The 53,451-nt window shown below is 60.0% G+C and carries 61 protein-coding genes (2 of these 61 cut by a window edge); 38 read left to right on the forward strand and 23 right to left on the reverse strand.

Annotation, left to right across the window (positions count from 1 at the left end):
- Positions 1–512: the 5' portion of a helix-turn-helix domain-containing protein gene (locus tag RTCIAT899_RS05160; protein WP_015339174.1), read on the reverse strand. 304 nt of this gene lie to the left of the window's left edge; 512 of the gene's 816 nt are visible here — the first part of the coding sequence; it begins with the start codon at positions 510–512; the stop codon falls past the left edge of the window.
- A 175-nt stretch (positions 513–687) separates the two neighbouring features.
- Here RTCIAT899_RS05160 and RTCIAT899_RS05165 point away from each other — a divergent pair, with 175 nt between their 5' ends.
- On the forward strand, positions 688–1,032 hold the full coding sequence (locus RTCIAT899_RS05165) for a nuclear transport factor 2 family protein (RefSeq protein ID WP_015339175.1): 345 nt from the start codon (positions 688–690) through the stop codon (positions 1,030–1,032).
- A gap of 4 nt (positions 1,033–1,036) precedes the next feature.
- On the opposite strand, the gene RTCIAT899_RS05170 is transcribed toward RTCIAT899_RS05165, so the two are convergent.
- Positions 1,037–1,693 carry an aspartate/glutamate racemase family protein gene (locus RTCIAT899_RS05170; RefSeq protein WP_210305087.1) on the reverse strand — a complete coding sequence of 219 codons (657 nt, stop codon included), beginning with the start codon at positions 1,691–1,693 and terminating at the stop codon, positions 1,037–1,039.
- A 266-nt stretch (positions 1,694–1,959) separates the two neighbouring features.
- Between RTCIAT899_RS05170 and RTCIAT899_RS05175 the strand changes: the two genes are divergently transcribed.
- Positions 1,960–2,562: a superoxide dismutase gene (locus RTCIAT899_RS05175; protein WP_015339177.1), complete on the forward strand. Its 603-nt coding sequence runs from the start codon at positions 1,960–1,962 to the stop codon at positions 2,560–2,562.
- Positions 2,563–2,686: 124 nt separating this feature from the next.
- Positions 2,687–3,529 carry a metallophosphoesterase gene (locus RTCIAT899_RS05180; protein ID WP_015339178.1) on the forward strand — a complete coding sequence of 281 codons (843 nt, stop codon included), beginning with the start codon at positions 2,687–2,689 and terminating at the stop codon, positions 3,527–3,529.
- Between the two features lie 83 nt (positions 3,530–3,612).
- Here the strand turns inward: RTCIAT899_RS05180 and RTCIAT899_RS05185 are convergent, their stop codons facing one another.
- Positions 3,613–4,311 carry a helix-turn-helix transcriptional regulator gene (locus tag RTCIAT899_RS05185; RefSeq protein WP_015339179.1) on the reverse strand — a complete coding sequence of 233 codons (699 nt, stop codon included), beginning with the start codon at positions 4,309–4,311 and terminating at the stop codon, positions 3,613–3,615.
- A gap of 128 nt (positions 4,312–4,439) precedes the next feature.
- On the opposite strand from RTCIAT899_RS05185, the gene RTCIAT899_RS05190 reads away from it, so the two are divergent.
- The 3 genes from RTCIAT899_RS05190 (at position 4,440) to RTCIAT899_RS05200 (ending at position 6,736) form a co-directional block, all read left to right on the forward strand.
- Complete coding sequence (locus tag RTCIAT899_RS05190; RefSeq protein WP_015339180.1) at positions 4,440–5,075, forward strand: LysE family translocator; 636 nt, start codon at positions 4,440–4,442, stop codon at positions 5,073–5,075.
- A gap of 150 nt (positions 5,076–5,225) precedes the next feature.
- Positions 5,226–5,669: a c-type cytochrome gene (locus RTCIAT899_RS05195; protein WP_015339181.1), complete on the forward strand. Its 444-nt coding sequence runs from the start codon at positions 5,226–5,228 to the stop codon at positions 5,667–5,669.
- 152 nt (positions 5,670–5,821) lie between these two features.
- Positions 5,822–6,736, forward strand: coding sequence for a cytochrome c (locus RTCIAT899_RS05200; RefSeq protein WP_015339182.1), 915 nt, complete (start codon positions 5,822–5,824; stop codon positions 6,734–6,736).
- A 3-nt stretch (positions 6,737–6,739) separates the two neighbouring features.
- On the opposite strand, the gene RTCIAT899_RS05205 is transcribed toward RTCIAT899_RS05200, so the two are convergent.
- A complete protein-coding gene (locus tag RTCIAT899_RS05205; RefSeq protein ID WP_015339183.1) occupies positions 6,740–7,519 on the reverse strand; it encodes a class I SAM-dependent methyltransferase in 780 nt (259 codons plus the stop codon).
- Positions 7,520–7,675: 156 nt separating this feature from the next.
- On the opposite strand from RTCIAT899_RS05205, the gene RTCIAT899_RS05210 reads away from it, so the two are divergent.
- Positions 7,676–8,245 carry a C39 family peptidase gene (locus RTCIAT899_RS05210; RefSeq protein ID WP_210305099.1) on the forward strand — a complete coding sequence of 190 codons (570 nt, stop codon included), beginning with the start codon at positions 7,676–7,678 and terminating at the stop codon, positions 8,243–8,245.
- 98 nt (positions 8,246–8,343) lie between these two features.
- Here RTCIAT899_RS05210 and RTCIAT899_RS05215 read toward each other — a convergent pair whose 3' ends face one another.
- Both RTCIAT899_RS05215 and RTCIAT899_RS05220 read right to left on the reverse strand, forming a co-directional pair.
- A complete protein-coding gene (locus RTCIAT899_RS05215; protein ID WP_041677296.1) occupies positions 8,344–8,832 on the reverse strand; it encodes a GNAT family N-acetyltransferase in 489 nt (162 codons plus the stop codon).
- A gap of 199 nt (positions 8,833–9,031) precedes the next feature.
- The gene (locus RTCIAT899_RS05220) at positions 9,032–9,445 is read right to left on the reverse strand and encodes a MerR family transcriptional regulator (RefSeq protein WP_015339186.1); all 414 of its coding nucleotides are present in this window, start codon (positions 9,443–9,445) and stop codon (positions 9,032–9,034) included.
- A 189-nt stretch (positions 9,446–9,634) separates the two neighbouring features.
- Between RTCIAT899_RS05220 and dmeR the strand changes: the two genes are divergently transcribed.
- The 3 genes from dmeR to bla all read left to right on the forward strand — a co-directional run bounded on the left by dmeR (position 9,635) and on the right by bla (position 12,023).
- Positions 9,635–9,907, forward strand: coding sequence for a Ni(II)/Co(II)-sensing transcriptional repressor DmeR (dmeR, locus tag RTCIAT899_RS05225; RefSeq protein WP_015339187.1), 273 nt, complete (start codon positions 9,635–9,637; stop codon positions 9,905–9,907).
- Between the two features lie 33 nt (positions 9,908–9,940).
- A complete protein-coding gene (gene dmeF, locus RTCIAT899_RS05230; protein WP_015339188.1) occupies positions 9,941–10,936 on the forward strand; it encodes a CDF family Co(II)/Ni(II) efflux transporter DmeF in 996 nt (331 codons plus the stop codon).
- 85 nt (positions 10,937–11,021) lie between these two features.
- The gene (gene bla, locus RTCIAT899_RS05235) at positions 11,022–12,023 is read left to right on the forward strand and encodes a class A beta-lactamase (RefSeq protein ID WP_015339189.1); all 1,002 of its coding nucleotides are present in this window, start codon (positions 11,022–11,024) and stop codon (positions 12,021–12,023) included.
- Positions 12,024–12,106: 83 nt separating this feature from the next.
- Here bla and RTCIAT899_RS05240 read toward each other — a convergent pair whose 3' ends face one another.
- The 4 genes from RTCIAT899_RS05240 to RTCIAT899_RS05255 all read right to left on the reverse strand — a co-directional run bounded on the left by RTCIAT899_RS05240 (position 12,107) and on the right by RTCIAT899_RS05255 (position 16,934).
- Positions 12,107–12,643 carry a hypothetical protein gene (locus RTCIAT899_RS05240; protein WP_015339190.1) on the reverse strand — a complete coding sequence of 179 codons (537 nt, stop codon included), beginning with the start codon at positions 12,641–12,643 and terminating at the stop codon, positions 12,107–12,109.
- A 73-nt stretch (positions 12,644–12,716) separates the two neighbouring features.
- Entirely contained in the window at positions 12,717–14,222 is a 1,506-nt protein-coding gene (locus RTCIAT899_RS05245; RefSeq protein WP_015339191.1) for a protein adenylyltransferase SelO, read from the reverse strand.
- A gap of 69 nt (positions 14,223–14,291) precedes the next feature.
- Entirely contained in the window at positions 14,292–14,819 is a 528-nt protein-coding gene (locus RTCIAT899_RS05250; protein WP_015339192.1) for a DUF1697 domain-containing protein, read from the reverse strand.
- Positions 14,820–14,840: 21 nt separating this feature from the next.
- Positions 14,841–16,934, reverse strand: a complete 2,094-nt coding sequence (locus tag RTCIAT899_RS05255) for a S9 family peptidase (protein WP_015339193.1) — start codon at positions 16,932–16,934, stop codon at positions 14,841–14,843.
- A 283-nt stretch (positions 16,935–17,217) separates the two neighbouring features.
- On the opposite strand from RTCIAT899_RS05255, the gene RTCIAT899_RS05260 reads away from it, so the two are divergent.
- Positions 17,218–17,607 carry a DUF930 domain-containing protein gene (locus RTCIAT899_RS05260; protein ID WP_015339194.1) on the forward strand — a complete coding sequence of 130 codons (390 nt, stop codon included), beginning with the start codon at positions 17,218–17,220 and terminating at the stop codon, positions 17,605–17,607.
- A gap of 75 nt (positions 17,608–17,682) precedes the next feature.
- Here the strand turns inward: RTCIAT899_RS05260 and RTCIAT899_RS05265 are convergent, their stop codons facing one another.
- Positions 17,683–18,015 carry a chaperone modulator CbpM gene (locus RTCIAT899_RS05265; protein WP_015339195.1) on the reverse strand — a complete coding sequence of 111 codons (333 nt, stop codon included), beginning with the start codon at positions 18,013–18,015 and terminating at the stop codon, positions 17,683–17,685.
- Between the two features lie 3 nt (positions 18,016–18,018).
- On the reverse strand, positions 18,019–18,930 hold the full coding sequence (locus tag RTCIAT899_RS05270) for a DnaJ C-terminal domain-containing protein (protein ID WP_015339196.1): 912 nt from the start codon (positions 18,928–18,930) through the stop codon (positions 18,019–18,021).
- A 251-nt stretch (positions 18,931–19,181) separates the two neighbouring features.
- Between RTCIAT899_RS05270 and RTCIAT899_RS05275 the strand changes: the two genes are divergently transcribed.
- Positions 19,182–19,973, forward strand: a complete 792-nt coding sequence (locus RTCIAT899_RS05275; RefSeq protein ID WP_041677826.1) for a polysaccharide deacetylase family protein — start codon at positions 19,182–19,184, stop codon at positions 19,971–19,973.
- Positions 19,974–20,047: 74 nt separating this feature from the next.
- Here the strand turns inward: RTCIAT899_RS05275 and RTCIAT899_RS05280 are convergent, their stop codons facing one another.
- Together RTCIAT899_RS05280 and RTCIAT899_RS05285 are read right to left on the reverse strand one after the other, a co-directional pair.
- Positions 20,048–21,217, reverse strand: a complete 1,170-nt coding sequence (locus tag RTCIAT899_RS05280) for an AI-2E family transporter (protein WP_015339198.1) — start codon at positions 21,215–21,217, stop codon at positions 20,048–20,050.
- 101 nt (positions 21,218–21,318) lie between these two features.
- A complete protein-coding gene (locus RTCIAT899_RS05285) occupies positions 21,319–22,185 on the reverse strand; it encodes a VOC family protein (RefSeq protein ID WP_015339199.1) in 867 nt (288 codons plus the stop codon).
- A gap of 323 nt (positions 22,186–22,508) precedes the next feature.
- Here RTCIAT899_RS05285 and trhA point away from each other — a divergent pair, with 323 nt between their 5' ends.
- Positions 22,509–23,177, forward strand: coding sequence for a PAQR family membrane homeostasis protein TrhA (trhA, locus tag RTCIAT899_RS05290; protein WP_015339200.1), 669 nt, complete (start codon positions 22,509–22,511; stop codon positions 23,175–23,177).
- Here the strand turns inward: trhA and RTCIAT899_RS05295 are convergent.
- Positions 23,152–23,667, reverse strand: coding sequence for a hypothetical protein (locus RTCIAT899_RS05295; protein WP_015339201.1), 516 nt, complete (start codon positions 23,665–23,667; stop codon positions 23,152–23,154). The two genes, trhA and RTCIAT899_RS05295, sit on opposite strands and share 26 nt — an antisense overlap.
- 359 nt (positions 23,668–24,026) lie before the next feature.
- Between RTCIAT899_RS05295 and RTCIAT899_RS05300 the strand changes: the two genes are divergently transcribed.
- The 8 genes from RTCIAT899_RS05300 (at position 24,027) to RTCIAT899_RS05335 (ending at position 30,951) form a co-directional block, all read left to right on the forward strand.
- Entirely contained in the window at positions 24,027–26,423 is a 2,397-nt protein-coding gene (locus RTCIAT899_RS05300) for a putative monovalent cation/H+ antiporter subunit A (RefSeq protein WP_015339202.1), read from the forward strand.
- Entirely contained in the window at positions 26,420–26,839 is a 420-nt protein-coding gene (locus RTCIAT899_RS05305) for a Na+/H+ antiporter subunit B (RefSeq protein ID WP_015339203.1), read from the forward strand. Before RTCIAT899_RS05300 ends, RTCIAT899_RS05305 begins: the two co-directional genes overlap by 4 nt.
- Entirely contained in the window at positions 26,839–27,216 is a 378-nt protein-coding gene (locus RTCIAT899_RS05310; RefSeq protein ID WP_015339204.1) for a Na+/H+ antiporter subunit C, read from the forward strand. Before RTCIAT899_RS05305 ends, RTCIAT899_RS05310 begins: the two co-directional genes overlap by 1 nt.
- Positions 27,217–27,220: 4 nt before the next feature.
- Entirely contained in the window at positions 27,221–28,780 is a 1,560-nt protein-coding gene (locus tag RTCIAT899_RS05315) for a Na+/H+ antiporter subunit D (protein WP_041677303.1), read from the forward strand.
- On the forward strand, positions 28,777–29,250 hold the full coding sequence (locus RTCIAT899_RS05320) for a Na+/H+ antiporter subunit E (protein ID WP_015339206.1): 474 nt from the start codon (positions 28,777–28,779) through the stop codon (positions 29,248–29,250). The genes RTCIAT899_RS05315 and RTCIAT899_RS05320 overlap by 4 nt, the downstream gene beginning before the upstream one ends.
- Positions 29,247–29,621 carry a cation:proton antiporter gene (locus RTCIAT899_RS05325; protein WP_015339207.1) on the forward strand — a complete coding sequence of 125 codons (375 nt, stop codon included), beginning with the start codon at positions 29,247–29,249 and terminating at the stop codon, positions 29,619–29,621. The genes RTCIAT899_RS05320 and RTCIAT899_RS05325 overlap by 4 nt, the downstream gene beginning before the upstream one ends.
- Positions 29,622–29,626: 5 nt before the next feature.
- Entirely contained in the window at positions 29,627–29,986 is a 360-nt protein-coding gene (gene mnhG, locus RTCIAT899_RS05330) for a monovalent cation/H(+) antiporter subunit G (RefSeq protein ID WP_184461979.1), read from the forward strand.
- Between the two features lie 533 nt (positions 29,987–30,519).
- Entirely contained in the window at positions 30,520–30,951 is a 432-nt protein-coding gene (locus tag RTCIAT899_RS05335; protein WP_015339209.1) for a Ros/MucR family transcriptional regulator, read from the forward strand.
- Positions 30,952–31,023: 72 nt separating this feature from the next.
- On the opposite strand, the gene RTCIAT899_RS05340 is transcribed toward RTCIAT899_RS05335, so the two are convergent.
- Both RTCIAT899_RS05340 and RTCIAT899_RS05345 read right to left on the reverse strand, forming a co-directional pair.
- Entirely contained in the window at positions 31,024–31,446 is a 423-nt protein-coding gene (locus RTCIAT899_RS05340) for a SufE family protein (protein ID WP_015339210.1), read from the reverse strand.
- Between the two features lie 130 nt (positions 31,447–31,576).
- Positions 31,577–32,041: a DUF5330 domain-containing protein gene (locus RTCIAT899_RS05345; protein WP_015339211.1), complete on the reverse strand. Its 465-nt coding sequence runs from the start codon at positions 32,039–32,041 to the stop codon at positions 31,577–31,579.
- Between the two features lie 452 nt (positions 32,042–32,493).
- On the opposite strand from RTCIAT899_RS05345, the gene RTCIAT899_RS05350 reads away from it, so the two are divergent.
- The 3 genes from RTCIAT899_RS05350 (at position 32,494) to RTCIAT899_RS05360 (ending at position 35,498) form a co-directional block, all read left to right on the forward strand.
- On the forward strand, positions 32,494–34,047 hold the full coding sequence (locus RTCIAT899_RS05350; protein WP_041677305.1) for a sensor histidine kinase: 1,554 nt from the start codon (positions 32,494–32,496) through the stop codon (positions 34,045–34,047).
- Entirely contained in the window at positions 34,019–35,044 is a 1,026-nt protein-coding gene (locus tag RTCIAT899_RS05355) for a peptidoglycan-binding domain-containing protein (RefSeq protein WP_015339213.1), read from the forward strand. Before RTCIAT899_RS05350 ends, RTCIAT899_RS05355 begins: the two co-directional genes overlap by 29 nt.
- 94 nt (positions 35,045–35,138) lie before the next feature.
- A complete protein-coding gene (locus tag RTCIAT899_RS05360) occupies positions 35,139–35,498 on the forward strand; it encodes a DUF1491 family protein (protein ID WP_015339214.1) in 360 nt (119 codons plus the stop codon).
- A 7-nt stretch (positions 35,499–35,505) separates the two neighbouring features.
- On the opposite strand, the gene RTCIAT899_RS05365 is transcribed toward RTCIAT899_RS05360, so the two are convergent.
- A complete protein-coding gene (locus RTCIAT899_RS05365; RefSeq protein WP_051043250.1) occupies positions 35,506–36,513 on the reverse strand; it encodes a DUF2336 domain-containing protein in 1,008 nt (335 codons plus the stop codon).
- A 442-nt stretch (positions 36,514–36,955) separates the two neighbouring features.
- Positions 36,956–37,162 carry a hypothetical protein gene (locus tag RTCIAT899_RS05370; RefSeq protein WP_015339216.1) on the reverse strand — a complete coding sequence of 69 codons (207 nt, stop codon included), beginning with the start codon at positions 37,160–37,162 and terminating at the stop codon, positions 36,956–36,958.
- Between the two features lie 524 nt (positions 37,163–37,686).
- On the opposite strand from RTCIAT899_RS05370, the gene RTCIAT899_RS33750 reads away from it, so the two are divergent.
- The gene (locus RTCIAT899_RS33750) at positions 37,687–37,854 is read left to right on the forward strand and encodes a hypothetical protein (RefSeq protein ID WP_015339217.1); all 168 of its coding nucleotides are present in this window, start codon (positions 37,687–37,689) and stop codon (positions 37,852–37,854) included.
- A gap of 197 nt (positions 37,855–38,051) precedes the next feature.
- On the opposite strand, the gene RTCIAT899_RS05375 is transcribed toward RTCIAT899_RS33750, so the two are convergent.
- The 3 genes from RTCIAT899_RS05375 to RTCIAT899_RS05385 all read right to left on the reverse strand — a co-directional run bounded on the left by RTCIAT899_RS05375 (position 38,052) and on the right by RTCIAT899_RS05385 (position 41,615).
- Positions 38,052–38,600: a DUF1254 domain-containing protein gene (locus RTCIAT899_RS05375; protein WP_015339218.1), complete on the reverse strand. Its 549-nt coding sequence runs from the start codon at positions 38,598–38,600 to the stop codon at positions 38,052–38,054.
- Positions 38,593–39,180, reverse strand: coding sequence for a DUF1214 domain-containing protein (locus tag RTCIAT899_RS05380; protein WP_015339219.1), 588 nt, complete (start codon positions 39,178–39,180; stop codon positions 38,593–38,595). Before RTCIAT899_RS05380 ends, RTCIAT899_RS05375 begins: the two co-directional genes overlap by 8 nt.
- 215 nt (positions 39,181–39,395) lie before the next feature.
- Positions 39,396–41,615: a transglycosylase domain-containing protein gene (locus RTCIAT899_RS05385; RefSeq protein ID WP_041677307.1), complete on the reverse strand. Its 2,220-nt coding sequence runs from the start codon at positions 41,613–41,615 to the stop codon at positions 39,396–39,398.
- A gap of 163 nt (positions 41,616–41,778) precedes the next feature.
- Between RTCIAT899_RS05385 and RTCIAT899_RS05390 the strand changes: the two genes are divergently transcribed.
- A complete protein-coding gene (locus RTCIAT899_RS05390; protein ID WP_041677828.1) occupies positions 41,779–42,267 on the forward strand; it encodes a YcgN family cysteine cluster protein in 489 nt (162 codons plus the stop codon).
- On the opposite strand, the gene RTCIAT899_RS05395 is transcribed toward RTCIAT899_RS05390, so the two are convergent.
- Positions 42,245–42,574, reverse strand: a complete 330-nt coding sequence (locus RTCIAT899_RS05395) for an MmcQ/YjbR family DNA-binding protein (protein ID WP_041677829.1) — start codon at positions 42,572–42,574, stop codon at positions 42,245–42,247. The two genes, RTCIAT899_RS05390 and RTCIAT899_RS05395, sit on opposite strands and share 23 nt — an antisense overlap.
- A 159-nt stretch (positions 42,575–42,733) precedes the next feature.
- Here RTCIAT899_RS05395 and RTCIAT899_RS05400 point away from each other — a divergent pair, with 159 nt between their 5' ends.
- From RTCIAT899_RS05400 to RTCIAT899_RS05455, 12 genes are all read left to right on the forward strand, one after another.
- Complete coding sequence (locus tag RTCIAT899_RS05400) at positions 42,734–43,042, forward strand: Dabb family protein (protein ID WP_015339223.1); 309 nt, start codon at positions 42,734–42,736, stop codon at positions 43,040–43,042.
- 566 nt (positions 43,043–43,608) lie between these two features.
- Positions 43,609–43,863, forward strand: coding sequence for a hypothetical protein (locus RTCIAT899_RS05405; protein ID WP_015339224.1), 255 nt, complete (start codon positions 43,609–43,611; stop codon positions 43,861–43,863).
- A 123-nt stretch (positions 43,864–43,986) separates the two neighbouring features.
- Positions 43,987–44,658 carry a response regulator transcription factor gene (locus RTCIAT899_RS05410; RefSeq protein WP_015339225.1) on the forward strand — a complete coding sequence of 224 codons (672 nt, stop codon included), beginning with the start codon at positions 43,987–43,989 and terminating at the stop codon, positions 44,656–44,658.
- Positions 44,648–46,045, forward strand: a complete 1,398-nt coding sequence (locus tag RTCIAT899_RS05415) for an ATP-binding protein (protein ID WP_041677309.1) — start codon at positions 44,648–44,650, stop codon at positions 46,043–46,045. The genes RTCIAT899_RS05410 and RTCIAT899_RS05415 overlap by 11 nt, the downstream gene beginning before the upstream one ends.
- A 91-nt stretch (positions 46,046–46,136) precedes the next feature.
- A complete protein-coding gene (locus RTCIAT899_RS05420; RefSeq protein ID WP_015339227.1) occupies positions 46,137–46,568 on the forward strand; it encodes a hypothetical protein in 432 nt (143 codons plus the stop codon).
- Between the two features lie 95 nt (positions 46,569–46,663).
- The gene (gene ccmI / locus RTCIAT899_RS05425) at positions 46,664–47,806 is read left to right on the forward strand and encodes a c-type cytochrome biogenesis protein CcmI (protein WP_015339228.1); all 1,143 of its coding nucleotides are present in this window, start codon (positions 46,664–46,666) and stop codon (positions 47,804–47,806) included.
- Positions 47,803–48,252, forward strand: coding sequence for a cytochrome c maturation protein CcmE (gene ccmE / locus RTCIAT899_RS05430; RefSeq protein ID WP_015339229.1), 450 nt, complete (start codon positions 47,803–47,805; stop codon positions 48,250–48,252). Before ccmI ends, ccmE begins: the two co-directional genes overlap by 4 nt.
- Positions 48,249–50,237, forward strand: a complete 1,989-nt coding sequence (locus RTCIAT899_RS05435; RefSeq protein WP_015339230.1) for a heme lyase CcmF/NrfE family subunit — start codon at positions 48,249–48,251, stop codon at positions 50,235–50,237. Before ccmE ends, RTCIAT899_RS05435 begins: the two co-directional genes overlap by 4 nt.
- Positions 50,234–50,740: a cytochrome c-type biogenesis protein gene (locus tag RTCIAT899_RS05440; RefSeq protein WP_015339231.1), complete on the forward strand. Its 507-nt coding sequence runs from the start codon at positions 50,234–50,236 to the stop codon at positions 50,738–50,740. Before RTCIAT899_RS05435 ends, RTCIAT899_RS05440 begins: the two co-directional genes overlap by 4 nt.
- Before the next feature lie 168 nt (positions 50,741–50,908).
- Entirely contained in the window at positions 50,909–52,462 is a 1,554-nt protein-coding gene (locus RTCIAT899_RS05445) for a Do family serine endopeptidase (RefSeq protein WP_015339232.1), read from the forward strand.
- Positions 52,463–52,566: 104 nt separating this feature from the next.
- Positions 52,567–53,325 (forward strand): response regulator transcription factor, encoded by a 759-nt coding sequence (locus tag RTCIAT899_RS05450; RefSeq protein ID WP_041677311.1) that lies wholly within the window; start codon positions 52,567–52,569, stop codon positions 53,323–53,325.
- A protein-coding gene (locus RTCIAT899_RS05455) for a sensor histidine kinase (protein WP_015339234.1) crosses the window boundary here: on the forward strand, positions 53,322–53,451 show its beginning. Its footprint extends 1,286 nt past the window's final position; the window shows 130 of its 1,416 coding nt (coding positions 1–130); its start codon is at positions 53,322–53,324; its stop codon lies beyond the right edge, outside the window. Before RTCIAT899_RS05450 ends, RTCIAT899_RS05455 begins: the two co-directional genes overlap by 4 nt.

Genomic DNA, 53,451 nt, shown 5'->3' on the forward strand with positions numbered 1-53,451 from the left:
CCGAGCACCATGAGTATTTCCACGAGTCTGTGCTCGATCAGTGGGATCGGCAGGCTTCCACCGACTATGCCTTCGCCGGCATGGCCGATGGCAGCGGCCAGCAACGGATCGAGCGGCAGGTCGATCTGCGATGCGGTCTGCGCAGGCGGAAAGGCTTTTGCCGCCCGCCGTGTCAATTCCTCGGGAAAGGTGATGAAAATTGCCCGATAGACGCCGGTCTGCGGATCGGGATCGTTGACGACATCGCCACTCCAACCGGCCGGCAGCACGAGCACCGTACCGGCCGCAAAATGCCGCTGCCGTCCCATGCTGACGATTTCCTTGGAACCTTCGAGGATGGCGACGATTGAAACCTGTGAAAAGGCCGAGCCGGCAATGCGCTCGCGTTCGCGCGTGACGAAGGTAAAAAGCGTGGAATAGCTGCCGATGCCGCTCGGCGCGACGGTCGGGCGGTTATCCTTTGCCGCCAGGCGGCGCAGCTTTTCCAACATGTGGTTATGAGCCTCGGACACTGCGGTGGCTTCCTGATGATGAGGATAGTCGGGAAGTTTGGACCACACGGGCGACGCTGCCAAGCCCGCAAAGCGGCTTGTTGGTTCGGCTGCCTTACGTTATTAACTGATTGCATTTTGCAATCGGTTGCGGTGGGCGGCAAAAATCACCCTGACCCGAAAGAGGAGGCAGATCATGAATTCTCTCGAAAGTGCCCGTTGCGATGCGGTTAAACGTCTCTTCGCTGCCTATGTCGCTCAGCATCCCGATATCGTCGATCCGATGCTGACCCGGGATTTCACCTTTTCCAGCCCGCGCGACGATCACATCGACCGGAAGCGGTATTTCGAGCACTGCTGGCCGAAGGAGAAGGTGTTCCGCGACATTCATATCGAACATCTTGTACCCGATGGCGATGATGTGATCGTCGGCTATCGCGCCGAGAAAATGGATGGCGCCAGTTTTCGCAATGTCGAGCTGATCCGCTTTGCCGGCGACCGCATAGCCGAGGTCAATGTCTATTTCGGGCGGAATTTGTAGCGCTTCAGCTACACATAATCTTCGCCATTGCCGCGGCAAGTGCGGCCGCCGGACCGGTCACAGGTTGCGGGCGGTTTTCCGGAAGAAGATGAACCGCATCGGTCATCGACGCCTGAGCGAAAGCGATCGTGACGGCACTTTCGCCGCTGGCCTCTTTTACCGCATCGGCAATGGAAGCAAGATAGGCCGATAGATCGCCCGCCCGGAAGTGCGCCCATGCACCCGGCACCAGCCGAACCTCGATTTCGGCACCCGTCGCCTTAGCCGCTGCTTCGAAAAGTGCAGTCGTCGGGGCGATGGTCGTTTCGACGGTGCACAGCACGATAACCTTGCCGCCGGCCTTGACCGCTCGCTCTGCCAACACTGCATCCGCCTGGATGATCGGGGCACCGGCGCCGGCCGCGATCTTCGACGCCGCCGGGCCAAGTGTCGAGCAGTTGAGCACGACGGCATCGGCATCCTCGGCCAGATGCCAAAGCAGCGCCGCCGCTTCCGCCGATATCTCATCCGTCAAGCACCCTACTTTTTCGGCGGCGAGGAGAAGATCGGCGCGGACGTGATGACGCAACATGCCCTCAGGTAGCCCAAGTGCCTTTGCAGCCGCCTCGTAGACGGCGATGTTGCTTTCGGCGGTATGCAAGCAGGCGATCGTCACAGACATTCCTCTCCAGGTAGAAGATCTGAGAGCCTAGCCTCGACGAGCTGTCTTGTCGACGTTTCGGCAAGGCGCTCCATCCTGTATCCGGGCATCATAATATTCATTACACTTAATTTCTAAGTCTATGCTATACCTAATTGAAAAATAGGGCAATTTTTGCTCCCGCACGCAACTTTTTTGGCATGTCGCCGGTTGCTCTTCCAGGCGACGGCTCCTATGTTCCGCTTCACCTGCCGACGCAATTTTTTTTGCCAAGAGGAGATATGACCATGGCTTTCGAATTGCCTGAACTTCCTTACGATTACGACGCCCTTTCGCCCTTCATGTCGCGTGAGACGCTCGAATATCACCACGACAAGCACCACAAGGCCTATGTCGACAACGGCAACAAGCTCGCTGCGGAAGCAGGTCTTGCCGATCTTTCGCTCGAAGAAATCGTGAAGAAGTCCTTCGGCACCAATGCCGGCCTCTTCAACAATGCTGCCCAGCACTACAACCACATCCATTTCTGGAAGTGGATGAAGAAGGGCGGCGGCGGCAACAAGCTGCCGGGCAAGCTCGAAGCAGCCTTTGCTTCCGATCTCGGCGGCTACGACAAGTTCAAGGCCGATTTCGCCGCTGCCGGCGCCACCCAGTTCGGCTCCGGCTGGGCATGGGTTTCCGTCAAGAACGGTAAGCTCGAAATCTCCAAGACCCCGAACGGCGAAAACCCGCTCGTTCATGGTGCCGACCCGATCCTCGGCGTCGACGTATGGGAACATTCCTACTACATCGACTACCGCAACCTGCGTCCGAAGTACCTCGAAGCCTTCATCGACAGCCTGATCAACTGGGACTACGTCCTGGAGCGCTACGAAGCCGCTACGAAGTAAGTTCGCCGCACAGGCTGGCTTTCGCACCCGGCGTCTTCCTGGCGTCGGGTGTTTTCTTGTCTGCCAACCTTATTGATGTATCGTGTGTCGCTTGGCGGCCCAGGAGATCGCCACAGGAGGCTGAATGCCATCAGCGCCGCTTTTCCGCTTCGGTGTCATCGCCGATCCGCAATATGCCGATCTCGCGCCCAATCTCACCCTCAATCGCTATCCGGCGAAAAGCCTCGGCAAGCTTCGCGAGGCAATGGAGGAATTCAATCGGCATGATCTCGCCTTTGTGGTGACCCTCGGCGATATCATCGATCGTGAATGGAAGAGCTTCGACGCCATTTTGCCGGTCTACGAAGCCTCGCGTCATCGCAAGCATTTTCTGCTCGGGAACCATGATTTCGCCGTGGCACCCACTCATCTCGGCACGGTGCCGGCGCGGGTCGGCATGTCGTCGGCCTATTACGATTTCAGCCTTTCCGGCTATCGCTTCATCGCGCTCGACGGCAATGAAATCAGCGTCTTTGCCCCGCCGGAAGGCGATTCGCGGCGGCAGGAGGCGAAGGATCTGATGAAGGCGCTGGAGATCGCCGGCGCGCTCAATGGCCAGCGCTGGAACGGGGCGATCGGCGACACACAATATGACTGGCTCGCCGCGAAACTCAAGGAAGCAAAGGCGGCGGGCGAGAAGGTCATCGTCATGAACCACTATCCCATCTTCCCAGAGAATGGACACAATGCCCTGAACAGCGACCGCTTGCTGGCCCTTTTGGCAGAGCATGACCATGTCGTCGCTTACCTTAACGGTCACAATCATGCCGGCAATTTCGGCGTGTCGGACGGCACTTACTTCGTCAACTTCAAGGGCATGGTGGACACGGAAGACACGAGCGCCTACGCGATTGTCTCGGTCTGTGAGGACAGGCTGGAAATCAGCGGCTTTGGCCGCGAGACGAGCCGAACCCTGGCGCTACGCTGAACCTATTCCGCCGTGGTATGTGGATGCGAGGTGAGGTTGTCTGGTTTACAGGATCTGGCCTTGCGATTGATGTTGCCAACGCCTCAGCCGGCGGCTGGGGTGTTTGTCCGCCAGCCATTCACCCAGATCTGCCTCAAACTGTCGCCTTCGCCCTTGAACCATAATCCCGTCGCCTCGCAGCCTTCGATCCGGTCGCTGCGGAAGTTGCGGATAGCCTGGCGCAACTCGCACCAGGCGACGATGTTGGCAGTCTCCGAATAGTAGATGAGGGCGATCGGCCGGATGATGCGTTCCGTGGCGCGGCCAAGTTCGTCGCGATAGGCAAGGTCGAGCTTTTCCTCATCGCGAATGGCGCGGCGAACCAGCGAAAGATCAATCGCAGCAGCCGAGGGTGCAGCAAAGCCCCAGGCATGCAGCGCATTGGCATCGAGGGTCTGGCGCAGCGGCGGCGGCACGGCGCCGGCGATCTTGGCGGTGACGCGCTTGGCCGCCTGTTTCAGCTCCGCATCGCCTGTACGCTCCAGGAGCGCCAGCGACAGCACGATCGCCTCCATTTCCTCGATGGAAAACATCAGCGGCGGCAGGTCGAAGCCGGGCCGCAGGATATAGCCGATACCGCGTTCGCCCTCTATCGGCACCCGCATCGCCTGCAGCGCGGCGATATCGCGATAGACCGAACGCACCGTCACCTCCAGTCGGCCGGCAATATCGGCTCCCGTCACTGGCTTTTTGGCCAGCCGCAGGATCTGGATGATCTCGAACAGGCGTGACGCCTTGCGCATTTCTTGCCTCGAAGATGAAGGTTACTGACAATACCCCGTCAGTTGGATCTCTTTATAAGACTGCCTATTCGCTTGAAAATCAACCATTTCCTCTCCTGTTTCCATGGAGAGCTCGATAGGCAACTGACATGGGTTACGCAGAAAATCTCTGGCTCTTCTTCATCCTTCTTCTGGGCATCATCATCGTGCCGGGCATGGACATGCTGTTCGTGCTCGCCAATTCTTTGACCGGCGGCAGCAACCGCGGCCTTGCCGCGACGGGCGGCATCATGCTCGGTGGTGTAGTGCATTCGCTGAACGGTGCCATCGGCATCGGCCTGCTGATGCATTTCGTACCGATTCTCTTTAATCCGCTGCTGATTGCCGGTGGCGCCTACATGGCTTTCATCGGCTACACGCTGATGCGCAGTTCCATCACCGTGGGGAGTGAGGGGCCGGCCGGCAGCCGCTCCGCCTGGAAAGCGTTCCGCCAGGGAGCGGTGACTTGCCTCATCAATCCGAAGGCCTATCTCTTCATCTTCGCCGTGTATCCCCAGTTCCTGAAGCCGGATTACGGGCCGATGTGGATACAGGCCGTCATCATGGGAGCCATGACCATCGCGACGCAATTTGCCATTTACGGCGGACTTGCCATTACTGCCGGGCGCAGCCGCGACCTGTTGATTGCCAATCCCGGGGCAACCGCATTCGCAGGCCGCGCAGCTGGGCTGCTGCTTGTCGCAGTTTCGGTGTTTACGGTATGGGAGGGCCTGAAATTGGCGTGAGGGCTAATGCGGCGAATGCGTGTGTCTATTGCACGACGCTGATTTCATTCAGCTCTCACCACTTTGTGACTTCATTGCCGGAAAGGAAACCGGCAAACATGCGCTGGCCGCCTGGGCGGTCTTGATCATTCGGAGAGGTAGGAGAACGAAATGAAGTGGAAAGCGATTGTGATGGCGACGGCTCTGGCCGGCATCGCACTGGGTTCGGTCGTCGCGGCCGACGGCACGCATGACTCCCGCATCGGCATGATGAAGAAGATCGGGGGCGCGGCGGGTGCTCTCGGCGCGATTGCCAAGGGCGACAAGCCCTATGACGCCGACATCGTCAAGGCATCTCTGACAACGATCGCCGAAACCGCCAAGGCCTTCCCGGATCAGTTCAACTCCCAGAGCGACAAGACCGATCCCGAGGTCAACCCGAAGATCTGGGACAACCTCGATGATTTCAAGGCGCATGCCGCCAAGCTTTCCACCGATGCCGAGACGGCACTCGCCCAGCTTCCCGCTGACAAGGCCGGCGTCGGCGCGACGCTGAAGACCCTCGGCGGCAGCTGCGGCGCCTGTCATCAGGCCTACCGCATCAAGAAGGACTAAGCGGTAGGTCGGTCTCGCCCAGAACAATTCCAGGAAAAGTGCGTGGCGCTTTTCCGTCCGGAATTGCGTAAAGGCAAAAATCGATTTTAGCGTCCGCACTGGTTCTACCGGTGCGGGCCTCTTTGGTTTTAGAGCTAAGGCTAAGGGGTGGAATGATGGCGCGGTTTATTCGATGGCTGCTTTGCCTTTTCGGCGTGATCATCCTCGGCAGCGGCGCGTTTTACGTCATCACCGCGCCGTCGCCCTTTCCGGCGAGCCATTGGGCCAATCTCGGTGATCCCGACATCAAGAACGGCGAGATGGTGTTTTGGGCGGGCGGCTGTACGAGCTGTCATGCGGCTCCCGGCGCGCAAGGCGACGCCAAGCTGGTGCTTTCGGGCGGTCTCGCCCTTACCAGCCCGTTCGGCACCTTCCATGTCCCGAATATCTCGCCGGATGAGAAGGCGGGGCTTGGCAGCTGGACGCTTGCCGATTTCGGCAATGCCATGAAGCGCGGCGTCGGCAAAAACGGCGAACATCTCTATCCGTCCTTTCCCTACGGCTCCTATACCCGCATGAGTGACAAGGACATCAACGATCTCTGGGGCTTCCTGAAGACGCTGCCGAAAAGCGACAATGTCGCTCCGCCGCACGAGCTGCCCTTTCCCTTCAATATTCGGCTGGCGCTCGGCGGCTGGAAGTTCCTTTATCTCAACGATCAGCCGCGCGTCGTGCTTGCCAATGCCGACGAGAAGGTCAAGCGTGGTCAGTATCTCGTGGAAGGACCGGGACATTGTGGCGAATGCCATACGCCACGCGACAACCTCGGCGGCTTCGTGAGCGGCCAATGGCTGGCGGGAGCGCCCAATCCGGAAGGCAAGGGCCAGATTCCGGACATCACACCCGGCTCCAAGGCCATCGGCAGCTGGAGCGCCGGCGACATTGCCAACTACCTAGAAACCGGCTTCACCCCAGATTATGACTCGGCCGGCGGCTCGATGGCCGAAGTCCAGCAAAACATCGCCCACCTGCCGGCATCCGACCGCGAGGCGATCGCAGCCTATCTGAAGGCGCTTCCGCCGAAGTGATGCTCAAGCGGCGCCTGAACGCTTGGCGAGATAGAGATGCGTTTCATAATGCAGCTCGAATACGCCGCCATGCGCGTTGATGGCATCAGCAAGCTCGGAAAGCAGCGTTTCCCGCTGATCCTCGGTCAAAAGCCGGTAGCTTGAGAGCGTCCGCAAAAGGTCGGTATAGCTTTGTGCCGTGTGCGAGCGGCTCCAGGAATAGCAATGATGCGCAGGAGCTTCGAAGTGGTCGGACTGCCGCAGCTCCCGAGCAAAGGGGCCATCGGGGAGATACCAGGCTTCCACGGGCGGACCGGCGAGTTGCGGTGCATGGCGGGCGTAGACCCCCGCGAATTTTTCTGACAGCGGCGGTTCCGGCTTCATCGGCACATTGCCGAAGACTGCGAGTGTTCCTTCCGGCGCGAGGAGGGCGGCCGTCCTGGCGAAGCGCAGTTCCGGCGAAACCCAATGGAAGGATTGGGCCGCGAATATCAGCCTGAGGCTCTCCGGCTCGCACGGCCATGCTTCGAAGGTGGTTTGCTCGAACCGCACTCGCGGAAATTCCGCCAATCTTTCCTGGGCAACAGCAATCAGTTCCGCGCCGGGATCAAGCGCGAGAACCGAGAAGCTGCGGCGAGCAAAGCTCTCTGTCGCCTGTCCGGTGCCGCAGCCGATTTCGAGGACCTGATCCTTGGCTTGCAGCCCGGCAAAGTCGATGACATCGGCAAAAAGCGCATCGGGATAGAGCGGGCGGGAAGCATGGTAGAGGCTGGCGACGCCATCGAATGTGAACCGCTGTTCCAAGTCGCATCTCCAGTTGCAGATCGAAGTCGACAGCCATTTTTCTAGCGTATTTCCGGTCAAGCTTGTAGCCATGGGATTCGGCAACAGGAGAGGGTGGTCGTGGACGCAAGGGTGGCGCGGAAGGTTCCTTATTTCAGCCAATGGGAAACGCCTGACATGACGCTGGCGGTCGTCGCCGAGGGTGCGCAATCGGCCTTGCTGAAGGACCCGCTCTGGGCGTCATCCGGCGCTAGCAGCGTCGAGGATTATGCGCGCTGGGCCGGCAATCTTTGCGGCATGGCCTGCCTGAAGATGGTGCTCGCCGCCCGCACCGGCAAAACCATCCCGATCATGGATCTGGCCGTGGGTTGCCGGGAATATGGCGGCTATGTCGAGGAGGCGGATGGCCGGATCAGGGGATTGATCTATGCGCCGTTCGTCCCATTCGTTCGTGACCGCTTCGATCTGGATGCTCGCGTCGTCACCGGGATTTCCGTCGCCGACATCACCGATATCCTCGACCAGTCGGAGTTCTTCATCGCGTCGGTGCATCATTCGATCCGCTGGCCAGAGACCGAGCCGCCGGCCAAGGGTGGCCATCTGGTGCTGGTGACGGCCATCGACGGCAATAATATCCGCTTCCACAATCCATCCGGCCACATCGATGCGACGCGCGAGGATGCGGAGATGCCGCTCAAGATTTTCGAGAGGTTCTTTGCAGGCCGCGGGATCGCCATCGATCACTGAAGCATTTCCAAATGCGCATCGGTTTTTCGCCCGGAATGCGCGAAACCGGAAACACTCTAAAAATCAATATCGGATGGCGATCCTCTTAAAGGCCGGCATCAGGCCAGAGCCTGCAGGTAGCGCATGCCGGTGACCGGGCGCGGCTTGAAATCCATGTTTTCGTAGAAGCGGTGGGCCTGGAAATTGCCTGTGGCGGCTCCCACGGAAAGGTAGCTGCAGCCCGCCTTGCGGGCGATGTCGCGAGCGCGGTCGACGAGATGCTGCCCGACGCCATGGCCGCGATGGCCGTCGCGGACGAAGAGATGGTGCAGATCCATGCCTCGCTGTCCCTCTTGCGCCTTGTAGAGCGGCACGAGAATGGCGTAGCCGATCAGTCCCTGCTCGCCTTCGGCAACAAGCGCGGTGATCCACGGCATAGGACCGAAGAGATCGCGCTCAAGCTGCTCGGGCGTGGTGCCGGAGGCGTCGCCATGATGGGCGGCGAGCAGCCGGATCATGTCGTTGAGCTCAGGCAGGTCGCGCGGCTGGGCATTGCGGATGGTCAAAACCGGAGGGCGGAGAAGTGAGATGTCGCTATCGTCTAGCATGGCATTTTGCGTCCTTGTTTTTTGAATGAGCCGTCAGGACGCTGCCGATACAACAAAGCCGCCTGACGGCGGCTTGTTGACAATATGATCTGTCTTGGCCGCCCGTTACAGGTACAGCCAAAAATACGAGCAATTATGGAGCGCGTGCGTGATCATGGGCGCATCAATGATCTGGTTCAGCGCGTTTGTCAATGGGGCCTCAATGCTCGTGTTCGCACAGGCCGTGATCGGAAAGTGCGCGGATGACATAGCAGTCTTCGATGCTATGGCCGTCGCAATGCGAAACGATACGCTCCAGCTCATGCTCGAGCTTCTTCAGTCGTGCGATCTTGGTGCGAACGTCATCGAGATGCTCCTTGGCGATACGGTCGGCGCCGACGCAGGGGCGGTCCGGATGCTGGCTGAGCGAGATCAGTTCCTTGATGGCGTCGATCGTCAGGCCCAGGTCGCGGCCATGCCTGATAAAGGCGAGGCGTTCAAGATCGGCTTTGGAGTAACGCCGCTGGTTTCCTTCGCTGCGTTCCGGCTCCGATATCAGGCCCATCTGTTCGTAATAGCGGATTGTCGGCACTTTCACGCCGGTCCGCTTTGATAGATCGCCGATGGTCAGCATTGCGTGCTCCATACCTCTAGTCTCTAGAGCAATATATGAGGCCATTCGTCGAAATTGCAAGGCCAGGTAGCTGTGACCGCCGGCCGAGATACTGTCGGCCACCTCATCGTCCGGTCGTCGCCACGAAATTTGGCTTCCAATTCATCATCACAAATAGTATACCTCCCTATATTATAAATCGAGGCTACGATGTCCCATACCATTCGTCAGCAAGCCAAGCTTCTCTCTCGCGTCCGCCGCCTCAAAGGGCAGATGGAAGCGGTGGAGCGGGCGCTCGAGGCCGAGCGTCCCTGCGGGGAAATCTTGCAGTTGCTCGCCTCCATTCGCGGCGCCTTGACGGGATTGACCGGGGAGGTTCTGGAAGACCATCTGCAGGAACATGTGCTGCATGCCGAAAGCGAAGAGGCTCGTCGTCAGGCAGTCGATGAGATAGCCGACGTGCTGAAGACCTATCTGCGATGACAGGCGCCAGGCGCCGAACGAGAAAGTAAAGTCATGAGCATTTCCTCCGAAATGGGCCACAGCCATGTTTTTCTGGGCTCCGACCATCAGCGTAACGAACGCCGCATCTGGCTTGTCATCGCGCTGACCGCCGTCATGATGGTGGTCGAGATCGGCGCGGGCACGATCTATGGCTCGATGGCGCTGCTCGCCGACGGCTGGCATATGTCGACCCATGTGAGCGCCATGTTGATTTCGGCGCTCGCCTATCTCTACGCGCGCCGGCATGCGCATAATGCACGCTTCACCTTCGGCACCGGCAAATTCGGCGATCTCGCGGGCTTTGCCAGCGCGATCGTGTTGGCGCTGATCGCGCTGATCATGGGCTGGGAGAGCATACTGAGATTGCTCGATCCGGTGGCGATCAATTTCCGCGAGGCCATCGCAATTGCTGTTGTCGGTCTTATCGTCAATCTCGTCAGCGCATGGCTTCTGCGCGATGATCACAGCCATCATCACCACGGTTACGCCGGCCACGGGCACAGCCATGGCCACGCCCATACGCACGATCACGACCATCATCATGACGATCACCATCACGACCATGGCCAAAAAGGTGGCAGGGATAACAATCTGCGCTCGGTCTATGTCCATGTCATCGCCGATGCGATGACCTCGGTTCTCGCCATCGTTGCCCTGCTGCTTGGCAGCCGTTTCGGCTGGACCTTCCTCGATCCCGTCATGGGCATCGTCGGCGGCCTGGTGATCCTGCAATGGGCCTGGAGTCTGCTGCGCGCCTCCGGCGCGGTTCTCCTGGATTTTATCCCACCGGGTGAAGATCTGCCTGAGGAGATCCGCGAAGCGATCGAAACGGATGGGGATCGGATTACCGATCTGCATGTATGGCAGGTCGGCCCTGGGCATCATGCGGCTATCGTTGCGGTCGCGACGCCCGTCTCGCGCGATCCGTCTTTCTACAAGGCGCTGCTTGCCGAGATCCACGAGCTCTCGCACGTGACGGTCGAAGTTACCGTCGACAAGGCGGCATAGAATCCGCTAGCAATCGGTAAGGTCAGAGGCTTGCCATATTCCTCGCATAGCCAAAATCTGCCCGATTCTGCTGGAGGCCCCTCGTATGCCCACATTGCTCACCCGCCGCCGCCTCATGGCGGGCTCGGCGCTGCTTCTTCCCGCCCTGACGCTCGGCCCCGACGCGCTCTTTGCCCAGAATAGCAGCGCCTCGCCACAGATGCCGCCCACAACGGATAATTCGGCAGCACCCGATGCCAGCGGCCAGGGAATGGAAGACAGCAGCGGAACGCAGGATAATTCGCAGCTGTCCGACGATGTCGACAAGCAGCTTGCCGATCTGGAAAAGAAGACCGGCGGGCGCCTCGGTGTCTCCGTACTCGACACTGAAACCAATATTTCTCTCGGCCATCGCGAGGAGGAGCATTTTCCCCTGTGCAGCACCTACAAGGCGCTTGCTGCCGGCTTTGTGCTGGCGCGCGTCGATCAGGGCACGGAAAAGCTCGACCGCCGCGTCACCTATGGCAAGGACAAGGTCGTCACCTATTCGCCAGAAACAGAAAAGCATGCCGACGGCGATGGCATGACCATTGCCGAACTCTGCGCAGCTGCGATCACGCTGAGCGACAATACGGCTGGCAATCTTCTGCTCGAAAGTTTCGGCGGACCCGCGGCTTTGACCTCGTGGCTGCGCACCACAGGCGACACCGAGACCCGGCTTGACCGCAACGAGCCGGATGTCAACCAGGCCATAAAAGAGGACCCACGCGATACGACGACCCCGGATGCGATGCTGGATTCGATCGGCCTTCTGACACTCGGCAATACGCTGTCGGAAACATCGAGGGAGCAGCTGGTAAACTGGCTCGTCGCCAATACGACGGGAAATAATCGCTTGCGGGCCGGCCTGCCGAAGGAATGGAAGGTCGGCGACAAGACCGGTACCGGCAATAACGGTTCCTATGCCGATATCGCTGTCATCTGGCCGCCGGACCGGGGTGCGATCCTGGTCACGACCTTTGTTGCCGAGGCGACCGCGCCTGCAAAGGACGTCGAGGCAGTGTTTGCCGAGATCGGCAAGATCGTTGTCGACATGGTCGGGCAATAGCGAGATATCGATAATGAAAACAAGACGATAAGAGCGAGATGTGAATCAAGTCCGTATCGTCTTCAAGTGGTTTGGCAATTGATTCAGACCAGCGCCAATGCCGCAGCTGCGCTGTCCGTTTCCTGATCGCTATCATCATCAGTGTTGCCGGCTCCGAACTTCTGCTTGATCTCATCGGCAATCTGGTCGTTGATTGCCTTCTGCTCGTCGGCCGGCAAGGACTTGAACGAATCTTCCGTCAGGCCATGTGCCTCGAGATATTGCGCGCGGATCTTCTGCGCGGGCGTCATGTTCGCCCATTTGGCAAACTCGTCGAGAACGTCCTGATCGGATTGCCCGCTTGACGATGCCGAGCTGCTTCCGTCCGCGGCCGCCACGCCATCCTGCTCGCTGCCGTCGCTCGAGGTCGAAGACGATGCGCTGCCAAACTGGCTGAGCCAGAAGCCGGATGAAATCGAGGAGGGGACGCCGCTGGACGAGATGGACGGTCCCTGCGAATCGTCCTGCTGGCCGTCGCCGTCGTCCGGCAGCGAGAAGGGTGTGCTGTCGTCACTGTCGCTGCTTTGCTGGCTGCGGATCGGCGTGCTGAAATAATTTTGAGTGCCGCTGTGCACTTTCATCGTCATATCTCCCTGCGGGTCGAGACGACGATGACTCTGCAAGCCTGTCTGGGGCTTGTGCGGTTAAGCTTCCTCAGGTGCCGCAGAAGGTCTGAAGCACCCGTTCCGTCGGCAATGGCGGCTCGGCATAAGGCGCAAAAGCAGGCTGATCCTGGTAAGGAGTTGCAAGCACCTTCAGCAACGCTTCGAACAACGAAAAATCACCATCCTCGACCGCCGCCTCGATGGCCTGTTCGATTCGGTGATTGCGGGGGATGAAGGCCGGATTGACCTTGCGCATCGCCGCCGACCGCGCCGCCGGCGTCTGCGGATCGCGAGCGAGCCGCTCCTGCCAGCGTCCAAGCCATAATGTCGCTGCTTGCGGGTCGTTGAACGCGGCGGCGAAATCGGTCACGTCCTCGTCTGCAGCGAGTGCCGCAAGTCGGCGGAAGGTGATGGTAAAATCAGCGCCTTGCTGATGCATCGTCGCCAGCAGCGACTGGATCAGGTCCAGATCGCCGTCCTCTTCGCTCACAAGCCCGATCTTGGCGCGCATGCCGGCAAGCCAACAGGCCTGAAAGCGTTCGCCATAGGCTTTGATAACCGTATTTGCCAGATCGATCGCCACATCGACGGAGGGGTCAATCAGCGGGATCAGTGTCTCGCCGAGGCGCGCAAGATTCCATTGGCCGATCGCGGGCTGGTTGGCATAGGCATAGCGGCCGGTGCGGTCGATGGACGAGAACACGGTCGCCGGATCATAGGCATCCATGAAGGCGCAGGGACCGAAATCGATCGTCTCGCCCGAAACGGTCATATTGTCGGTGTTCATCACGCCATGGATGAAGCCGACATGGAGCCAGCGCGCGATCAATGATGCTTGCCGATCGGCCACGGCTTCTAGCAGTGCAAGATAAGGGTTCTTGCGGTCTCTGATTTCCGGGTAATGCCTGGCAATGACGTGATCCGCCAGGGTCCGCACGCTCTCCGTATCGCCCCGCGCCGCAAAGAACTGGAAGGTGCCGACGCGGATATGGCTTGCCGCCACGCGGGTAAATACCGCACCGGGTAATACTTCCTCGCGATAGACAGGCTCACCTGATGTCACGGCCGCGAGCGCCCGCGTCGTCGGAATGCCGAGCGCATGCATGGCCTCGCTGACGATATATTCGCGCAGAACCGGGCCAAGTGCGGCGCGCCCATCGCCGCGGCGAGAAAACGGCGTCGGTCCCGGACCCTTGAGCTGAATGTCTCGGCGCTTGCCGCTGCGATCCTTCACCTCGCCAAGCAGGATCGCGCGTCCATCGCCGAGCTGCGGAACGAAATTGCCGAACTGATGTCCGGCATAGGCCATGGCGATCGGCTGCGATCCCGGCAACAGCTCGTTTCCGGAAAAGATTGCCGCTGCATTTTGCTTCAGCGTCTCCACATCCAGCCCGAGTTCCCGTGCCAGCACCTCGTTGAATTTGATTAGCTGCGGCGCCGTAACCGGCGTCGGCGCCTGGTCGGCAAAGAACTGCGGCGGCAGGCGCACGTAGCTGTTGTCGAAGGCGATCGGCGGCGCCCGAAGCGCGGTGTCATCGTGAAGAGGAGAGCTCATGCTCCTAAGGTAGGGCCGGTGCGTGGGAGGCGCAAGGCGGATATCGTAATCGGCTTTGCTGTGCCGATTTCAACGTCCGCTGTCCTCCAGCTCCCGTGCCATCTCCGCAAGCTTGCGCACCGTATTGAGATTTCTGGACGTGCCTGCCTTCAAGGCCGGCAGTTTCAGCTTCGAGCGTCCGGAGCCATCTGGGTAGTGCACATAGATTTCGAGACCGGCGATATGGACCTCTTCGCCGCCGGGTGCGACGAGCTTGGTGAGCGCATCCTCCGGTGCCGCCTCCTGTAGAAAAGTCACCAGCAGGTAGTTCGGCTTGGCATGCGGGAAGGGCGAATTATCAGCCGCCCTTTCCAGAGCCTCGCGGCTGCGTAGGATCACGCCCGGAGACTTGCCCATCTTGGCCGCCAGCGCCTTTTCAAGCCGAGCCTGCACCGTTGCCTCATCCTCCCCGGCGCGGAAGACCACATTGCCGCTCTGAATATAGGTGCGCACATCCTGAAAGCCGATCTCTTCGCACAGTGCCTTGAGATCGGCCATGGACAGCATGCCGGTGCCGCCGACATTGACGGCACGTAGCAGGGCGACGAAGACGGTCATGGTTTCCTCCCGCCGTTCCGTTTACATCTTTTCAGCGACCTTGACGGCGAAGGCGTATTCGAACGCCACTTCCTCCAGTCGCTGGAAGCGGCCGGAGGCGCCGCCATGGCCGGCATCCATGTTCGTCTTCAGGAGAATAGGCGCATTGCTGGTGGTTTTCTCACGCAGCTTGGCGACCCATTTGGCCGGTTCCCAATAGGTGACGCGCGGGTCGGTGAGGCCACCGAGCGCGAGGATCGGCGGGTAGGGCTTCTCGCCGACATTGTCGTAGGGACTATAGGCGGCGATCTGCTCGTACTCTTCCCTGCTCTCGATCGGATTGCCCCATTCAGGCCATTCCGGAGGGGTCAGCGGCAGCGTGTCGTCGAGCATGGTGTTGAGCACGTCGACGAAGGGCACGGCGGCGATGATGCCGGCGAATTTCTCCGGCGCCATGTTGGCGACGGCGCCCATCAGCATGCCGCCGGCCGATCCGCCTTCGGCGATGATCTTCGCGTAAGAGGTGAACTTCTGCTGATTCAAATAGTCGGCGGCTGCGATGAAGTCCTTGAAGGTATTGGTCTTCTTTTCCATCTTGCCGTCTTCGTACCAGGCAAAGCCCTTGTCCTTGCCGCCGCGGATATGGGCGATGGCATAGACGAAGCCGCGATCGGCAAGCGACAGGCAATTGGTGTTGAAACCGGCCGGAATGGTAACGCCATAGGCGCCATAACCATAGAGCAGGCAGGGGGCTGAGCCGTCGAGGGGCGTGTCCTTGCGATAAAGCAGCGTTATCGGCACGGTCTCGCCATCCCAAGCGGGTGCGAAGACACGGCGCGTCACATAGTCTTCCGGATTGTGACCAGAGGGCACTTCCTGCGTTTTCAGCAGAGTGCGCTCGCGCGTCACCATATTGTAGTCGTAGAGCTGGCTCGGCGTCGTCATCGAGGAGTAGGAGAAGCGGATGACATCCGTATCGTATTCTGCAGCACCCTGCAGGCCGAGCGCATAGGCCTCCTCTTCGAAGGCGATCGCGTGTTCTTCGCCGGTACGACGGTCGCGGATGATGATGCGCGGCAGGCCGTCCTTGCGCTCCAGCCAGAGGAGATGGCGGGCATAGGCGAGATGGCTGAGGATCAGCGTGCCCGGCTTATGCGGCACGACCTCACGCCAGTTTTCCTTGCCTGGGCTCTCCGCCGGCGCTTCCATGATCTTGAAATCCTTGGCGTCGCCGTCATTGGTGAGAATGTAGAAGACGTCGCCGCCTTCGCTGATCTCATATTCGATCTCGGTTTCGCGCTCGGCCACGATCTTGGGCTCGGCGGTCAGATCCGAGGTCGGGATGATGCGGTATTCGCTGGTCTCGTGATCGTGGATATCGATGAAGATGTAATCGTCGAGCAGCGAGCCGCCGACGCCCATGAAGAAGCCCGGATCCTCCTCCTCATAGACGAGCCGATCGTCCGACTGCGGCGTGCCGATGATGTGATGGAAGATCTTCGAGGGGCGGTGGTTCTCGTCCTGCAGCGTATAGAAGAAGCTCTTGCCGTCGGGCGCCCAGACGGCGTCGCCGCCGGTATTCTCGATCACGTCGGGCAGATCTGCGCCGGTCTCGAAATTGCGGATCTTCAGCGTGAAATATTCAGAACCCTTGTCGTCATAGCCCCAGATGCCGAAGCTGTGATCGGAGGAATGATCGAGGCCGGAGAGGCGGAAATAGGATTTTCCTTCATTCTCCTTGTCGCCGTTCAGCAGCGGCTTGCGTTCGCCGCCGTTGCGCGGCTCGCGGAAGAAATGGGGCTGCTCGCCGCCGGTAACGAAAAGTGTGCCGTAGGCATAGGGACCGTCCTTCATCGGTATCGAGCTGTCGTCTTCCTTGATGCGACCCTTCATTTCGCCGAAGAGAACCTTCTGCAGCTCCTTCGTATCCGCCATCGCGGCGTTCATGTAGGCGTTCTCCGCCTCCAGATGCGACCGGATTTCCGGCGCCAGGATCGATGGGTCCTTGAACATGGCCTGCCAGTTATCGGCCCGCAGCCAGGCATAGTCGTCGGTGCGGGTAATGCCGTGACGCGTATCCGTAAACGGCTTCTTCGGAGCGGCAGGCGGGGTGGGAAGATTCTTGAAAACTGACACGAGGGGCGCTTTCTCTGGAGTGAAAGTCGGATGTGAAGTGAAGAGAGAAATAGAGGGCGGCGACGTGAGGTTCAAGCGGCAAGTCTGTTCCTCAAGCTCCATGCAAGCAGCCGATCTTAGTCTCCCTCCAATTGGCAGCTTGCGGGAGACCGCATCGGCGCTGCCTTGATGAGACCACATTCTTTCTCGAAGTCGGCATACAGTGCGTCGACACGAAGGCGGTCAGCCTTCTCCGATGGAGCGAACGCACTCAAATCCAAAACAATGCAAGGGACCGGTCTTCATGCTGAAACTCTTCGCCATCCTGCTTCCATTGGCCAGTATCGCCACCTCCGCCTTCGCCGTCGATGCGGCTATCAAGAAGCAGTTGGAGAAGCTCGATCCCTCGGAACGAATGGAGCAGGCGTGCGACGCAGAGGCCATGAAGCGGATCGGCACGGACAAGACGGGTTTCAAGCCGGACAAGGTGATTGCCTATACATTCGGCGATCCGGATATGCAGCCGGATGCCATGAATGCGCCCGGCGCCGTCTTTCGCAGCAAGGGTGACTGGTATCATCTCTCATATACGTGCGTGACCGGGCCGCAGCATATTCATGTCCGCGATCTGAGCTATCAGATCGGCGACAAGGTTCCGCGCGACGCCTGGCAGGAGCATTATCTCTACGACTGAGCGCTCTGAGCTGTCCCGGAGACGAGATTATGGGCGACAGGTCTGTCCGACCAGCTTATCCGAGGTCTCACGGGCCTATCGCCGTTTCAGCGCTTCCACGCGGGTAAGCTCCGACAATATGTGGTCCTGCACATCGGCCGGCTGCCGGCAGACGGCATCCGTCAGGTCGCGTAGTGTCGCCCTGAGGCTGTGAAGCTGGTCCACAAGATCCATGACGACATCGACGCCCGGCTCATTGACGCCCATCGCGCTGCTGAGATCGAGGATGAGCCGGCCGCGCGCAATGTCGGCGTCACGGAAGTTGCGGCCCTGATCGGTGACTTCAGGCACCACCCAGCCCTGAGATATCCAGATTTCCAGAACCGTGGTTTCGATCCGGAGGTGAAGTCGAAACTCGTTCTCGTTCATCGCTTATCCTCCCATGGTCTTTCTGGGATCTTGTGCCTTGCCTGCCTCCCATTCGGAAACGAAGCGCGTCAGTTCGGGATCCGGCGCATCCGGAAGGACGATCTTCAGCGAGACATAGGCATCGCCACTGTCTTTGCCGCGCACAGGCGCGCCCTTGCCCTTCAAACGCAGCACCTTGCCCGTATTGGAGTTCGGCGGCAGCGTGACGGTGACAGCTCCGGACGGCGTCGGGACGCGAATCTTGCCGCCGAGCACAGCTTCGGCCAGCGAAATCGGCACTTCCATTCTGATATCGTCGCCGTCGCGGGTATAGAAGCGGTGTGGGCGTACATGCACCGCAATCAGCGCATCTCCTGGCTTGCCACCGTTGAAGCCTGGATCACCCTTGCCCTTCAGCCGAAGCGTTTGCCCGTCGCGCGTTCCCGGTGGGATTTGAACGTCGAGGGCAGGCCCGTCCGGCAGGCTGATCTGCTTCTTGGCGCCGTTGATGGCGTCGAGAAAATCGACTTCCATCGTATAGTGACGGTCTTGACCCTGCATTTGCGATTGGCCCCGGCTGCGCCGCGAGAAGAAGCTGGAAAATATATCGTCGGCATCGCCAAAATCGGCAAAGCCGCCCGCATTCTGATAGCGGCCGCGCTGGCCCTCCTGCGCTGCATAATCGCGGTAGTAGTTGCGCGGCGCCTGTTCGGCACCGCTGCTGTCGATTTCGCCGCGGTCGAATCGCGCACGCTTCTCCTCGTCGCCGAGGATGCCGTAGGCTGAGGAGACCTCCTTGAACTTGTCCTCGGCTTGCTTGTCGCCGGGGTTGAGGTCTGGATGCAGCTTCTTGGCAAGCTTGCGATAGGCGCTTTGAATATCCTTTTGCGGGGCGTCCCGCTTTACGCCCAAAACTTCATAGGGATCGCGACTCATGCATGTCTCTCTTTGGGAGCACGGAAAAATACGCAGATAGTGTCACGCCAATCTCATATCAATCGTAGCATAGACACGATGAGGTTGAAGCCAGTTTCACGCCTGATGCATTTCCGATGTGAAATGGCATAATGCCGCCGGTCCGCCATATTTCCGGCGTGTTGCCGGATGATGGCGGGCATTGCGGCTGGGAATGGCATCATCTTCCTGCCGCCAGATTTCGTTTGCTTGATCGATCCGGTGGCCGCCTGATGAAACGCCTTTTGCTGACATCCATGCTCTTGTTTGCCGCAAAGCTTGCGTTTGCCGCCCAGCCGGAACAGCCGCCTGCCGGTTGGCCGCAATTGCCGCCGAAGGCCCCGGTTTCGAAGGTCAAGCTCGTCGAGCCACATCTGCACGTCGATCGTGCCGGTAAGGGCACACCTCGCATTGCGCTTACCTTCGATGCCTGCATGGGCAAGACGGATCCGCGCATCTTGAGCACGCTCGTCGATCAGCGCATCCCGGCAACCATCTTCGTCACCGCGCGCTGGCTTCGGACCAATCCGGACGCTTTGAAGGTTTTCCTTGCCCATCCCGATCTCTTCGAACTGGAAAACCACGGGCAGAATCATATCCCGGCTGTCGATGTACCGACCAAGGTCTATGGCATTGCCGCCGCCGGTTCTCCGCAGGCGGTTGCCCAGGAAGTTCAGGGCGGCGCCGATGCGATGACTGCCGCAGGCATCCCGCAGCCGCGCTGGTTTCGCGGTGCGACCGCAAAATACACGCCCGCCGCCATCATGCAGATTCGCGGCATGGGCTATCGGATTGCCGGCTATTCCGTGAATGGCGACAGTGGGTCGCTGCTGCCGGCCAAGATGGTGGAAAAGCAATATGCCTCCGCGAGGGATGGCGATGTCATCATCTCTCATATCAATCAGCCGACGCACGCGGCGGGTGAGGGGGTAGCGGCCAGCATCCTAGCGCTAAAGGCAAAGGGCGTTAATTTCGTTCGCCTGCAGGATATCGCTGAAAAGGGCGATGACGACACGACGAACTGATCGCCAGATCAGCCGGAATATTTCCGGGTACAGCGTGCGGCACTTTTCCGTGCGGGGCGACAAAAGACAATGCTCTAACCCGGCAATTGCGGCTGGGCTTTTTCCTCGATGAAAAGCTCGTCGATGACGGTCATGACGATCAGAGACAGCGGCAGGGCCAGCATGGCGCCGACCGCGCCCCACATCCATGTCCAGAAGATAATGGCAAGGAAGACGACAAAGGGATTGAGCTCCAATTGGCGTCCCATGACCGCGGGAAAGACGAGGTTTTCCACGGCCATATGCACCCCGAAGAAAGCTATGGCCGGTGCCAGACCGAAAATGATGTCCGAATGGGTGACGATGCCTGCGATTGCGAGCGAGAGCGTCATCGCGGTGACGCCAAGGAACGGGATGAAGCTGGATACGAAGGCGAAAACGCCCCAGAGAATCGGCATGCCCATGCCGCCGACATAGGCGATCACAGTCATCGCCACGCCTATTCCGACATAGATCAACGAAGCGGTCGCGAAGTAAAAGCCCAGTACCCGCTCCACGGCATTGATGATGCGGATCGCAGCGAGGCGAGATGCTCTCGTGGAAAAGGTCATGATGATCGTCTTGCGCAAGCTCACCCTACCGGCGAGGAACAGCAGCAAGGCAGCAAAGAAGATCAGGATCTGTACTATTGCGGGCGTGAGGCTCGTGGATACGAGATGCAGCACATTGCCGCTGTTTTCGAGCACGGTGCTGATCGAGACAGGGCTGCCCTGAAATGTTTCGGACGAGATATGCAGCCATTTGAAACGGCCGAGATAGGGCATCAGCCGGTCGGAGGTCCGTTGGACGAAATCGGGCAGCTCTTGCGCGAGCGTGGCCACAGGTCCGGCAAGCGCATTGACAATGAGGAAGATAACCAGTGCGACGCCCGATGAAAGGAGGACAGCGTTCAAAACGCGAGGCACGCCAAGCTTGCTGAGCTTTTCTGCCGCAAGTCCAAGAATCATGCCGACGACGACCGCCAGCGTCACCGGAATGAGGATCAGCGACATCATGTAGACGCCCGCCAAGGCGAACATGAGGAAGATGCCTATGGTCGCCCAGGAGGCGGCGACATCAAGCCTGCCGCGCCGCGAGCCATGGGACATGTCGAAAATACTGTCCTCGCCGCCGTCATCGTCGGATGCATTGCGTTCCGCGTCGGGCCTGCCTTCGCGTACAATTGTTGCTTCCGATCGCTGCGTGACGATTTTATCGACTTCCATGCCCTGCGGGTTCCTGAAGGCACGATCGCCTCGCTATTCAAACGCGGAAAGGCTCGTTCCGGTTCCGTAACGGGCATGAAGCGATAGCGAATAGAAGCAAATCAGGCGATCAGGTTCAGCCCAATGCCCCAGGGGTCGCGCAGCGATATGCCGCCATCACGTTTCTCGGTCTTGATTTCGTGCTTCTCCAGAGCCGCTGCTGCCTTGTCGAGCGCAGCTTTGTCGTTGAACCGTAGCGTATAGTCGGAAAGGCCGGTCATATGTTCGCTGCGCACGCCGGCGCCCCGGCTGTTCCAGGTATTGGCGCCGAGATGATGGTGGTAGCCGCCGGTGGCAAGGAAGGTCGCACCCGGATAGCGCGCCGCCATGACCTTCATGCCCAGCACGTCGCGATAGAAGGCGTTCGCTTCGGCCACGTCGCCGACCTGCAGGTGGATGTGGCCGATGGCGGAGCCCTCAGCCATGCCGTCCCAGTGATCCTGCGGGGCGCTTTCGTAGAGCTTCTGGAGATCGAGCCGGAGCGTGGCCATCTCGACCGTGCCGTCATCGTGAAATGTCCACTGCTCATGCGGCCGGTCGGCATAGATTTCGATGCCGTTGCCTTCCGGGTCGGACAGGTAGATGGCTTCACTGACGATATGGTCCGAAGCGCCTTCCAGCACGACATTGTTTTGGGCGGCATGGCGAAGCCAGCGCGCCAGCTCGACGCGGCTCGGCATCAGGAAGGCGGTGTGGAACAGGCCCGCGGCCGTTGTCGGCGCACGCGTCGCGGCCCGATCCGTCGTCAGCGTCAGAAGGGGATGACCGGCGACGCCCAGAACCTCGCCGCTTGCCGTCTTCTCGATGACCTTCAGGCCAAGCATATCCTGGTAGAAGCGCGACACGAGCGGCAGATCGGTAACGACAAGATGGGACCCGCCGACATAGGCAGGACGGGTCAAGGCGTAGGAGGGGGCGGCTTCGGTCATGGGGTGAGTTCCAACTTCGATAATCTTGAAAAAGGCAACCGGCGTCGGCGGCAATGGCCGCTAGCGGCGGGCAGGAGGGTTTCGCCGGTTGATATGCCTCTTTGATCCCCTGGCCCGCTGTACTTGCACATTCATATGGCGGATTTCGATTGTTCACAGAAGGCCATAAATTGCGGATTGAGCGTTCGCTTTCCATTGACGGGTGATGGGCAGGCCTGCGGCAGCCATTCACGAAGATTGATCGATGCGCGCGTTTGGCGCAGTTGCGTCCTCTTCACTCCGGTGCAAGGATCGACGCGCTACGGAAAAGGGAACCGGATGAAATGACCGAGTACAGAGGCATCCGTTGGGCCTATGACCGATATGAGATTATCGCGGACGGCATCGTCAATGGTGTCGGCGTGGTCTTCGCGCTGATCGGCGCCACCGTATTGATCTTCTATGCGACGGTTTGGAGCTCCTATGGCGGTATCGCCGCCGCCTGGATCTATGGCGTCGGTCTGGTGCTGACGCTTGGGATGTCCTTCACCTACAATCTATGGCCCGTGTCTAGGACGAAGTGGTTTCTCCGCCGTTTCGATCACTCCTTCATCTATGTCCTCATCGCCGCCACCTATACGCCTTTTCTGGAGCGGGGGTCCGAAGATCCGCTGCTTTTGGGCGTGCTGATCGCCGTCTGGGTCTTTGCGGCCTTCGGCATCATCCTGAAGGTCCTTTTTCCGGGACGCTTCGATCGGCTGGCGATCCTGCTCTACCTTGCGATGGGCTGGAGCGGCATCCTCGTCGCCAAGCCCGTTTCCATGCATATCCCGTTTGCCTCGATGCTGCTCATCGTCATCGGCGGCGTGATCTATTCGCTCGGCGTGGTCTTTCACGTCTGGGAAAGGCTGCGTTTCCAGAACGCCATCTGGCATGGCTTCGTCGTTACCGCGGCCGCCGTACACTATTCGGCGGTGCTGACCTGTTTCAGCCTGTCGCCGGAAAATTTTTGACGATCTCGGCTGTGGGCGTGCATTTCTTCGTCGAACGCAGGCTGCGCACCAGGCGCATGACGACGGCGTCGTAGCGCTGCATATCAGCCTTTGAATAATCCATCTGGAAGAAGGCGGCGCCTCCGTTGCAGAGCGCGACCCCACGCACATAAACGATGCGCCCCTGCCTCGTGCCGGAAAAACTGATGCCGCGCGAGTTCGATTTCGAATAGGAAATTTTCCAGCCCTGGTCCCTGGCGAGCGCCACGCGCCCATTTGCCTCCGAAATGAAATCGCCATTGGCGATCATCGTGCCGAAGACCTGCAGCGAAGCCGAGCGATCCGCTGGCGATAGCGAAAGCCGGTCGGTATCTTCGGAAGGGGCGGTAAGACGGAATTCCGACGGCAGCTCGATTGCATAGCCAAGACCTGCATTGTCATACGACCACCAGTCCGCGGCAGAGACCGGGCTGGTCGAAAGGAGCAGGAGGGTAATGACGCGGGTGAGCATTGCGGTTTCCGGGAGGCAGGATCTGCAAACCGGTCAAGATTAGCGCTTTTTTGAGCGCAATTTCCATAGCGGTTCAGAAAATACCGATAAATTAGCGCAAATTCATTACAACTTCATTGCGAGCCATGCAGGAATGGTGGGAATTCGGCGGGGATGCCACGTCCAAACCGGCATCGCGGGCTTCCGGACGATCCGTTATGTCCCGCAACCGCTAAGGCCGCTGGCAGCAAAAATCGATTTCAGTGGTTTAAGTCCGGTTTTCCCTCGGCAGGGCTTGAGGCCATGTGCCCTTTCGCCTATCCCTTCAAATCAGCTCCGGCTTCGCCGGATTCCGCATGATCGTTCGATAAGGGGGGAGCATGGCCGCCGCCGCCGCGGGCCTGACATTCCTGGCTCTATGCCTGCCCTTTCTCGGTGCGCTGATCGCGCCGGTTGTCGTTCGGCGTTTGGGCCACAATGCGGCGTGGCTCCTGGCGCTGCTTCCCGGCCTTACCTTCCTTCATTTTGCGAGCTTCCTTCCCACTGTCGCCGCCGGTCGCGTCCAGCTTGGCGGTTTCGATTGGGTGCCGAGCCTTGATCTTAGGTTTTCCTGGCTGATTGACGGCCTGTCGCTCACCTTCGCTTTGCTCATCACCGGCATCGGCTCGCTGATCGTCCTCTATGCCGGCGGCTATCTGAGGGGGCATGTCGATCTCGGCCGATTCTTCTCGTTCATCTTTCTTTTCATGGGCTCGATGCTCGGGCTCGTGGTCTCGGACAGTTTCCTGACGCTCTTCGTCTTCTGGGAGCTGACCTCGATCACCTCCTTCCTGCTGATCGGCTTCGATCATCATCGGGAAGCGTCGCGGCGGGCCGCACTGCAGGCGCTGGTCGTGACCGGTGGCGGCGGGCTGCTGTTGCTGGCCGGCCTACTGCTGGTCTGGCAGGTGACCGGCATCGGCGCGATGTCCGATCTCCTGAAGGCCGGCGATATCATGCGCGCAAGCCCCATCTATCTTGCAGCCCTCATTCTTGTGCTCGGCGGTGCCTTTACCAAATCGGCGCAGTTCCCGTTTCACTTCTGGCTGCCGAATGCCATGGAAGCGCCGACCCCGGTCTCGGCCTATCTGCACTCCGCAACCATGGTAAAGGCAGGCGTATATCTGCTGATGCGGCTCAATCCGGTCATGGGCGGGACCATGGCGTGGCAGACGATCCTGCCGGCCTTCGGCGCGGCGACACTGCTCGTCGGAACTCTACTTGCCATTCGCCAGACCGATCTGAAGCTGAAGCTTGCCTATACGACAGTCTCCTCGCTCGGCCTGCTCGTGATGCTCACCGGTTTCGGCACGGATTATGCCGTCGAGGCCGCCGTCCTCTATCTCGTCGCGCATTCGCTGTTCAAGGGCGCCCTGTTCATGGTCGCCGGCATCGTCGATCATGAAACGGGAACGCGCGATATCACCCGGCTTGGCGGCCTGCGTTCGGCCATGCCGCTGACCTTTGCAACCGCGCTCGTTGCGGCGGTGTCGATGGGTGGTCTGCCGCCGGCTTTCGGCTTCCTTGCCAAGGAGGAGATCTATGCCGCGCTCGCGCAGTCATCGCCGGCCGCGATCATCCTCACCGTCATCACTGTTGCCGGCAATGCGCTGATGTTTGCCATCGCCTTTGCCGTGGCGCTGAAGCCCTTCATCGGTCTGCGAACCGAAACGCCTCACCAGCCGCATGAGGCGCCACCATTGCTCTGGCTGGGGCCGGTGGTGCTCGCTCTTCTCGGCCTCCTGTCGGCTTTGTTTTCGGCTCCCTGGCACGCGTATGTCTCTTCGCCGATGGCGAGCGCGGTCGGCGGCAAGGGATTGGAGATTTCGATCTCCTTGATCCCGCATATCGGCTTGCCTTTGGCGCTTTCGCTGGTCACCGTCCTGATCGGCATCATCGTCTACTGGCAGCTCGATCACGCCCGCTTCCTGATATCAGTCATGCTGCGCGCCCTCGGGCCTGGACCGGATCGCGGCTTCGACGGCTTCATTTCCGGCCTGGTGCGGCTGTCGCATGGCGTCTCCCGTCTCCTTCAGCCCGGCCGGCTGGAAATCTACGTCACCGTCACCTTCCTCTGCCTGGCGGCAATGCTGCTGATTCCTCCTATGATCCACGGCGAACTGCCCGCCATGCCAGCCTGGCCGAACCTGCAATGGCATGAGGCGACGATCTTCCTGATCGCGGTCATCGGCGTTGCGGCGGTGGTCTTTGCGCGCGACCGGCTGACGGCGATCGTTTCGCTCGGCATTCAGGGCTTTGCCGTCGCCGTCATCTTCCTGCTGTTCGGTGCGCCGGATCTTTCCTTCACGCAGTTCATGGTCGAGACGCTGGCGGTGGTGATCCTGGCGCTGGTCATGACGCGCCTGCGTCTTTCACCGTCCGACAGGCGTCCGCCGCTTGCAAGGATCGGCCACGCCGCCCTCGCCACAGCCTGCGGCGCCGGCTTGGCGCTGCTCCTGCTTAAGGCGACGGAGGCGCCGTTCGACCTGACGCTGACCGCCTTCTTCAATCAATATTCGAAGCTGATCGCGCATGGCGACAACGTGGTCAACGTCATCATCGTCGATTTCCGCGGCACGGATACGCTGGGCGAAATTGCCGTGGTCGCCATGACCGGTCTTGCCATCCTGGCGCTGATCCGCATCCGCGCCGGCGGCGAGCGCAAGCTTGCGACAAACGATCCTGATCTTGAGGATAAGCCCGGTCTTGATCAGAGGACGGAGGCCGGACGCCCGTGAACACGCTGATCTTCCGCACCGCTGCTCCGTTTCTGACGGCCCTGATGTTGCTCTTCTCCGTTTTCGTGCTGCTGCGCGGCCATAACGAGCCCGGCGGCGGCTTTATCGGAGGCCTGATTGCGGCCTCGGCGCTCGCGATCTATGGAATCGCCTGCGGTGTGACGGCGGTCCGCCGTGCGATTGTCGTCCACCCGCTGTCGATTGCCGGCTTCGGCCTGGCTGCGGCGACCATCGCCGGCATGGTGTCCGTCTTTGCCGGCGTACCGTTCATGACCGGACTCTGGATCTATCCGCGCCTGTTCGGCATCGAAGTGCCGCTTTCCACCGTCATGCTCTTCGACACGGGTGTCTATCTGGTCGTCGTCGGCGCCATCACCTCGATCGCGCTCGCGCTCGAAGAGGGGGAGGTGGATTGATGGAGGCCGTCTTCGCCGTCGTCGTCGGCATCTTCTTCACCGCTGCTATCTATCTCATGCTGTCGCGGTACTCGATCCGCATCATGCTCGGCATCGCGATCCTCGGTAATGCCGTCAACCTTCTGCTATTCACGGCAGGCCGGGTCACGCGCGAAGTGCCGCCGATCATCCAAAGGGGATCAACCACGCTCGATCTTGCAGCCGCCAATCCGCTGCCGCAGGCATTGATCCTGACTGCGATCGTCATTTCCTTCTCGTTCCTGGCCTTTCTGCTTGTCCTGACCTATCGGGCCTATCAGGCCTTGAAAACCGACGACACGGACGAAATGCGGCTCGCCGAACCGGAGGAGCGGCCACTGCCGCCCTTGGGGTACTGACGCAATGGCCGGACCCACAGATATCGCAGTTGATCTCTCCCAAGCGCTGGTTGCCGCGCCGATACCGATGGGACATTGGCTCGTCATTTCGCCGATCGTCTTGTGCATCGGGCTCGGTGCGATCCTTCTGATGCTGCGCAATCGCACCGAATGGCAGGCGGCGGTCGCCATTCCCGGCCTTGTGCTGCTGGTTCTGATCGATGCCGCCTTGCTCTATAGGGTCGTCAGCGACGGCGCCGTGACCATGGTCATGGGGCGATGGCTGCCGCCCTTCGGCATTGCCTTCACCGTCGATATTTTCGGCGCGCTCATGGCTCTGGCGGCGGCGCTCGTCGCACTCGCGGCAAGTTTCTATTCGCTTGGCGAAATCACCGTGAGCAGCCGGCGATATGGCTTCTTTCCATTCCTGATGCTGCTGCTTGCCGGCGTCAGCGGCGCCTTTCTGACAGGCGACGTCTTCAATCTCTATGTATGGTTCGAGGTGCTCCTGATCTCTTCCTTCGGTCTGCTGATCCTCGGCTCGGAGCCGGAGCAGATCGACGGCGCGCTGAAATATGCCGTATTGAACCTCATCGCGACCACGCTCTTCCTCGTTTCCGTGGGTTATCTCTACGCTGTTTTCGGCACGCTCAACATGGCCGATATCGCGGTGAAGGTGAGGGCGGGTGACAGCAACGCGCCGCTGATGACGCTCGCCGGCCTGTTCCTGCTGGCTTTCGGCATGAAGGCCGCCGCCTTCCCGGTCAATTTCTGGCTTCCGGCCTCCTACCACACCCCGCGCATCACCGTTTCGGCTTTGTTTGCCGGCTTGCTGACCAAGGTGGGCATCTATGCGCTGATCCGGATTCTGGTCATGCTGTTGCCTGTCGAGCGGGCAGGGCTCGGCCCGCTTGTTACGATCATCGCCATCGTGACCATGCTTGTCGGAATGATGGGTGCGCTGGGTGCAAATGATATCCGCCGAATGCTGGGCTACATCGTCATTTCAGGCATCGGCACGATGCTGGCGGGCGTGGCTCTCGGCAGTGTCGACGGTCTCAGCGGAACGATCTTCTACGCCTTGCATTCGATGGTCTTGATGACGGCGCTTTACCTGATTGCCGGGCAGGCGGCACATCTCGGCGGAGGCTTTTCACTGACAGTTCTTGGCGGCCTCTATCGCCAAAACGGCTGGTTTGCCGGCCTCTCGCTGGTCCTGTTCCTTGCCATCAGCGGCCTGCCGCCATTTTCAGGCTTCTGGCCCAAGGTCGTACTCGTCAAGGCTGCGTTTGCGGCAGGAGCCTGGTGGCTCGCCGCAGCAATCCTTCTGGTTGGATTCCTGACGACCATCGTTTCCGGGCGGGTGTTTCTGCTTGCCTATTGGCGTCCTGCCGCAGCCAGCGTCACGGCAGAGCGGATGAAATGGCATGCCGCACTGCCGCTTCTTGGTCTCGCCCTGCTTGTCGTGGGCTTCGGCTTGTTTCCGGAATGGCTCCTGCATCTGACGCATGCGGCCGCTCTCGGCCTCGAGCAGCCGACGGCCTATCTGCAATCCGTCTTTCCGGCGGCGGGAGGCGCTCAATGATCCTGTTTATCTTCAACCTGCTGCTTGCCATTGTTTGGGTGGCCATCACTGGCAGCGCCTCTTTCCTTAACCTCCTGTTCGGCTTCGCCCTTGCGGCAGTTGCCCTGTCGATCGTCCGGGCGTCCTATGGAGGCGGACTCTATCTGGGCCGGGTGCGCAAGATAATTTCGCTGTTGCTGCTGTTTCTGGGTGAGCTTGCCAAATCGGCCTGGGCGGTCGCTGTGGCGGTCATGAGCCCGAGGATGGACGTAAAGCCCGGGATCTTTGCATTTCCGCTGACGGTCGATCGCGATTTCGAAATTACCCTGCTTGCCAATCTGATCACGCTGACGCCCGGCACCCTATCCGTCGATGTTTCCGACGACCGTAAGATACTCTATGTGCACGCACTCGATTGCTCCGATCCAGAGGCCATCCGGCGCAGTATCGCGGATGGCTTCGAACGCCGGATCATGGAGGCTTTCCGATGATCGCCGCATCCGTTGTTTCGGCCGGTGCCATGGTGGCGCTCGGCATTCTGAGCATGGCGTTCCTGCTGACAGTCTATCGTGTCGTCGCCGGCCCGACATTGCCGGACAGGGTCCTGGCACTCGACATGCTGGTCGCGATCGTCATCGGCTTCATCGCTGTCATTGCCATCAAGACGGGGTTCACGCTGTATATCGATATCGCCATTTCGCTCGGCCTTGTCGGCTTTCTCGCCACCGTCGCCTTCGCGCGGTTTATCCTGACGCAGGGACAATCGAATGCGGCCGAACGGATCGGCGCCGTGCAGAGTGCCGACCTCGCTGCCGAGGGCAGGAAGATACGAAGGCGCAAGCGAAAGAAGGGAGGCCGATAGTGGATATGCTTTGGGCCGTCATAGTAACGGCACTTCTACTTTCGGGTGCGTTGTTCTCGCTTATCGCGGCGATTGGCATCGTGCGCCTCCCCGATCTCTATAGTCGCATGCATGCGGCGTCGAAGGCGGGCACCGTCGGCTCCGGCCTGTTGCTGCTTGCCGTCGGCATCCACTCGCAGGACATGTCGATTCTGGCGCGGGCAATGGCCGGATTTGTCTTTTTCGTGCTGACAGCGCCAATTGCGGCGCATCTTCTCGCGCGTGCGGCACACAAGGCAGGTCATCGGCTAACGCCGCCCTCGGTGCGGGATGAATTGCTGGCACGACAGAAAATCCCAATAGGAGGATATAGAAAAAAGAGCTAACAAACGCGGAAATTGTTCTAGTAGGAATAGCTATTCGCGTTATTAGTTATCTGCTTTTTAATAGATGAATTTTTTGCAAAGAAATGTCTGGATTAAAAACTGGACATTTGGGTAAAGAGTGCTAATTCAGATTCAAGTAGAGTTCTGATGTTAAGTTAGTCTCGACCGGGTTTAAGCTCTCGATGCTTTTATCTTTCTTTGATGAAACGCTGGGCAAAACTTTCTTCCGGTAAGCGATTAAAGATCGTTATCGCGGGTCACTAATTCTGATGTCAGGCGGCAAGCGGCGGTTTTCTCTCGCATGAGGTCTAGGGGTGGATTTCATGTTGCGGGAAATTTGGCTTTATCCACCGTTTTCTTGCCGTCGACTGCTACGAATACGAGCAGTGCGTTCGCGCGGATTGCTCGGCGCTGGGAGATAGCGAAATCAACAGATTTCTTTAGCCAGGCGCAAAATCATTTAGCAACGTTGCGTCCTGCGTGCTCTTCGTAGGCGTGGACGCAGCAGGCAAGCCGATGAACAGGAGAACACAATGACAGATGCGGCCCTCGGCAACGGGCAGGAGTTACTGGTTGAACTGACTGCCGACATCGTTGCGGCCTATGTCAGCAACCATGTCGTACCGGTCAGCGACCTTCCGAATTTGATTTCCGACGTACATTCCGCCTTGAGCAGCACCTCGGCTCCGGCACCTGCCGTAACCGTGGTCGAAAAGCAGAAGCCGGCCGTATCCGTTCGTAAATCCGTACAGGATGACCAGATTACCTGCCTCGAATGTGGCGGCAGCTTCAAGTCTCTGAAGCGCCATCTCATGACTCATCACGGCCTCTCGCCGGAAGAATATCGTGAAAAGTGGGATCTCGCCGCCGATTATCCGATGGTGGCGCCGGCTTATGCAGAAGCCCGCTCACGCCTTGCAAAGGAAATGGGCCTCGGTCAGCGCCGCAAGCGCGGTGCTCGCTGAGAGCTTCATGACAGACTGAAGATAATCCGGCTTTCGGGCCGGGTTATCCGCAATGATTGCTGGAAATCTAACCTATGCCGCGGTCCTGACCCGAGCCTCTTCGCGAATACGCTTGATCATCGAGCGCAATCCATTGGCGCGCTGCGAGGAGAGATGCTCCACCAGGCCGATCTTGCCGAAGACGTCGAGTGCGTCGAGAGCGGCGATTTCCGAAGCCGGCTTTCCGGAATAGGTTGCAAGCACGATCGCCACCAACCCCCGCACGATATGCGCGTCTGAATCGCCTTCAAAGGTCAATATCGGATTGTCCGGATCGCCAGACGCGTGCGTGACGAGCCAGACCTGGCTCGCGCAACCCTGGACCTTGTTCTCAAGCGTCCGCTTTTCCTCCGGCAGATCAGGCAAAGCCTTCCCGAGTTCGATCACAAAGCGATAGCGGTCCTCCCATTCGTCTAGGAAGGAAAAGTCTTCGATGATCTTGTCGAGCGGTGTCATTGCAGCAGTCCAAATTGTCCGTTGCCTTGGATATAGGCGAAACCATGCGTGATTTGAACCCGGGACAAGAAAGAACGCCGCTAACCATAAAAGGTCCGCGGCGCAGAAGTTGGGGCCAATGGAAGAAATGTCAGATATGTGGGCGCGGCATCGGCAGCGGAATGGAGGACGGCAGCTTGACCGTGCCGGTCACGACGACGTCGGCCGTTTCGGTGCCGGGAATGCGCTTGGCCGGCATCGGCTGGGTCATGGCAGCGACCTGATCGGTGTTAGCGTGAGGCGTCGCGACATCGGCTTCGGCGGCAGACTGCTGATCCTTGAAGTGGCGGCCGAGCATATCGTAGGCGACGCGGGCGCCGTCGCCGACCTGATAGCCGAGGGCCGTCAGAGTTTCGCCGCCCTTGGCACAGACATCCGGCTTCTCATTGCACATGGCGCCGACATATTGCACGACACCGGAGGCGGCTGAAATCGCATCGGAAACCTGTAGCGTCGCTTCGCCTGCCGGCCGGGGAGCACCCTCAGGCTTTGCAAAGATCGGCAGGAACATGAGAACCAGCGAAAACCAGAACCCTGCTCTAATCAGAAACCACATCGCCTAGCCCATCCTCTCTGTCGGTCGGCTCGATCGCCGATTCGGACTTGCCCGCCCGATCTGGTTCGAACCTACCCGGCAGAGGACAACAGCGCTTTTCAAAACTCGGCAGCATTTTCTGCAATTTTGATTCAAATTTTAGTTTTCCGACTTTGAAGAACACTTTGGTTCAAATTGTAGCAATTGATGTTAAGCATGTCTCGTCCGATGCCGTTGATATGCAGGGCTTTGCGGACGCCGGCCTCGTCACAAAAGTTAACGCGCAGCGGAAATATGAATAAAATCCGTTGCTTACCTGCTGTTAACCACAAAAAGCAAAGGTCGCTCGTTCTGCGCCAAAACGGGATTTTGAAGGCTTTTCGGCCGCCCGGCCCGTTCCTTCTTTATTCTTTCCTTAAGCCGGCGGGGCCTATTGTGCAGTCCGATAAGTGACCGTTTTGACGGGTTGTAGCGTGCGCGTATTGAGTGACATTTCTGTCGGGGCTGAAGCTCTCGTGGACCGGGTAGGCCGAAGCTGGCTCTCCCGGACGAGCGGGAATGGCGAAGTCCGTGGACAGGAACTGGCGATCCTGCGCCGGCTTGCGCTCGCCTCTTCCGTCGCGCTATTTGCTGTTCCGGCCAGCCTTTCCTTTATCACCAGCCCCGCCGTGGCGCTGCCTGCCGGCGTGGCCACAGTCTGCGCGGCCTTCCTCTTCTCGGCCGTCGGCAGCATTGCGCTGTCGCGCCAGCGGCCCGAATCTCGTCCGGCGGAGGCGGTTGTCGTCGAGCACCGCGACCTGATGCTGGAGTCGGCCTTCGGTCTCGTCCTGCTGCTCGATTCCCAAGGCAATGTGACCACGGTCGGCGGTCGGGACCGTGCAGAATTCCTGATCTGGATGCGCGATCCCACAGGGCGTGGTTTCGTCGAGCAGATTCATGTTTCGGACAGAATTGTCTTCCTGCAGGCAATCGATGTGCTGCGCCAGGGCAGGGATGCCCATGGCGCCGATTTGCGGCTGGAGCGCTCCGCCGTCGTGGGTGGCGATCAGCAGTTCGTTCATGTGCGGATGGAATTGAGTGCACGCCGCGATGCCGAAGGGCATCTGACGGCGATCATCGGGCAATTGCGCGATATCTCGCAGGACCAGCAGCTTCGCGATGATGCGGCGCGCAAGACGGCCGAAGCGGAATCCGCCAACGACGCCAAGTCACGCTTCCTCGCTGCCGTCAGCCACGAACTGCGCACGCCGCTCAACGCCATCCTGGGCTTCTCCGATATCCTGAGCGGCGAATACTTCGGCAAACTGGAAAATGACCGCCAGCGCGAATATGTCGGCTTGATCCGCCAGTCGGGCGCCCATCTTCTGTCGGTCGTCAATACCATGCTCGACATGAGCAAGATCGAGGCTGGCCGCTACGAACTGCTGCTCGAATCCTTCGCGATCGAGGACACCATTGCGACCTGCGAAGCAATGCTCGGGCTGCAGGCGAAGGAGAAGGGGCTGACGCTGACGAGCCGTATCCAGCGCGGTCTCGGCGAGATCGTCGCCGACCAGCGGGCGATCCAGCAGATCCTCATCAACCTCGTCGGCAATGCCATCAAGTTCACCGATGCCGGCGGCGCGATCACCATCGACGCGGCCTTGGCCGATGGCATGTTGAAGCTGTCGATCGGCGATACGGGCATCGGCATTGCCAGTGAGCGCCTTGCCTCGCTCGGCCAGCCCTTCGTGCAGATCCAGAACGATTACACCCGTCGTTACGCCGGCACCGGGCTCGGTCTGTCGCTGGTCAAGGGCCTCGTCGGCCTGCACGGCGGAAACTTCTCGATTGCCAGCGCGCCGGGCGAGGGCACGGTCATTACCATCCTCATTCCGTTCGACGGCTCCGGTGCCGTGACGATGCAGCAGCCTGTGGATGTCAATCGCCCTGTCGATTTTCCGCCGCGCCTGAAACATACTGTGGAGATAGATGAAGGGCGAAACAAGGAACTGATGAATGGCCCCGCAAAAGCGAAAATCGCCTAAGGGAAGAGGAAGGGGCAAGCGCAAGCAGCCCGGCCTGGCTTCCCGTGGTGCGGTTGCCCTTGGCAGCCTGAGCCTGCGCGGCAGCACCGCGCTGGGCGGCCTTGGCCTTCGCGGTGCGGGTGCGCTCGCCGCTCTGATCGGCAGTGCAGTCGGCCGTCATCCCGCCATTGCCGGTGGCGTTGCGCTCTTCTTCGGAGTTTTCGGTTTCGTTACCGCCAATGCGCTCTGGTATCAGACGGGCGCGCATCCATCGCCCATATTGCGGACCCGTGATCCGGCGTCTCCCTATCAGATCCCCGGCCGCAGATCCTTTTTGCACGCACAGCAGGCCGACGCCGGCAATGTCACCACCTTCCGGATCGAGCGGCAGGATTCGGCGTCCGATCTCGCCCCGCCGTCGTCAACCGGCCAGGTCGCAGCACAATCGCCCAGCACGCCGTCGAAACTCATTGCCGATATCCAGGGCGAACTTATCCGACACGGCCTCTATGACGGCGCGGTTGATGGAAAGCCGGGATCGCGCACGACATCGGCTATCCTTTTCTTCCAGGAGGCCTCGGGCCTCTCACAGACCGGCACGCCGACGCCGGAACTTCTCGCCGCCCTTAAGGCCAGCAATGCCGCCAACGCCCAGGCTGCAAGCTACAGAACGAATACGACAGCTATTGTTCCCGCCGCGCGCCCCGTCAATATTTCCGCTACGGCGGATGCGATCGACCCGGTTGCCGCCGCCATCCAGAATGCCGAAAAGAACATTAAGACCGGCGCCGTCGCGGCCAAGGCGACGCCGAGCGATGCGGTCAACACGGTCAATATGGTCATGCAGATCCAGAAGGGCCTGAGCAACATCGCCTACAGCAACGTCAGCATCGACGGTGTTGCCGGAGAGCAGACGAAGGCAGCTATCCGGCGGTTCCAGAAGCACTATCGCTTGCCGGAGACCGGGGAGCCGAACATGGCGGTCCTCAAGAAGCTGCAGGATATCGGCGCGCTTTGAGCGTATCGTCCTAACGCTTATCCCTCGAGTTGGTACAATCGGGTAGGGGATGGCTTCGATTGCCTTGGCGCCCCCCCGCCGCTATAGCTCCCCTATGAGATTGCGCAGCGACATCTTTGTTTCAGCTCTTGTCCGCCGCCTGTTCGCCAGGGGCGATTTTGCTGCCGTGGAGCGCAAGGGCGAGGAGCAGGCAGGCGCGATCTTCATCCGCCAGCGTTTCCGCGACGGATTAGAGACCCTTTACGCGCCGGCACCGCAGAGCCTCTTCGATGAGGAGGAGAGCGGTACGCGGCTTTTCGAAATCCGCGTCGACCGCAGGGAGCCGCAGGAAATCCGCGAAACCCTTGATCGCGAGCTGAAGTTCGATCCCGATTTATGGATCGTCGAGCTTGAGACGGACGATATCGGCGATATCGTCCCCTTGGCCGGTTTCTGCGCCAATCCGTTGGATTGAGCCGTCCTTATCGACGGTTCGCCACGCGTAACGCGCGCGTGGACGCCGAATTCGGCCCGAACAGCGGTGTTGCAGGACGCTGGGAAGGTTTTTCCTGTGGCAGGTAGGTGTAGCTGTCGGCGCGGCGCCAGGCCTCGACGCGCGCCTGACTTTCTTCCGCATCGATATCATCGAGCACCAGCCATGCCCGGCTGACGCTGCCGTGTCGTTCGGCCAAGTGCGGATAGAAGCGCTCGATCGAATAGACGGCATCGGCGATACCCATGCCGAGGCTGACGAGCGTGACAGCGAGTTGTTGCCCCGAAGTGTCGAGCAGGATGCGTTCGGCGAGCCAATAGCTCGAGGAGAGGGCGTCGGCGAGCGTCGTTGCGAATTGCACCGCATCGCGCTCGCGCGCGAAGCGGACGAGGAGTGCCTCCTGCGTCTCGCTGAGGCTGCGCAGACCGAGCCGGTCGCTGTCGTCGCGGGTCAGATGGCGCGCAGCCTGTTTGATCTGCTGCCGCAGGATTTCCTCACGCGATTGCCGTTCGGTTTCTGACGTCTGGGCCTGCGATGAAACCATATCAACTGGCTGCTCCGCCACTGCCATACCGCGTTCCGGCTCGGCCTGGTGCAGACCCACGAGCGCGTCTATGACTTTCGGGGACAGGGACGAGCGGCGGACGATCGCGCGCGCGTGGGCGGCCCCTTGCGTGCGGGCAATGGTGATAAGCGTTTCGTCATCGATCGCTTGCGAGCTTGTCAGGAAGGGAGCGGCGATCGCGATCGGCTGACAGCCGATGAACAGGGCAACGGCCTGCGGCACCGTTTCGCATTGGGAAAGGGCGGCAACGGCCTGTCGCTTCGCTTCATCGGAGGATGCCTGGAAAACGGGGGTGAAAAGCTCGGCGAACTGTCGAAGCTCCGATTTGGACGGATGGCCCATGCCCTCGAAGCTGGTGATCGTCGCCATCAGAACCACGTCCTTCTTGCGGACAGTCGCAGGCTCTTCAAGGTCTCGAAACCGATCACGCACGCCAACACCCATACTGATACGCCGAACAAAAAAGCAGGGAGCCCCAAGATCGACCATGGCTTCCGCTTCAATTCACTCCAGTCGAACCGGACGACTCTTTTGATAAAGAGGACATCCTCGGCGATGACTGTCGAAACGGGTATGGACACGGTCGTCCTTATCTGGCTTTCGCGAAAGACTAAGGCCGGCAGGGTTAATGGTTCGTGAAAACTTTATTAAAATCCGAATAAAAATTGCGCGTTAAGCTTGCGCGAGGGGTGCAGCGGCATTTTGTCCGTATGGACGGCAGTTTGGGGCGCAAGCGGGCCTGTGGAAAACCTTTCTCGGCGTAGGCGTCCATAGGTAGATTCAACCTATGGGTGCGTCCGTTGCGGAGATAGTCAAAAGCGACGTCACCCGCTGCAAAAGCGGAGATCCGGCCTCTTGATGCCGATGGGATTCTTTAGATGCCCTTATGCTCGCGCAAGGCCGCGAGCAGCTTCTCCGAGGTGTTGTAGCCGGATTGGAAAAGGCCGATTGCCGCCGTGGCCGCGAACTGGGCTTCCGTACTCTTAATATCGATCCGCTTTTCCAGGCACCACCCGTCCAGCGCATTACGCAGGACCGTGACATCCTCCGGTGAAAAGACGGAACTGCCCGTCGCAAACATTGATTGCCCTCGAATTTCAATTCTTACATTACGTTAATTTTTCGTGAGCGCAAATAATATTTGTGTGACGCTTTTCTGCAACGCGATGCCTCCCGCTCTGTTTGCGTGGAAGCTCATAATCGCAGTTAAGTATATAATATTATTAGATTTTATAGGAAAGCCGGCAGTTGGAATTTTTCCGATGGTGATGAAACCAAAGCTGCCGCCGGAGCGTTAATAGGGTATGACGAACGATATCGGAAATGCCACGCGACGAGAATTAGCATTCTGTTAACTGCGATATGTATGAATTCCGATTGGCAGCAGCCATTGGCAGAATGTGATCGAGTGTAAAGAAAGCATGGGAGCCAAAAATCGGTGCTCATGCCACGGTGTAAGGGAAATGCCGTGAGAAGGCGTAGATGCCTCTATCGAAGCCCCTAGCAGAGAGGCTGGATGGAGGGAAGCGCTAGCCCGCTTCAGCGGCGGGCAGGGTGAAATCCAGTCGCAGGTTCATCCGTCTCGAGACGTTAATGGAGACGAGAATGGCAAAGATCATATCTCTTTCGGATTGGCGTTTGCGTCTGCCGCCGCGCGCCCAGAAGGAACCGGTGGAGGCGAGAATACTTTTGTTCACCGGCGTGCGTTACGAACATCTTGATACGCCAACGCATCGTCCCGGCGCGGGACCGAAGCGGGCAAAAGGGAAATAATCACTTCAAGCGAGCAAGTGCGCAGCGCATTCGCGCGCACTTGTCGCCTGCGGCCGCAATCAGCTGTTCCGCGCTCATACCGCCAGCTATCCCGGATCAACCTAGCTCCAGCCGCTTAATTGGCGGCCTGCGGTTCCAGCAATATCTCAGCCCCAGGAATATCTCAGCCCCAGGAATATCTCAGCCCCAGGAATATCTCAGCCATTGTCGAATTCGTCGCACCCGGCCTGTGAGAGAAATTCCCGCGCCGCATCGTCGAAGCTTGCCTGCGGCGCCATCGTGCGCAGCACCGCATAACCCTGAGCGCGCGGCACTTCCACCAGGATCGATTGGGCAAGGGCGGGCGGTAGTGCCTTGCGTATGCCTGTCAGCTGAACGGGGGATGCAAGCAGCAGGTCGAGCGCTCCGCCGACCGATGTGCGGTCGCTCATGCTGAACACTTCATTGGATGCGGCGTCATAGATGGCAAGCGACCAGAACGGCACCTTGCCCTTCGCTGTCAAATGAACGGGCATGTCCTCAATGTCGAAGGCGCAGACGGCGGTGCGGATGTAGGGATCGGTATTGGAAAGTCCCGCGTCATCGTCCTTGTTGTCGAGCATATAGAAATGGTTCTCGTCGCCTTCGTCCGACACACGCGTATAGGCGTCACGATCGGAGAAGTGCGGCAGCGACAGAATGATGATGATATGCAGTAGTACCGCACCGAATAGGCCGGTCAGGATCGCGAAGACGAATCTAAACATTGCCGCACCCGATCTTCTCGAGTTTCGGCATGCCAAGATCGATCAGGCCGGAATTGCTGGCTGCCGGCGAATCCAGGAGCGTCCATACCAGACGGAAATTGCCAGACGGGGGCAAGGCGAGCCAATTGCCCGCCTGGGCTGAGGATGAAACGGTGATGTTGAAGGTCGAATCCGGCTTGCGCAGCACCACCCAGGAATTGATGGTGGAGGGGCGGCCGGCACCATCCTCGATCGGCCGGCCGTCATTGCCGGCGATGAAGAGGGTCCATAGTCTCGCCGGCGGCGTCTGGCCGCTGATGCGGTAGGTACAGTTCGCCGTCAATCTCGCGCCGCCATCGTCGTCGGAGGCGGTAAACACAAGCCCTTCGGCGGTGCCATAGAGCAGCCGCCCGGCACGCGCTCTATGGGATTTCGCATAAGGGTCCGCATCCGCTGTCTGCATTTCGGGGAAAGCCTGCCAGGCGCCAAGCTTGATCGCGCCGAAGCCGGAGGTGGCATCCAGCGCCAGAAGCGTGAACACGATCCCGCCGCCAAAGGCGATGACAAGCGAAAGCGCAACAAGAAGGGGAACTCGGAACACCCTGGGATCGTCCTCGTGACAAATCAGTGCCGATTTATTCCTGATTCTGGCGGTAGGGGGAAGGGCAAGCCACTATTTACGGCTGTCTTGAGAACAATGGCGAAGATCGGGAATAGCAGCGGACATGCAAAACACCGGCCGTCGTCCTTCGGTTCGACGGCGGGTTTGCCACTGTTATCTGCGTCGCGCCGCGGCGCATTTTCTGGGGAAACCGGTTATTCAGGCGCCGTCGTGTTGCGATGCTCCGCCGTCGCCACCTTCTGCGCGCCGAGTGGTGTTGCAGCTTTCAGCCTTTCGCCGATATCGCGCAGGATGTTCGTGGAGTCGACCGAAAGCGAGCGCGGACGCACCAATGGCGGCAGGCCGCCACTGGCGGGGTCGGCGGGCTTCTTGGCGGCAACGGTTTGCGGCTTCTGTACAGGGAACGGCGTGGCGATGCCCGGGATCGGCTTCAGCACGATGCCCTGATTAGCGTAATCCATGATCTTCTTGAAGGTCATAGCCGGCAGGGTGCCGCCCGTCATATTGTTGGTGGAGGTATAGTCGTCGTTGCCGAACCAGACCGCGCAGGTGTAATTGCCCGTAAAGCCGATGAACCAGGCGTCGCGATAGGCCTGCGTGGTACCGGTCTTGCCGCCAACCACGATGCCGTTGTCGAGAGCTGCCTTGCGGCCGGTGCCGATCACCGGAACCTGCGTCAGCATCTGGTTCATGTAGGACGTGGCTTTTTCGCTGAGAACCCGTTTTGCAGGGAACTCGTCGTGACTGAAATCGTAGAGCACCTTGCCGTCATAGCCGGTGATCTGCTCGATGCCGTGACGCCGCGACTGCATGCCGTTGGCCGGGAAGACGGCATAGGCGGTCGCCTGGTCGAGAACGGTCACTTCCGATGTGCCGATCGGAATGGTCTTGTCGTTGCGGATCGGCGTCTCGACCCCCATGGCCTTGGCCATGTTGCGGATCGGCTGAATGCCGAATTTCTCCTTGGCGAGCCGTACGGGGATGGTGTTGATCGACTGCGTCAGCGCCTGGGTGAGCGTCACCTTGCCTTCGTAGCGGTTCTCGTAATTGTGCGGGCTCCAGTTGCCCCAGCTGATCGGCGCATCGACGATGGTGGATGTCGGCGTCATGCCATTCTCCATCGCCACTGAGTAGGTATAGATCTTGAAGGATGAACCGGGCTGGCGCAGCGCCTTGGTCGCGCGGTTGAACTGGCTTTCGCCGTAATCGCTGCCGCCGACCATGGCGCGCAGCGCGCCGCCGTTTTCGATGACGACGGAAGCGCCCTGTTTGGCCTTATAGCGCTCGCCGAACTCCATCAGACTGGATTGAACCGAATCTTCTGCCGCCTTCTGTAGTCCCATATCGATGGTCGTACGCACGATCAGCGAGCGCTCGGGAAAGCGCGTAGCAAGCCGCTGCACCTCATCGAAGGCCCAATCGAGGAAATAATCCGGGGATTCGATCTGGGCGCGGTCGACCACCGAAGCCGGGTTGCGCCGCGCGGCGACGACCTGTCCCTCGGTCATCAGCCCGCTCTGCACGAGATTGGACAGCACGTCGTTGGCGCGGGCACGCGCTGCCGGTAGATTGACATGCGGCGCATATTTCGCCGGCGCCTTGAAGAGGCCGGCGAGCATCGCGGCTTCGGCCAGATTGACGTCGGTAATGCTCTTGCCGAAATAGAATTGCGCCGCCGCCGCTGCGCCGAAGGTGCCGCCGCCCATATAGGTGCGGTCGAGATAGAGGCTCAGGATCTCCTTCTTGGAGAGATTGGCCTCGAGCCAGATCGCCAGGAAGGCTTCCTTGACCTTGCGTTCGATGGAGCGCTCGTTGCTGAGGAAGATGTTCTTGGCAAGCTGCTGCGTCAGCGTCGAACCGCCTTGGACGACACCACCGGCTTGCGCATTGACGGTGACCGCGCGGAACAGGCCGATCACATCGATGCCGAAATGGTCGAAGAAGCGCCGGTCCTCGGTCGCCAGCACCGCCTTGATGAAATAATCCGGCAGCTGGTCGACCGGCACGGAATTCTCGTGAATGATGCCGCGATGGCCGATGACATTGCCGTAGCGGTCGAGGAAGGTGACGGCGAAATTGCCGCGGTTGCGCCAATCCCCCTGCGTCGCTTCGAAGGCCGGCATGGCGAGCATCAGCATGACGACGGAACCGGCTGTTCCCAGCGTCAAGCCCTCACCGAGCAATTCGAAAAAGATACGTTTCCAGCCGCGAACGCGGAAGCGGCGGAAGAAGATGGTGATCTCCTCCCATGCCTGGGCGAGACCGAAGCCGGCATTCCATAAAGTGGAATCGATCCATGAATCGAGGCGCAAGAAGAAATAGCGCTTTCGACGCCGTGGCTTTTCGGCCCCGTTATCCCTAGGCGTCTCGGGCTCCCTATTCGGCCCGTTTTCTGGATTGGATGGGTCTTCCACGCTCTACTTCCCGACCACATTACTGCCGCGTGTCTCCTTGTGGCACACGCAAAGCCCATTATCTCATAGAACGGCTAATTGAATAATTGGTTGATTTAGAGAAAAGAACAAGAGACATGCATGCCGCAGCCCGAATTCCTTTCGGGTGGCGAGGACGATGACGATGACAGACGAAGTGCCCTTCTGGAAAAGCAAGACCCTGGCGGAGATGACTTCGTCGGAATGGGAGAGCCTTTGCGACGGCTGTGGCCTCTGTTGTCTCAACAAGCTCGAGGAGTGGGATAGCGGCGACGTCTATTTCACCTCGATCCGCTGCAAGCTGATGGATGGCGAAAGCTGTCGTTGCACCAGCTATCCGAACCGCTGGGATTTCGTGCCGGATTGCGTGCAGCTGACGCCCGAGAAAGTGCCGGAGCTGCAATGGCTGCCGCCCACCTGCGCCTACCGCCTCGTCGACGAGAGCCGCGATCTCTATTGGTGGCATCCGCTGATCTCGGGCGATCCGGAAACGGTGCATATAGCGGGTGTCTCTGCCCAAGGGCGCACCATCAGCGAAAACGATGTCGCTCTCGATGATTTCGAGGATTATGTTGTCGACTGGCCGCTGACCGTCGAGGACGACATGATGCCTAATCCTCCGGCAAAGCCATAGATTTCGGCGCTGTATTCCGCCAGGCCTGGCGCACCAGCCTTCTGACTTCCTCGTTTCCGGCATCGCGATGGAAAAGTCGCGTCCACCCTTTCAGGCCCCAGCTGCCGGGCACGGCGGCGACATATTCAGGCATGATGGTCGAAGCCATCTGCTGCTGGTCCGGCGTCAACTTGACGACGCAGAAATCCGGTCCCCGAAGTGTCATGAAGATCTTGCCCCGCACGCGAAAGTCGCGGGTTCCGAAGTGTGAGCTCTCTGCTGCCTCCGGCAGGTCAAGGGCAAGGGATAGAAGGTCCTCGTCGGTCATGGCCGCGATGATAACACGCTGCGCCGCCATACCGTAAATAATGGGCGCCTGCGTGACCTGCGACGAAACGGTTCGCGAAGCGAAGGGGCCTGTTTATTGAATTGCACCCACACGCATGGTATCGCGCGATGCCCCCGCATATGCACAAGGAGCCGCCGCGTGATCCGCCATATCGTCTTCTTCACCGTTCCCGATCGCGCCAAGCTTGAGGAGGTCCGTTCCGGCCTCTCGATCCTCACGGCCATTCCGCATGCGCGGCTTTTGGAGATCGGCACCAACGTCAAGACCGATCAGCTCGGAACCGAAGTCGATCTGGTGGTTTACGGCGAATTTGACGACGAGGCGGCATTGGCGGCTTACAAGGCCCATCCGAATTACCAGCGCTCCATCGAGCGCGTTCGTCCACTGCGCGAAATGCGCATTGCAGCAGACTATGAGACGGTGACGGCCGCCCGTGAACCTTTCTGAACGTCTGGCTCCGCAGAACCATTTCCCGCCAGCCCTTTCAATGGATTGAGCACGCGAGCGGAATCGGATTGTCGGCAACCGGATTCTCGGCTTGAGGTTCTTGAATCAACTTTTGAAGCTCCGGATTCAACTTGAGAAGAATTCGCGGCAAGCGATTCAAAGGACTCAAGGAAATCGCCACGCCTTATGTCGATAAGACGCTTGCAGGCCGGTTGCATTGGCCACGAAAGGCGACGTTTCATCCCGCCTCTATGAACCGATGATAAGCAAGAATGATTAAAAATGGCTAAGCCTTCGGCTCAGGGCGTGTGGCGCCTGCGAACGCGGATACGTATCGAGTCACGCAGATCGCCGATAGATTGTACGGATGCGGCGCTTCGGAACGACAGCCGGTTGCCGTTGTCACGCTACGGCAGATTCGTATTCAATAATTTCAAATGGTTAGAGCATCAATCAGGTGGCCCCCACGCATGGCGGGCCGAAAAATTACAGCCCATTCATTTGCCATTCAGACGTGTTTGGGTAAATAATCGGCCAAGTTCATATCCCTGTGGGAAGTCCGAAGCATGGCCTCATTTTCAAGCATAGCAGCAGCGGCCCTCGTTCTGGCCGGCTCGTCTGTTCTGCCGGCGCCAGCGCCGACGTCGACCCTGGTCGCGCGCGCCAACAGCGATTGCAGTGAGGCCGCTGACGAGGTCGTCGCCAAGACCGGCGGCCAGCTTCTCTCGGTACAACCATCCGGCGACAGCTGCATCATCACCGTCCTTGTGCAGGGCAACGGCCAGCGTCCGCGCAAGGTGACGATGAAGGTGCCGATGTGATCCCCGCGCGTTTTGGTGCCAACCTAAAGCCTTGAATCTTACACGAAATCTTATTGTTTCCGTGATTCCACTGCACCACGATTTGCGGTACTGTTTCTCGAACCGGGGAAATTGGATTTAGAGATGCGCATTCTCATAGTCGAAGACGATATCAACTTGAACCGTCAGCTTGCCGAGGCCTTGAAGGAGGCAGGCTATGTGGTCGATACGGCCTTTGATGGCGAGGAAGGGCATTTCCTCGGCGATACCGAGCCTTACGATGCGATCATCCTCGATATCGGCTTGCCTGAAATGGATGGCATCACAGTGCTTGAGAAATGGCGCGGCGCCGGACGCACCGTACCGGTGCTCCTCTTGACTGCCCGCGACCGCTGGAGCGACAAGGTGGCAGGCATCGACGCCGGCGCCGACGACTACGTCGCCAAGCCTTTCCATGTCGAGGAAGTGCTCGCCCGCATCCGTGCTCTCATCCGCCGCGCCGCCGGCCATGCTTCTTCGGAAATCGTCTGCGGTCCGGTGCGGCTCGACACCAAGAGCTCGAAGGCAACTGTCGACGGCAAGCCGCTAAAGCTCACCTCGCACGAATATCGCCTGCTTGCCTATCTCATGCATCACAAGGGTGAGGTTGTCTCACGCACCGAGCTGGTCGAGCACATGTATGATCAGGATTTCGACCGGGATTCCAATACGATCGAGGTATTTGTCGGGCGCCTGCGCAAGAAGATGGGTGTCGACCTGATCGAAACGGTCCGCGGCCTTGGTTACCGAATCCAAGCTCCGACCAATGCGAATTAAGTCGCTCACCGCTCGCGTCCTGCTGCTGACCACGCTTTGGTCCGCCGTGGCGCTGGTGGTGATCGGCCTCGTCATCTCGAATATCTATCGCAAGAGCGCCGAGCGCGGTTTCCAGGACCTGTTACGCGCGCAGCTCTATAACGTCATCAACTCGGTGACGATCGGCGACCAGGGCACATTGTCAGGCAGCCCACAGCTCGGTGATTTGCGTTTTGCCCAGCCGAAGACCGGCTGGTACTGGATGGTCGAGCCGCTTGGCACCTATACGGCCACGCCCCTGGTCTCGCCGTCGCTCGGCGCATCGAACCTGCCTGTTCTCTCCGTGCTGGAAGCGCCCTTCGACAAGAATTACGAACGCTATTACATCGTCACCGATGCCTTCGGAAACCGCGTCCAGGTAGCCGAAACCGAAGTCGTGCTCGACACGGACGGCCGCGCCGCACGCTTCCGTGTGACCGGCAATGTCGCCGTGGTCGAGGACGACGTGCGCAATTTCTCCCACAGCCTCTACTTCGCACTCGTCGGCTTCGGCGTCGGAAGCTTGATCGTCAACGCGCTCGCCATTCTCTACGGCCTGAAACCGCTCGACAAGGCGCGCGCCGCGCTGGAGCGCATCCGCGCCGGTGAAAGCGAGCGCCTGCAAGGTGATTTTCCCCGTGAAATCCTGCCGCTTGCCAATGAGATCAACGCGCTGATCGATAGCAACCGGCGTATCGTCGAGCGCGCCCGCATGCAGGTCGGCAATCTCGCGCACTCGCTGAAAACGCCGATTGCGGTGCTGCTCAACGAATCCCGCGTCCTGGAGCGCTCGCATGGCGATCTGGTGAAGAACCAGGCCGAGGCGATGCAGGGGCAGGTGCAATCCTATCTCAACCGGGCCCGTATCGCCGCCCAGCGCGAATCCGTGCTGGCGCGCACCGAGGCCGAACCGGCGCTGGAGCGACTGGTCCGTGTCATGCGGCGGCTGAACGCCGACAAGGAATTCGAACTCTCCGTCTCGCCCAATCTGGCACTCGCTATGGAGCAGCAGGATCTCGAGGAGACGGTCGGCAATCTCCTCGAAAATGCCGCCCGCTTTGCCGAGCACAAGGTGCGTCTGGTTGCAAACGAGGCGCCGGCGGAGGTCAAGGGCATCGATCCGGCGCGGCGCCATTGGGTGGAACTGGTGGTTGAGGACGATGGCCCGGGACTGGAGCCGGATCAGATCCGCGAAGCCATGAAGCGCGGGCGCAGGCTGGATGAAAGCAAGCCCGGCACCGGTCTCGGCCTATCGATCGTCAGCGAGATCACCAACGAATATCAAGGCCGTTTCGAACTCTCCCGGGGTAGCTGGGGCGGGCTTCGGGCGAGCCTAATTTTGCCGGGCCTGATGAAGGATGTTGCGTGAGGAACGGCATGATGCCAAAAGACGTTGTGGGTCATGATGATGCCGCAGCGCAGTACCTATTGGTTTTGCTTTTTGATACTGGTTCGGTTGTATGAAGCTTCGTACCTTTTTCCTGGTCGTCCCCTCTCTTTTCGCCGCACTCGCGCTTTCTGGTTGCTCGACCACGAGCAGCTTGGGAGGCGGCAAGAGCCTGTTTTCGTCTGCGAAGCCTCCGGCCTCTGCGACCTTCATCAATGCTCTTGATGGTGGCATCGTCGAGCGCACCGGCATCAAGCTCAGCGACAGCGACAAGCAGCGCGCGCTGGAGGCTGAATATCGGGCGCTTGAGACCTCGCCTCTCGGCCAACCCGTGGCATGGAAGGGCAGGAATGCAAGCGGGGAGGTTGTTCCCGCCGCGCCCTATCAGGTCGGCTCGCAGAATTGCCGGCAATATACGCATACCGTCACCGTCGACGGTAAGCCGACGACGGCGAGGGGCGCGGCCTGCCGCAATGACGACGGCACCTGGACGCCGCTTGAATAGGCGTCTGCACTGAAAGGCGCGGCCAAACGCCTCAAATCTTCGTCAGATGGCCTTTCGCGGTTGGAATAAGCGCCCCGTTAAAGTATTGGGCGTCTATGCTGTTCTGGATTCTCGTGGCCGTTCTTACGGCGGTTGTCGGCGCTGTGCTGCTCTATCCTCTTCTGCGTGGTGCGAAGGAGGCGGAGGATCGTCGTTCCGGAGAGGCCGAGGTCTACCGCGATCAGCTTGGTGAACTGGAGCGCGATCTTGCCGGCGGCCTCATCTCCGCACAGGAGGCAGGTTATGCCCGCGCCGAAATAGGACGGCGCCTCATCGCTGCCGCCAAGGATGAGAAGACGGCCGCGAAATCGCCGGCACATGGCAGCTATCGTCTTGCTCAGGCATTCATCATCGTCCTTCTTCCGGCCGTTGGTCTCTGTCTTTATCTTGTCAACGGCGATCCCGGCCTGCCGGCGCAGCCGCTGGAAGCGCGGCTGGAGAAGCCAGGAAACGATCTCGCCATCTCGATCGTCAAGATCGAGCAGCATCTGGCCAAGAACCCAGATGACGCCAAGGGCTGGGAAGTCCTGGCACCCATCTATTTCAAGACCAATCGTGTCGGCGATGCGGAGCTTGCCTATCGCAATGTCATCCGTCTGTTGGGGCCGAATGCGGCCCGGCTTGGCGATCTGGGCGAGGTGCTGGTCGTCAAGGCCAATGGCATAGTAACGGCGGAGGCGCGGGGCGTGCTGCAGCAATCGCTTGCGCTCGATGCCGCCAATCCGCGCACGCTTTTCTATCTGGCGCTCGCGCTGGAGCAGGAGGGCAAGGCTGCCGATGCGAAGACCGCCTTCGAGGCTCTCGCCAAGCAATCGCCGCCTGACGCGCCCTGGCTTGCCGTCGTTGATCAACACATCGTCAAGAATGGCGGCCAGCCGATGGTATCGGCGAACGACAAGGCCCCTGGCAATCCGACGGCGGAGGACGTCGCTGCGGCCAATGCGCTGAGCAGCGGCGACCGCCAGCAGATGATCCGCGGCATGGTCGACAGCCTCGATGCCAAGCTCAAGGAAGATCCCAAGAATTTCGAGGGCTGGATGCGGCTGATCCGCTCCTATGCGGTGCTGAATGATCGGGAGCGCGCAGCGGATGCATTGAAGCGTGGTCTCGCGGCCTTTCCGGCCGATGGCGGGGAGGGCCAGCAGCTTCTGGCGCTGGCAAAGGAATTGGGACTGCCGACGGAGGTGAAGCAGCAATGACCCGCAAGCAAAAACGTCTTGCCGTGATCGCGGGCGGCATGGGTTTCATCGCCGTTGCCGTGCTGCTCGTGCTGTTCGCCTTCAGCCAGTCGGTCGCCTACTTCTATATGCCGGCGGATCTCGCCAAGACGCCGGTCAATGCCGGGACGCTGATCCGCCTCGGCGGGCTTGTCGGCGAGGGATCGATCGTGCGTGGCCAGGGTACGCAAGTGCAGTTCTCCGTCACGGACGGCACCGACACGATCAAGGTCAAGTATGACGGCATTCTGCCGGATCTCTTCCGCGAAGGGCAGGGTGTGGTGACCGAAGGCAGGTTCGAACCGGGCAGCGACGTTTTCATTGCCGACAGCGTGCTCGCCAAGCATGATGAGCGCTATATGCCGAAGCAGGTTGCCGATAAGCTGAAGGCCGATGGCGTGTGGAAGGGCGAGGAGGCCACCCGATGATCATCGAGCTTGGACATTATGCCCTCGTGCTGGCGCTCGCCACCGCGCTCATCGTCTCCATCCTTCCCGTGATCGGCGCCAGGCGCGGCGACGTGTCGATGATGGATATCGCCCCCGTCGGCGCGATCGTCATGTTCCTGCTGGTCGCCTTTTCTTTCGGCGTGCTGACCTATGCCTATGTCGCCTCCGATTTCTCTGTTCTCAACGTCTGGGCCAACTCCCATTCGCTGATGCCGCTGGTCTTCAAGATCTCCGGCGTATGGGGCAATCACGAGGGATCGATGATGCTCTGGTTGTTGATCCTCACGCTGTTCAGCGCGCTTGTCGCGCTGTTCGGGCGCAATCTGCCCGATGCGCTGCGCGCCAATGTGCTGGCCGTGCAATCGTGGATATCGTCGGCCTTCCTGGTCTTCATCCTGCTGACCTCCAACCCCTTCATCCGCCTCAATCCGGCGCCGGCGGAGGGCAAGGATCTTAATCCCGTGCTGCAGGATATCGGTCTGGCGATCCATCCGCCCTTGCTCTACCTCGGCTATGTCGGCTTTTCCGTCTGCTTCTCTTTCGCCGTCGCCGCATTGCTGGAAGGCCGCATTGATGCCGCCTGGGCGCGCTGGGTCCGTCCGTGGACGCTGGCGGCTTGGAGTTTCCTGACGCTCGGCATCGCCATGGGTTCCTATTGGGCCTACTACGAGCTCGGCTGGGGCGGCTGGTGGTTCTGGGATCCGGTGGAAAACGCCTCCTTCATGCCCTGGCTTGCGGGCACGGCGCTGCTGCATTCGGCTGTTGTCATGGAAAAGCGCGATACCCTGAAGATCTGGACGGTGCTGCTGGCAATCCTGACGTTTTCGCTGTCGCTGCTCGGTACCTTCCTCGTCCGTTCCGGCGTGCTGACCTCCGTCCATTCCTTCGCCAGCGATCCGACGCGCGGTATCTTCATTCTCTGTATTCTGCTGATCTTCATTGGCGGGGCTCTGTCGCTTTTCGCGCTGCGAGCACCGAAGCTTGCCGCCGGCGGACTGTTCGCACCGATCTCGCGCGAGGGCGCGCTGGTGTTGAATAACCTGATCCTCACGGTCGCCTGCGGCACGGTGTTGACCGGTACGCTCTATCCGCTGGCGCTTGAAACACTGACCGGTGACAAGATTTCCGTTGGCCCGCCCTTCTTCAACATGACGTTCGGGCTATTGATGACCCCGATCCTCGTTGCCGTGCCGTTCGGCCCGTTGCTCGCCTGGAAGCGTGGCGACCTGCTCGGCGCGCTGCAGAGGCTTTACGTCGTGGCAGGTCTGGCCTTCCTGGCCGGCCTTGTTCTGTTCTATATCAAGCACGGCGGACCGGTATTGGCCGCTCTCGGCCTTGCCGCCGGCTTTTTCCTGGTCTTCGGCGCTTTGGCCGATCTCTGGTATCGCGCCGGCGTCGGCAAGGTGGCAGCGGGTGTTGCCTGGCGTCGCCTGAGCGGGCTGCCGCGCTCGGCCTTCGGCACCGCACTTGCCCATGCGGGTCTCGGCATCACCGTACTCGGCATTGTCGCGGTGACGACCTTCGAGGCGGAACACATCACCAGCATGAAGCCGGGCGAGACGGCCGAGCTCGGCGGCTACAGCCTGCGCTTTGACGGCGTGCAGCCCGGCGTCGGCCCCAATTTCACCGAGGATCGCGCCCACTTCACGGTCAGCCGTGGCGGGGTTGCCTTTGCGGAAATGTCGTCCGCCAAGCGCGTCTTCACTGCAAGCCGCACGGCGACCACGGAATCCGGCATTCTCACGCTAGGTCTCAACCAACTCTATGTATCGGTCGGCGACACCAGCAAGGATAGCGGCATGGTCGTGCGCATCTGGTGGAAGCCGTTCATTCTCTGCATCTGGCTGGGCACGCTCATCATGGCGATCGGCGGTTTCGTGTCGCTCAGCGACCGTCGTCTGCGCGTCGGCGCCCCGAGCCGCAAGGCGAAAGCGGCTCGTCCGGCGATGGAGCCGGCCGAATGACCGGCCGTCGGCAGACATCGCGTTTTGCCGGAATCCGCAGTTTTTGCGGCGCAATACGGCTAGTTCTTTGCCTTGTTGCAGTTCTGGTGCCAATGAATGCCTTTGCGGTCAACCCGGATGAAGTTTTGCCCGATCCGGCCTTGGAGGCGCGGGCGCGGACGATCTCGGCCGAACTGCGCTGCATGGTCTGCCAGAATCAATCCATCGATGATTCCAATGCCGATCTCGCGCGGGACCTGCGCTTGCTGGTGCGCAAGCGCCTGACCGATGGCGACACTGATCAGCAGGTGCTCGATTACATCGTCTCCCGCTACGGCGAGTTTGTGCTGCTCAAGCCGCGCCTGAGCGAAAAAACGTACATTCTATGGGGAGCACCGATCGCGCTCCTCGTAACAGGCGGATTGGCCCTTGCCGTTTACGCGCGCCGCCGCGCGGGCAAACCCACCGGCAGCTCTCTGAACGCCGATGAAGAGGCGCAGTTGAAAGATATCCTCGGCAAGTGATGCGGCCGTCGTCTTTCGTCATAACGTTGCATCGATACCTTACATTACGAATTTTTCATGGGGCGGACAGTTCATTGTAAGGTGCCGTGTCCTATATCTTCATTATGATGCACTACAGCCGGTTCCGCCCGGCGCAAATCTGACGAGAAACGAAAAGGTAATTCGCATATGTTCAGGAATATCAAGGACACCTTGTCGCGCAGCACGGCTATGAAGGCTTCCGTCGTCGCAGGCCTCGCTGTCGCTGCCCTGGCAACGGGTGTTCCGGCCGTCGTCACCGGTGCCTATGCCGATGCCGTCAATGTTCAGGCGCCGCAGGTTCCGAGCTTCGCCAATGTTGTGGATGCCGTTTCGCCGGCCGTTGTGTCTGTTCGCGTCGAATCCCGTGTCAACCCGGTTGCCGACGAGGATGATTCTTTCGGTCTCGGCCGCGGCTTCGATGACCTTCCGGACGATCACCCGCTGAAGAAGTTCTTCCGCCAGTTCGAGCAGCAGCAGGGCCGCGGCCAGCAGCACGGCCAGAACCAGCAGAAGAATTCCGACGACAAGGGCCACCTGCGCCCGGTCGCTCAAGGGTCCGGCTTCTTCGTTTCGGAAGATGGCTACATCGTCACCAACAACCATGTCGTTTCCGATGGTGCAGCTTTCGTCGTCGTCCTCAACGACGGCACCGAACTCGACGCCAAGCTCGTCGGCAAGGATAGCCGTACCGATCTCGCTGTCCTCAAGGTCGATCCCAAAGGCAAGAAGTTCACCTATGTCGGCTGGGCCGATGACTCCAAGGTTCGCGTCGGTGACTGGGTCGTTGCCGTCGGTAACCCATTCGGCCTCGGTGGCACCGTGACCGCGGGTATCGTTTCGGCCCGGGGCCGCGATATCCATTCCGGTCCCTATGACGATTACATCCAAATCGATGCACCGGTGAACAAGGGCAACTCGGGTGGTCCGACCTTCAACCTCAACGGCCAGGTGGTCGGCATCAATACCGCCATCTTCTCGCAGTCCGGCGGCAGCGTCGGCATCGCCTTCGCGATCCCGGCAACGACGGCCAAGGATGTCGTTGCCGACCTGATCAAGACCGGCACGGTTTCGCGCGGCTGGCTCGGCGTACAGATCCAGCCCGTCACCAAGGACATTGCCGAATCCCTCGGTCTGTCCGAGGCGAGCGGTGCCCTCGTGGTTTCTCCGCAGGATGGTTCGCCGGGCCAGAAGGCCGGCATCAAGAACGGCGACGTCGTCACCGCCGTGAATGGCGATCCGGTCAAGGATCCGCGCGATCTCGCTCGCCGCATCGGCGCGATGCAGCCGGGCTCCAAGGTCGAGGTTTCTATCTGGCGCGCTGGCAAGTCGCAGTCGGTCACGGTTGAGCTCGGCACGCTTCCGGCCGATCAGAACCAGGCCTCGAATGACGACTCGCAGCCGAGCCAGCCGCAGCAGCCGTCCTCCGAGAAGGCGCTGGCTGACCTTGGCCTTACCGTCGGCCCTTCCGATGATGGCAAGGGCGTAGCGATCACGGCCGTCGATCCCGACTCCGATGCCGCCGATAAGGGCGTGAAGGAAGGCGAAAAGATCACGTCGGTCAACAATCAGCAGGTCTCCAACGCCGGCGATATTGCCAAGATCATCGAGCAGGCGAAGAAGGACGGTCGTACCCGCGCCCTCTTCCAGATTCAGTCCGGTGACGGCAGCCGCTTCGTTGCTTTGCCGATCAACGCCGGTTGATCCTTCAGACGGATGAAATGCATTGGGAAAGCCGCGCAGGCCACGGCTTGTGCGGCTTTCCCTTTTAGAACATGCCAAATGACTGGTTCCAAGGCAGGTGAAAGATGACAACCGCTAGCCAACATGCCGTGAGTTCTCCCGATTCTGGTTGTGCCGAGGCAGCGTCGGCAGGTAATGTCGCTCACATGAAGATTCTGATCATCGAAGACGATCTTGAAGCGGCGGCTTACCTTACCAAGGCGTTTCGCGAGGCCGGCATCGTTGCCGATCACGCGAGCGACGGCGAGAGCGGTCTCTTCATGGCCACCGAGAACACCTATGATGTCGCCATCATCGATCGCATGCTTCCGCGTCGGGACGGGCTGTCGGTCATCAGCGAATTGCGCCGCAAGGGCGTGCATACGCCGGTTTTGATCCTTTCCGCGCTCGGCCAGGTCGATGATCGTGTCACCGGCCTGCGCGCCGGCGGCGACGACTACCTGCCCAAGCCCTATGCCTTCAGCGAGCTTCTTGCCCGTGTCGAAGTACTCGGCCGCCGCAAGGGAACGCCGGAGCAGGACGTCCTCTATCGCGTCGGCGATCTGGAACTGGACCGCCTTTCGCATGAGGTGCGCCGTGGCGGCAAGGAAATCCTGCTGCAGCCGCGCGAGTTCCGCCTGCTGGAATATCTGATGAAGAATGCAGGCCAGGTCGTCACCCGCACCATGCTGCTCGAAAATGTCTGGGATTATCATTTCGACCCGCAGACGAACGTCATCGACGTCCACGTTTCGCGCCTGCGCTCCAAGATCGAGAAGGATTTCAGCCAGCCGTTGCTGAAGACCATTCGTGGCGCCGGATACATGATCAAGGACGAGGGATGAGTCGCTTCCGCGTCCTCTTCAAGTCCACCGCAGTCCGCCTTTCCGCCCTCTACATTCTTCTTTTTTCGCTTTGCGCCGCGACGCTGGTCTTCTACGTCACGGCCATGTCCGAACGGCTGTTGACGG

Source organism: Rhizobium tropici CIAT 899, from assembly GCF_000330885.1.
Classification (GTDB): Bacteria; Pseudomonadota; Alphaproteobacteria; order Rhizobiales; family Rhizobiaceae; genus Rhizobium; species Rhizobium tropici.

What these genes read in the sequence shown, in the direction of transcription:
- ccmE (WP_015339229.1), top strand. Translation starts at nt 47,803, where the DNA reads ATGACCCGCAAGCAAAAACGTCTTGCCGTGATCGCGGGCGGCATGGGT.
- RTCIAT899_RS05345 (WP_015339211.1), bottom strand. Translation starts at nt 32,041, where the DNA reads ATGTGGTTTCTGATTAGAGCAGGGTTCTGGTTTTCGCTGGTTCTCATG.
- RTCIAT899_RS05190 (WP_015339180.1), top strand. Translation starts at nt 4,440, where the DNA reads ATGGGTTACGCAGAAAATCTCTGGCTCTTCTTCATCCTTCTTCTGGGC.
- RTCIAT899_RS05420 (WP_015339227.1), top strand. Translation starts at nt 46,137, where the DNA reads ATGAAGCTTCGTACCTTTTTCCTGGTCGTCCCCTCTCTTTTCGCCGCA.
- RTCIAT899_RS05220 (WP_015339186.1), bottom strand. Translation starts at nt 9,445, where the DNA reads ATGCTGACCATCGGCGATCTATCAAAGCGGACCGGCGTGAAAGTGCCG.
- bla (WP_015339189.1), top strand. Translation starts at nt 11,022, where the DNA reads ATGCCCACATTGCTCACCCGCCGCCGCCTCATGGCGGGCTCGGCGCTG.
- RTCIAT899_RS05355 (WP_015339213.1), top strand. Translation starts at nt 34,019, where the DNA reads ATGGCCCCGCAAAAGCGAAAATCGCCTAAGGGAAGAGGAAGGGGCAAG.
- RTCIAT899_RS05410 (WP_015339225.1), top strand. Translation starts at nt 43,987, where the DNA reads ATGCGCATTCTCATAGTCGAAGACGATATCAACTTGAACCGTCAGCTT.
- RTCIAT899_RS05270 (WP_015339196.1), bottom strand. Translation starts at nt 18,930, where the DNA reads ATGAGTCGCGATCCCTATGAAGTTTTGGGCGTAAAGCGGGACGCCCCG.
- RTCIAT899_RS05370 (WP_015339216.1), bottom strand. Translation starts at nt 37,162, where the DNA reads ATGTTTGCGACGGGCAGTTCCGTCTTTTCACCGGAGGATGTCACGGTC.
- RTCIAT899_RS05315 (WP_041677303.1), top strand. Translation starts at nt 27,221, where the DNA reads ATGGCCGGACCCACAGATATCGCAGTTGATCTCTCCCAAGCGCTGGTT.
- ccmI (WP_015339228.1), top strand. Translation starts at nt 46,664, where the DNA reads ATGCTGTTCTGGATTCTCGTGGCCGTTCTTACGGCGGTTGTCGGCGCT.
- RTCIAT899_RS05325 (WP_015339207.1), top strand. Translation starts at nt 29,247, where the DNA reads ATGATCGCCGCATCCGTTGTTTCGGCCGGTGCCATGGTGGCGCTCGGC.
- RTCIAT899_RS05300 (WP_015339202.1), top strand. Translation starts at nt 24,027, where the DNA reads ATGGCCGCCGCCGCCGCGGGCCTGACATTCCTGGCTCTATGCCTGCCC.
- RTCIAT899_RS05165 (WP_015339175.1), top strand. Translation starts at nt 688, where the DNA reads ATGAATTCTCTCGAAAGTGCCCGTTGCGATGCGGTTAAACGTCTCTTC.
- dmeR (WP_015339187.1), top strand. Translation starts at nt 9,635, where the DNA reads ATGTCCCATACCATTCGTCAGCAAGCCAAGCTTCTCTCTCGCGTCCGC.
- RTCIAT899_RS05265 (WP_015339195.1), bottom strand. Translation starts at nt 18,015, where the DNA reads ATGAACGAGAACGAGTTTCGACTTCACCTCCGGATCGAAACCACGGTT.
- RTCIAT899_RS05390 (WP_041677828.1), top strand. Translation starts at nt 41,779, where the DNA reads ATGACAGACGAAGTGCCCTTCTGGAAAAGCAAGACCCTGGCGGAGATG.
- RTCIAT899_RS05295 (WP_015339201.1), bottom strand. Translation starts at nt 23,667, where the DNA reads ATGCTCACCCGCGTCATTACCCTCCTGCTCCTTTCGACCAGCCCGGTC.
- RTCIAT899_RS05170 (WP_210305087.1), bottom strand. Translation starts at nt 1,693, where the DNA reads ATGTCTGTGACGATCGCCTGCTTGCATACCGCCGAAAGCAACATCGCC.
- RTCIAT899_RS05435 (WP_015339230.1), top strand. Translation starts at nt 48,249, where the DNA reads ATGATCATCGAGCTTGGACATTATGCCCTCGTGCTGGCGCTCGCCACC.
- RTCIAT899_RS05285 (WP_015339199.1), bottom strand. Translation starts at nt 22,185, where the DNA reads ATGACCGAAGCCGCCCCCTCCTACGCCTTGACCCGTCCTGCCTATGTC.
- RTCIAT899_RS05335 (WP_015339209.1), top strand. Translation starts at nt 30,520, where the DNA reads ATGACAGATGCGGCCCTCGGCAACGGGCAGGAGTTACTGGTTGAACTG.
- RTCIAT899_RS05340 (WP_015339210.1), bottom strand. Translation starts at nt 31,446, where the DNA reads ATGACACCGCTCGACAAGATCATCGAAGACTTTTCCTTCCTAGACGAA.
- RTCIAT899_RS05245 (WP_015339191.1), bottom strand. Translation starts at nt 14,222, where the DNA reads ATGAGCTCTCCTCTTCACGATGACACCGCGCTTCGGGCGCCGCCGATC.
- RTCIAT899_RS05215 (WP_041677296.1), bottom strand. Translation starts at nt 8,832, where the DNA reads ATGCTAGACGATAGCGACATCTCACTTCTCCGCCCTCCGGTTTTGACC.
- RTCIAT899_RS05440 (WP_015339231.1), top strand. Translation starts at nt 50,234, where the DNA reads ATGACCGGCCGTCGGCAGACATCGCGTTTTGCCGGAATCCGCAGTTTT.
- RTCIAT899_RS05320 (WP_015339206.1), top strand. Translation starts at nt 28,777, where the DNA reads ATGATCCTGTTTATCTTCAACCTGCTGCTTGCCATTGTTTGGGTGGCC.
- RTCIAT899_RS05395 (WP_041677829.1), bottom strand. Translation starts at nt 42,574, where the DNA reads ATGACCGACGAGGACCTTCTATCCCTTGCCCTTGACCTGCCGGAGGCA.
- RTCIAT899_RS05445 (WP_015339232.1), top strand. Translation starts at nt 50,909, where the DNA reads ATGTTCAGGAATATCAAGGACACCTTGTCGCGCAGCACGGCTATGAAG.
- RTCIAT899_RS05240 (WP_015339190.1), bottom strand. Translation starts at nt 12,643, where the DNA reads ATGAAAGTGCACAGCGGCACTCAAAATTATTTCAGCACGCCGATCCGC.
- RTCIAT899_RS05195 (WP_015339181.1), top strand. Translation starts at nt 5,226, where the DNA reads ATGAAGTGGAAAGCGATTGTGATGGCGACGGCTCTGGCCGGCATCGCA.
- dmeF (WP_015339188.1), top strand. Translation starts at nt 9,941, where the DNA reads ATGAGCATTTCCTCCGAAATGGGCCACAGCCATGTTTTTCTGGGCTCC.
- RTCIAT899_RS05210 (WP_210305099.1), top strand. Translation starts at nt 7,676, where the DNA reads ATGACGCTGGCGGTCGTCGCCGAGGGTGCGCAATCGGCCTTGCTGAAG.
- trhA (WP_015339200.1), top strand. Translation starts at nt 22,509, where the DNA reads ATGACCGAGTACAGAGGCATCCGTTGGGCCTATGACCGATATGAGATT.
- RTCIAT899_RS33750 (WP_015339217.1), top strand. Translation starts at nt 37,687, where the DNA reads ATGGCAAAGATCATATCTCTTTCGGATTGGCGTTTGCGTCTGCCGCCG.
- RTCIAT899_RS05185 (WP_015339179.1), bottom strand. Translation starts at nt 4,311, where the DNA reads ATGCGCAAGGCGTCACGCCTGTTCGAGATCATCCAGATCCTGCGGCTG.
- RTCIAT899_RS05200 (WP_015339182.1), top strand. Translation starts at nt 5,822, where the DNA reads ATGATGGCGCGGTTTATTCGATGGCTGCTTTGCCTTTTCGGCGTGATC.
- mnhG (WP_184461979.1), top strand. Translation starts at nt 29,627, where the DNA reads ATGCTTTGGGCCGTCATAGTAACGGCACTTCTACTTTCGGGTGCGTTG.
- RTCIAT899_RS05450 (WP_041677311.1), top strand. Translation starts at nt 52,567, where the DNA reads ATGACAACCGCTAGCCAACATGCCGTGAGTTCTCCCGATTCTGGTTGT.
- RTCIAT899_RS05280 (WP_015339198.1), bottom strand. Translation starts at nt 21,217, where the DNA reads ATGGAAGTCGATAAAATCGTCACGCAGCGATCGGAAGCAACAATTGTA.
- RTCIAT899_RS05375 (WP_015339218.1), bottom strand. Translation starts at nt 38,600, where the DNA reads ATGTTTAGATTCGTCTTCGCGATCCTGACCGGCCTATTCGGTGCGGTA.
- RTCIAT899_RS05360 (WP_015339214.1), top strand. Translation starts at nt 35,139, where the DNA reads ATGAGATTGCGCAGCGACATCTTTGTTTCAGCTCTTGTCCGCCGCCTG.
- RTCIAT899_RS05415 (WP_041677309.1), top strand. Translation starts at nt 44,648, where the DNA reads ATGCGAATTAAGTCGCTCACCGCTCGCGTCCTGCTGCTGACCACGCTT.
- RTCIAT899_RS05180 (WP_015339178.1), top strand. Translation starts at nt 2,687, where the DNA reads ATGCCATCAGCGCCGCTTTTCCGCTTCGGTGTCATCGCCGATCCGCAA.
- RTCIAT899_RS05175 (WP_015339177.1), top strand. Translation starts at nt 1,960, where the DNA reads ATGGCTTTCGAATTGCCTGAACTTCCTTACGATTACGACGCCCTTTCG.
- RTCIAT899_RS05260 (WP_015339194.1), top strand. Translation starts at nt 17,218, where the DNA reads ATGCTGAAACTCTTCGCCATCCTGCTTCCATTGGCCAGTATCGCCACC.
- RTCIAT899_RS05405 (WP_015339224.1), top strand. Translation starts at nt 43,609, where the DNA reads ATGGCCTCATTTTCAAGCATAGCAGCAGCGGCCCTCGTTCTGGCCGGC.
- RTCIAT899_RS05310 (WP_015339204.1), top strand. Translation starts at nt 26,839, where the DNA reads ATGGAGGCCGTCTTCGCCGTCGTCGTCGGCATCTTCTTCACCGCTGCT.
- RTCIAT899_RS05275 (WP_041677826.1), top strand. Translation starts at nt 19,182, where the DNA reads ATGAAACGCCTTTTGCTGACATCCATGCTCTTGTTTGCCGCAAAGCTT.
- RTCIAT899_RS05250 (WP_015339192.1), bottom strand. Translation starts at nt 14,819, where the DNA reads ATGACCGTCTTCGTCGCCCTGCTACGTGCCGTCAATGTCGGCGGCACC.